60 protein-coding genes (1 of these 60 only partly in view) are annotated in these 55,704 nt (G+C 58.5%); 33 read left to right on the top strand and 27 right to left on the bottom strand.

The features are described 5' to 3' along the window. Positions 1-382, top strand: partial view of an NAD(P)/FAD-dependent oxidoreductase gene (locus tag L1071_RS12090; RefSeq protein WP_246975196.1) — the 3' end only. Its footprint begins 719 nt before the window's first position; only the last 382 of its 1,101 coding nucleotides appear in the window; the start codon falls outside the window, past its left edge; the stop codon is at positions 380-382. Between the two features lie 109 nt (positions 383-491). On the opposite strand, the gene fliE is transcribed toward L1071_RS12090, so the two are convergent. Further along, positions 492-815 (bottom strand): flagellar hook-basal body complex protein FliE, encoded by a 324-nt coding sequence (gene fliE, locus L1071_RS12085; RefSeq protein WP_246975194.1) that lies wholly within the window; start codon positions 813-815, stop codon positions 492-494. Positions 816-1,096: 281 nt separating this feature from the next. On the opposite strand from fliE, the gene fliF reads away from it, so the two are divergent. From fliF to fliR, 13 genes are all read left to right on the top strand, one after another. Beyond that, entirely contained in the window at positions 1,097-2,920 is a 1,824-nt protein-coding gene (fliF, locus tag L1071_RS12080; RefSeq protein ID WP_246975192.1) for a flagellar basal-body MS-ring/collar protein FliF, read from the top strand. Further along, complete coding sequence (gene fliG / locus L1071_RS12075; protein WP_246975190.1) at positions 2,913-3,908, top strand: flagellar motor switch protein FliG; 996 nt, start codon at positions 2,913-2,915, stop codon at positions 3,906-3,908. The genes fliF and fliG overlap by 8 nt, the downstream gene beginning before the upstream one ends. Next, positions 3,901-4,674: a flagellar assembly protein FliH gene (locus L1071_RS12070; RefSeq protein ID WP_246975188.1), complete on the top strand. Its 774-nt coding sequence runs from the start codon at positions 3,901-3,903 to the stop codon at positions 4,672-4,674. The genes fliG and L1071_RS12070 overlap by 8 nt, the downstream gene beginning before the upstream one ends. Further along, complete coding sequence (gene fliI, locus L1071_RS12065) at positions 4,667-6,073, top strand: flagellar protein export ATPase FliI (RefSeq protein WP_246975186.1); 1,407 nt, start codon at positions 4,667-4,669, stop codon at positions 6,071-6,073. Before L1071_RS12070 ends, fliI begins: the two co-directional genes overlap by 8 nt. A gap of 34 nt (positions 6,074-6,107) precedes the next feature. Beyond that, positions 6,108-6,605: a flagellar export protein FliJ gene (gene fliJ, locus L1071_RS12060; protein WP_246975184.1), complete on the top strand. Its 498-nt coding sequence runs from the start codon at positions 6,108-6,110 to the stop codon at positions 6,603-6,605. A 12-nt stretch (positions 6,606-6,617) separates the two neighbouring features. Next, a complete protein-coding gene (locus L1071_RS12055; protein WP_246975182.1) occupies positions 6,618-8,024 on the top strand; it encodes a flagellar hook-length control protein FliK in 1,407 nt (468 codons plus the stop codon). Positions 8,025-8,180: 156 nt separating this feature from the next. Then, positions 8,181-8,654 (top strand): flagellar basal body-associated protein FliL, encoded by a 474-nt coding sequence (fliL, locus tag L1071_RS12050; RefSeq protein ID WP_246975180.1) that lies wholly within the window; start codon positions 8,181-8,183, stop codon positions 8,652-8,654. Positions 8,655-8,660: 6 nt separating this feature from the next. Continuing rightward, on the top strand, positions 8,661-9,677 hold the full coding sequence (fliM, locus tag L1071_RS12045; protein WP_246975178.1) for a flagellar motor switch protein FliM: 1,017 nt from the start codon (positions 8,661-8,663) through the stop codon (positions 9,675-9,677). Next, complete coding sequence (gene fliN / locus L1071_RS12040) at positions 9,670-10,248, top strand: flagellar motor switch protein FliN (protein ID WP_246975176.1); 579 nt, start codon at positions 9,670-9,672, stop codon at positions 10,246-10,248. Before fliM ends, fliN begins: the two co-directional genes overlap by 8 nt. After that, on the top strand, positions 10,245-10,721 hold the full coding sequence (gene fliO, locus L1071_RS12035) for a flagellar biosynthetic protein FliO (protein WP_246975174.1): 477 nt from the start codon (positions 10,245-10,247) through the stop codon (positions 10,719-10,721). Before fliN ends, fliO begins: the two co-directional genes overlap by 4 nt. Before the next feature lie 38 nt (positions 10,722-10,759). Beyond that, a complete protein-coding gene (gene fliP / locus L1071_RS12030) occupies positions 10,760-11,494 on the top strand; it encodes a flagellar type III secretion system pore protein FliP (RefSeq protein ID WP_246975424.1) in 735 nt (244 codons plus the stop codon). A gap of 73 nt (positions 11,495-11,567) precedes the next feature. After that, positions 11,568-11,837 (top strand): flagellar biosynthesis protein FliQ, encoded by a 270-nt coding sequence (gene fliQ / locus L1071_RS12025; RefSeq protein WP_246975172.1) that lies wholly within the window; start codon positions 11,568-11,570, stop codon positions 11,835-11,837. Between the two features lie 6 nt (positions 11,838-11,843). After that, a complete protein-coding gene (fliR, locus tag L1071_RS12020; RefSeq protein WP_246975170.1) occupies positions 11,844-12,629 on the top strand; it encodes a flagellar biosynthetic protein FliR in 786 nt (261 codons plus the stop codon). A gap of 105 nt (positions 12,630-12,734) precedes the next feature. Here fliR and flgL read toward each other — a convergent pair whose 3' ends face one another. The 11 genes from flgL to flgB all read right to left on the bottom strand — a co-directional run bounded on the left by flgL (position 12,735) and on the right by flgB (position 23,328). Beyond that, on the bottom strand, positions 12,735-13,970 hold the full coding sequence (gene flgL / locus L1071_RS12015; RefSeq protein WP_246975168.1) for a flagellar hook-associated protein FlgL: 1,236 nt from the start codon (positions 13,968-13,970) through the stop codon (positions 12,735-12,737). A 121-nt stretch (positions 13,971-14,091) separates the two neighbouring features. After that, positions 14,092-15,741, bottom strand: a complete 1,650-nt coding sequence (flgK, locus tag L1071_RS12010; protein ID WP_246975166.1) for a flagellar hook-associated protein FlgK — start codon at positions 15,739-15,741, stop codon at positions 14,092-14,094. A 119-nt stretch (positions 15,742-15,860) separates the two neighbouring features. Next, on the bottom strand, positions 15,861-16,940 hold the full coding sequence (flgJ, locus tag L1071_RS12005) for a flagellar assembly peptidoglycan hydrolase FlgJ (protein WP_246975165.1): 1,080 nt from the start codon (positions 16,938-16,940) through the stop codon (positions 15,861-15,863). Beyond that, entirely contained in the window at positions 16,940-18,049 is a 1,110-nt protein-coding gene (locus L1071_RS12000; RefSeq protein WP_281504565.1) for a flagellar basal body P-ring protein FlgI, read from the bottom strand. Before L1071_RS12000 ends, flgJ begins: the two co-directional genes overlap by 1 nt. A 34-nt stretch (positions 18,050-18,083) precedes the next feature. Beyond that, positions 18,084-18,770, bottom strand: coding sequence for a flagellar basal body L-ring protein FlgH (locus L1071_RS11995; RefSeq protein WP_246975420.1), 687 nt, complete (start codon positions 18,768-18,770; stop codon positions 18,084-18,086). A 50-nt stretch (positions 18,771-18,820) separates the two neighbouring features. Further along, complete coding sequence (flgG, locus tag L1071_RS11990) at positions 18,821-19,603, bottom strand: flagellar basal-body rod protein FlgG (protein WP_246975163.1); 783 nt, start codon at positions 19,601-19,603, stop codon at positions 18,821-18,823. 55 nt (positions 19,604-19,658) lie between these two features. Further along, positions 19,659-20,423 carry a flagellar basal body rod protein FlgF gene (locus L1071_RS11985; RefSeq protein ID WP_246975161.1) on the bottom strand — a complete coding sequence of 255 codons (765 nt, stop codon included), beginning with the start codon at positions 20,421-20,423 and terminating at the stop codon, positions 19,659-19,661. Between the two features lie 63 nt (positions 20,424-20,486). Continuing rightward, complete coding sequence (locus tag L1071_RS11980; RefSeq protein ID WP_246975159.1) at positions 20,487-21,710, bottom strand: flagellar hook protein FlgE; 1,224 nt, start codon at positions 21,708-21,710, stop codon at positions 20,487-20,489. A 53-nt stretch (positions 21,711-21,763) separates the two neighbouring features. After that, positions 21,764-22,477 carry a flagellar hook assembly protein FlgD gene (locus L1071_RS11975; protein ID WP_246975157.1) on the bottom strand — a complete coding sequence of 238 codons (714 nt, stop codon included), beginning with the start codon at positions 22,475-22,477 and terminating at the stop codon, positions 21,764-21,766. Between the two features lie 11 nt (positions 22,478-22,488). Further along, positions 22,489-22,896 (bottom strand): flagellar basal body rod protein FlgC, encoded by a 408-nt coding sequence (gene flgC, locus L1071_RS11970; RefSeq protein ID WP_246975155.1) that lies wholly within the window; start codon positions 22,894-22,896, stop codon positions 22,489-22,491. 9 nt (positions 22,897-22,905) lie between these two features. Then, positions 22,906-23,328, bottom strand: a complete 423-nt coding sequence (gene flgB, locus L1071_RS11965) for a flagellar basal body rod protein FlgB (protein ID WP_246975153.1) — start codon at positions 23,326-23,328, stop codon at positions 22,906-22,908. Positions 23,329-23,551: 223 nt separating this feature from the next. On the opposite strand from flgB, the gene flgA reads away from it, so the two are divergent. The 5 genes from flgA to L1071_RS11940 all read left to right on the top strand — a co-directional run bounded on the left by flgA (position 23,552) and on the right by L1071_RS11940 (position 27,393). Beyond that, the gene (gene flgA, locus L1071_RS11960; protein WP_246975151.1) at positions 23,552-24,265 is read left to right on the top strand and encodes a flagellar basal body P-ring formation chaperone FlgA; all 714 of its coding nucleotides are present in this window, start codon (positions 23,552-23,554) and stop codon (positions 24,263-24,265) included. Between the two features lie 138 nt (positions 24,266-24,403). After that, positions 24,404-24,694 (top strand): flagellar biosynthesis anti-sigma factor FlgM, encoded by a 291-nt coding sequence (flgM, locus tag L1071_RS11955; RefSeq protein ID WP_246975149.1) that lies wholly within the window; start codon positions 24,404-24,406, stop codon positions 24,692-24,694. 53 nt (positions 24,695-24,747) lie between these two features. After that, positions 24,748-25,200 (top strand): flagella synthesis protein FlgN, encoded by a 453-nt coding sequence (locus L1071_RS11950; protein WP_246975147.1) that lies wholly within the window; start codon positions 24,748-24,750, stop codon positions 25,198-25,200. A gap of 598 nt (positions 25,201-25,798) precedes the next feature. Further along, a complete protein-coding gene (locus L1071_RS11945) occupies positions 25,799-26,113 on the top strand; it encodes a helix-turn-helix transcriptional regulator (RefSeq protein ID WP_246975145.1) in 315 nt (104 codons plus the stop codon). After that, positions 26,110-27,393 carry a type II toxin-antitoxin system HipA family toxin gene (locus L1071_RS11940; protein ID WP_246975143.1) on the top strand — a complete coding sequence of 428 codons (1,284 nt, stop codon included), beginning with the start codon at positions 26,110-26,112 and terminating at the stop codon, positions 27,391-27,393. The genes L1071_RS11945 and L1071_RS11940 overlap by 4 nt, the downstream gene beginning before the upstream one ends. A gap of 2 nt (positions 27,394-27,395) precedes the next feature. Here L1071_RS11940 and L1071_RS11935 read toward each other — a convergent pair whose 3' ends face one another. From L1071_RS11935 to L1071_RS11895, 9 genes are all read right to left on the bottom strand, one after another. Next, entirely contained in the window at positions 27,396-28,391 is a 996-nt protein-coding gene (locus L1071_RS11935; RefSeq protein WP_246975418.1) for an adenosine deaminase, read from the bottom strand. 185 nt (positions 28,392-28,576) lie between these two features. Continuing rightward, on the bottom strand, positions 28,577-28,864 hold the full coding sequence (locus L1071_RS11930; RefSeq protein WP_246975141.1) for a HigA family addiction module antitoxin: 288 nt from the start codon (positions 28,862-28,864) through the stop codon (positions 28,577-28,579). Between the two features lie 321 nt (positions 28,865-29,185). Beyond that, positions 29,186-30,466: a CsgG/HfaB family protein gene (locus tag L1071_RS11925; RefSeq protein WP_246975139.1), complete on the bottom strand. Its 1,281-nt coding sequence runs from the start codon at positions 30,464-30,466 to the stop codon at positions 29,186-29,188. Between the two features lie 20 nt (positions 30,467-30,486). Further along, a complete protein-coding gene (locus L1071_RS11920) occupies positions 30,487-31,995 on the bottom strand; it encodes a DUF6844 domain-containing protein (RefSeq protein WP_246975137.1) in 1,509 nt (502 codons plus the stop codon). 13 nt (positions 31,996-32,008) lie between these two features. Next, on the bottom strand, positions 32,009-32,611 hold the full coding sequence (gene lpoB, locus L1071_RS11915; RefSeq protein WP_246975135.1) for a penicillin-binding protein activator LpoB: 603 nt from the start codon (positions 32,609-32,611) through the stop codon (positions 32,009-32,011). Between the two features lie 73 nt (positions 32,612-32,684). Next, positions 32,685-34,196 carry a COG3014 family protein gene (locus tag L1071_RS11910; RefSeq protein ID WP_246975133.1) on the bottom strand — a complete coding sequence of 504 codons (1,512 nt, stop codon included), beginning with the start codon at positions 34,194-34,196 and terminating at the stop codon, positions 32,685-32,687. A 223-nt stretch (positions 34,197-34,419) separates the two neighbouring features. Beyond that, the gene (locus L1071_RS11905; protein ID WP_246975131.1) at positions 34,420-35,712 is read right to left on the bottom strand and encodes a type II toxin-antitoxin system HipA family toxin; all 1,293 of its coding nucleotides are present in this window, start codon (positions 35,710-35,712) and stop codon (positions 34,420-34,422) included. Continuing rightward, complete coding sequence (locus tag L1071_RS11900; RefSeq protein ID WP_246975129.1) at positions 35,705-35,983, bottom strand: helix-turn-helix domain-containing protein; 279 nt, start codon at positions 35,981-35,983, stop codon at positions 35,705-35,707. Before L1071_RS11900 ends, L1071_RS11905 begins: the two co-directional genes overlap by 8 nt. A gap of 96 nt (positions 35,984-36,079) precedes the next feature. Then, positions 36,080-36,316, bottom strand: a complete 237-nt coding sequence (locus L1071_RS11895; protein WP_246975127.1) for a DUF2835 family protein — start codon at positions 36,314-36,316, stop codon at positions 36,080-36,082. 198 nt (positions 36,317-36,514) lie between these two features. Here L1071_RS11895 and L1071_RS11890 point away from each other — a divergent pair, with 198 nt between their 5' ends. The 4 genes from L1071_RS11890 to L1071_RS11875 all read left to right on the top strand — a co-directional run bounded on the left by L1071_RS11890 (position 36,515) and on the right by L1071_RS11875 (position 44,327). Next, positions 36,515-37,567, top strand: a complete 1,053-nt coding sequence (locus tag L1071_RS11890) for a FliC/FljB family flagellin (protein ID WP_246975125.1) — start codon at positions 36,515-36,517, stop codon at positions 37,565-37,567. A gap of 150 nt (positions 37,568-37,717) precedes the next feature. Further along, on the top strand, positions 37,718-40,153 hold the full coding sequence (locus tag L1071_RS11885; RefSeq protein ID WP_246975123.1) for a tetratricopeptide repeat protein: 2,436 nt from the start codon (positions 37,718-37,720) through the stop codon (positions 40,151-40,153). Between the two features lie 127 nt (positions 40,154-40,280). Continuing rightward, positions 40,281-43,280, top strand: a complete 3,000-nt coding sequence (locus L1071_RS11880; RefSeq protein WP_246975121.1) for a pyridoxal phosphate-dependent decarboxylase family protein — start codon at positions 40,281-40,283, stop codon at positions 43,278-43,280. A 303-nt stretch (positions 43,281-43,583) separates the two neighbouring features. Beyond that, positions 43,584-44,327, top strand: coding sequence for a hypothetical protein (locus tag L1071_RS11875; protein ID WP_246975119.1), 744 nt, complete (start codon positions 43,584-43,586; stop codon positions 44,325-44,327). Positions 44,328-44,407: 80 nt separating this feature from the next. Here the strand turns inward: L1071_RS11875 and L1071_RS11870 are convergent, their stop codons facing one another. Then, positions 44,408-45,214: a hypothetical protein gene (locus tag L1071_RS11870; protein ID WP_246975117.1), complete on the bottom strand. Its 807-nt coding sequence runs from the start codon at positions 45,212-45,214 to the stop codon at positions 44,408-44,410. Positions 45,215-45,462: 248 nt separating this feature from the next. On the opposite strand from L1071_RS11870, the gene L1071_RS16310 reads away from it, so the two are divergent. Genes L1071_RS16310 through L1071_RS11855 form a run of 3 tightly spaced genes read left to right on the top strand, consistent with a single transcriptional unit; the run spans position 45,463 to position 46,057 of the window. Continuing rightward, positions 45,463-45,705 carry a hypothetical protein gene (locus L1071_RS16310; protein ID WP_378109640.1) on the top strand — a complete coding sequence of 81 codons (243 nt, stop codon included), beginning with the start codon at positions 45,463-45,465 and terminating at the stop codon, positions 45,703-45,705. Then, entirely contained in the window at positions 45,705-45,797 is a 93-nt protein-coding gene (locus L1071_RS16305; RefSeq protein ID WP_348521311.1) for a flagellin, read from the top strand. The genes L1071_RS16310 and L1071_RS16305 overlap by 1 nt, the downstream gene beginning before the upstream one ends. Next, the gene (locus tag L1071_RS11855; protein ID WP_246975115.1) at positions 45,797-46,057 is read left to right on the top strand and encodes a type II toxin-antitoxin system YhaV family toxin; all 261 of its coding nucleotides are present in this window, start codon (positions 45,797-45,799) and stop codon (positions 46,055-46,057) included. The genes L1071_RS16305 and L1071_RS11855 overlap by 1 nt, the downstream gene beginning before the upstream one ends. Before the next feature lie 66 nt (positions 46,058-46,123). Here the strand turns inward: L1071_RS11855 and L1071_RS11850 are convergent, their stop codons facing one another. The 3 genes from L1071_RS11850 to L1071_RS11835 all read right to left on the bottom strand — a co-directional run bounded on the left by L1071_RS11850 (position 46,124) and on the right by L1071_RS11835 (position 47,389). Next, positions 46,124-46,315 carry a DUF2283 domain-containing protein gene (locus L1071_RS11850; protein ID WP_246975113.1) on the bottom strand — a complete coding sequence of 64 codons (192 nt, stop codon included), beginning with the start codon at positions 46,313-46,315 and terminating at the stop codon, positions 46,124-46,126. Positions 46,316-46,803: 488 nt separating this feature from the next. Further along, the gene (locus L1071_RS11840) at positions 46,804-47,073 is read right to left on the bottom strand and encodes a type II toxin-antitoxin system PemK/MazF family toxin (RefSeq protein WP_246975109.1); all 270 of its coding nucleotides are present in this window, start codon (positions 47,071-47,073) and stop codon (positions 46,804-46,806) included. A 61-nt stretch (positions 47,074-47,134) separates the two neighbouring features. After that, entirely contained in the window at positions 47,135-47,389 is a 255-nt protein-coding gene (locus tag L1071_RS11835; RefSeq protein ID WP_246975108.1) for an AbrB/MazE/SpoVT family DNA-binding domain-containing protein, read from the bottom strand. A 201-nt stretch (positions 47,390-47,590) separates the two neighbouring features. Here L1071_RS11835 and L1071_RS11830 point away from each other — a divergent pair, with 201 nt between their 5' ends. Both L1071_RS11830 and L1071_RS11825 read left to right on the top strand, forming a co-directional pair. Further along, entirely contained in the window at positions 47,591-47,926 is a 336-nt protein-coding gene (locus L1071_RS11830; RefSeq protein WP_246975107.1) for a type II toxin-antitoxin system PrlF family antitoxin, read from the top strand. Next, entirely contained in the window at positions 47,923-48,417 is a 495-nt protein-coding gene (locus L1071_RS11825; protein WP_246975106.1) for a type II toxin-antitoxin system YhaV family toxin, read from the top strand. The genes L1071_RS11830 and L1071_RS11825 overlap by 4 nt, the downstream gene beginning before the upstream one ends. A gap of 216 nt (positions 48,418-48,633) precedes the next feature. Here L1071_RS11825 and L1071_RS11820 read toward each other — a convergent pair whose 3' ends face one another. Continuing rightward, positions 48,634-48,822, bottom strand: coding sequence for a hypothetical protein (locus L1071_RS11820; RefSeq protein ID WP_246975105.1), 189 nt, complete (start codon positions 48,820-48,822; stop codon positions 48,634-48,636). Continuing rightward, positions 48,822-49,163: a helix-turn-helix transcriptional regulator gene (locus L1071_RS11815; protein ID WP_246975104.1), complete on the bottom strand. Its 342-nt coding sequence runs from the start codon at positions 49,161-49,163 to the stop codon at positions 48,822-48,824. The genes L1071_RS11820 and L1071_RS11815 overlap by 1 nt, the downstream gene beginning before the upstream one ends. A 466-nt stretch (positions 49,164-49,629) precedes the next feature. On the opposite strand from L1071_RS11815, the gene L1071_RS11810 reads away from it, so the two are divergent. The 5 genes from L1071_RS11810 to L1071_RS11790 all read left to right on the top strand — a co-directional run bounded on the left by L1071_RS11810 (position 49,630) and on the right by L1071_RS11790 (position 55,676). Next, positions 49,630-51,822: an EAL domain-containing protein gene (locus L1071_RS11810; RefSeq protein WP_246975103.1), complete on the top strand. Its 2,193-nt coding sequence runs from the start codon at positions 49,630-49,632 to the stop codon at positions 51,820-51,822. A 202-nt stretch (positions 51,823-52,024) separates the two neighbouring features. After that, positions 52,025-53,758 carry an HD domain-containing phosphohydrolase gene (locus tag L1071_RS11805; protein WP_246975102.1) on the top strand — a complete coding sequence of 578 codons (1,734 nt, stop codon included), beginning with the start codon at positions 52,025-52,027 and terminating at the stop codon, positions 53,756-53,758. A 278-nt stretch (positions 53,759-54,036) separates the two neighbouring features. Next, a complete protein-coding gene (locus L1071_RS11800; protein ID WP_246975101.1) occupies positions 54,037-54,387 on the top strand; it encodes a hypothetical protein in 351 nt (116 codons plus the stop codon). Positions 54,388-54,509: 122 nt separating this feature from the next. After that, positions 54,510-55,088, top strand: coding sequence for a hypothetical protein (locus tag L1071_RS11795; RefSeq protein ID WP_246975100.1), 579 nt, complete (start codon positions 54,510-54,512; stop codon positions 55,086-55,088). Between the two features lie 108 nt (positions 55,089-55,196). Continuing rightward, a complete protein-coding gene (locus L1071_RS11790; protein ID WP_246975099.1) occupies positions 55,197-55,676 on the top strand; it encodes a hypothetical protein in 480 nt (159 codons plus the stop codon). Positions 55,677-55,704: the final 28 nt, after the last annotated feature.

Below are 55,704 nucleotides of genomic sequence, written 5' to 3'. Positions count from 1 at the left end.
CGCCACGGGATTACGCCCCGCGTACTGCGTCGCCGACCTGCCACTGGCACTCGACGACAACGGCATCCGCATTAAATCGACACTACAAAGCGAGGAACACGCGACGATCTTCGCCGTCGGCGACTGCGCCTCGCTGATCGATCACGACCTTCCCAAACGCGGCATTGAAGGCGTGCGCCAAGGCCCTGTACTGCTGCAGAACCTAATTGCTTTGCAGAATGGCACGCCGCTACGCGACTACCACCCACCGGCAACGGCACTGGCCATCGTGGACATGCATGACAAGGGATTGGCGCTTTACGGGGAACGCTGGCGAGGCGGTCGCCTGGCCTTGCGGCTCAAGCGCTATATCGATACGCGCTTCTTGCAGCGTTATCGATAAGTAGATGACGGCGTTACCAAAAAGAGAAGTGTCGGCTCACGAGATGAGCCAAGACACGGCGCACCGCCGGGGGTGACGGTGACTGGGCGACACGCTAGCGGCTAGCGCATCACACCTGCATATTCATAACATCTTTATAGGCAGTCACTACGCGGTTACGCACCTGCTTACCCATCTCGAAGGCGATGCTGGACTTCTGCATATCGACCATCACATCGTTGAGCTCAACGCCGGGGGCTCCCGCCTCAAAGGCTTCCGCCTGCGTATTGGCGCTCTGCTTTAAGCTATTGATGCGTGAAATCGCACTATGCAATTCGCCGGTAAAGCCACCGCTACCGACCGACGTATTGACCTGGGCTCCAGGCGTCTGTCCCGCCTGATTGGCCATGGACTGCATTTGCTGAAGCGCCTGGGAAATGGCCGGTGCACTCATGACTTTATCTCCGCCGATCGAACAGCTCTGGAATACGTTGATGCACCCTATCAGCAACCTGACCTGCGTCATATCCGCAATTGGGACCTAAAACATCGGCTTTTCCACCCTTTAGGGTTTTCTTAGCTCCACATAATGGCCGTCATCATACATATCCCTCGTGACGGTATCGATTGCACCACCACGAGGCGTCAAACGATGCGCCGAATTTTGGAGTTAGACACCCCCATGCTTGCCGCTGGACAGTTTCAGTGCCTACCCCGGCGTTGCCGGAGGATGACATGAGCACAGCAGCATCCTCCTCGACCGAGGCCAACCAAGATACGTCAGGACAACGCCAAGGCAACGCCGCCACTGGCAACGCTCAATCGTTTGTCGACCGACTGCGCAGTAACCCGCGCGTACCGCTGATCATTGCCGCCGCCGCGTGCGTCGCGGTCATCGCCGCGCTTTTAATGTGGGCAAGTTCCCCCGATTACCGCGTGCTTTATTCGACGCTCACCCAGGAAGATGGCGGCAAGATCGTTGCCGAGCTCGACACCATGGGCGTGCCCTACGAGTTCAGCGAAAACGGCCAAGCACTGCTGGTGCCCGCCGACCGGGTCAACAAGCTGCGCATGCAGCTCGCCGAACAGGGCCTACCGGAAGCCTCCGGCGTGGGCTACGAATTGATGGACGAGCAGTCGTTCGGCATCAGCCAGTTCGCCGAGCACGTCAATTACCAACGCGCCCTCGAAGGCGAGCTTTCGCGCACCATCGAGGATCTTGGCCCGGTCTCCCATGCGCGCGTTCATCTCGCCATGGCCAAGCCTTCGGTATTCGTGCGCGAAAGCGAGCCCGCCAGTGCCTCCGTCATGATTGATCTCCAACGTGGGCGCGTACTTGGGGAGGGCCAGGTCCAGGCGATCATGCATCTGGTGTCGAGCAGCGTTTCCGAGCTGGCGAACGATGATATTTCCATCGTCGATCAAGCAGGTCGCCTGCTCTCCCCTGCCAGCGATGGCAACGACGCACTTAGCGGCACACAACTGGATTACGTATCCCGCGTCGAGCGCAACTATGCCGAACGCATCGAGTCGATCCTGGCGCCCATCGTCGGTGCGCGTAACGTCAAGGCTGAGGTCTCCGCTCAGCTCGACTTTTCCAAGCGCGAAGGCACCAGCGAAACCTACTCTCCCAACCAGCCGCCCAATGAAGCCGCCGTGCGCAGCGAGCAAGCGAGCATCACCTACAGCGGCGATGCTGACCTGGCCATGGGGATCCCCGGCGCGTTGAGCAATCAACCTCCCGGTACCGCGGCGTCCCCCATCAATGCGCCGCAGGAAGACGATGATGGCGAAGGCGACGACGCACAAGGCGACGACGCACAAGACGACGACGCTCAAGCCGAGGGTGACGAAGACGTCGCAGCTCAGGAAAACGCCGCCCTTGGACGCACCAGCCGCGACAACACCATCAATTACGAGGTCGATCATCAGGTCGAGCACGTTCAGCACCAGACCGGTGCCATCGAGCGCCTCAATGCCGCCATCGTGGTCAATTACCGCGACGGCGTCGACGAAGACGGCAACCCGACGCAAGTGCCCTTGGATGATGACGAGATCGCCAGCATCCGCAGCCTCGTGCAGCAGGCCATGGGCTTCTCGGCAGCACGTGGCGATCAGCTCGAGGTCGTCAATTCGCCCTTCAACGACACCACCGAGGAACCGGTCGAGCCGCAGTGGTGGGAATCCCCGATGATGTGGTCGCTGGCCGCCACGCTGGGCAAATATCTGCTGATCGCGCTGGTCGCCCTGTTCTTGTGGTTCAAGGTGCTGCGCCCACTAGTTCAACGCCAGAGCGAGCGTCCCACCTTCGCGCCGGCCACGCCGAGCCCTGCCGGTGCAACCGCAGGTGCCAGTGCAGGCGGTGGTGCCAACGCCTACGCGACGACTCAAGCCGAAACAGCCGGCACCGAGGAAGAACCGCCGGCGCCGCCACAAAAGCGGCGTGAACGGCGCTCAGCCAGCTATGAGCAAAACCTCCGTGACGTACGTGAGATCGCTCAGGAAGACCCGCGTCTCGTCGCCATGATCGTCAGAGGGTGGATGGGTTCCCATGAGTAAGATGAGTGGCGCTCGCCGAAGCGCAATCCTGCTGCTCTCGTTGGACGAGGACAGCGCTGCCGAGGTATTCAAGTACTTGAGCAACAAGGAGGTCCAGGAAATCAGCCTGGAAATGGCCTCCTTGAGCCAGATCTCGCACGAGGAGATGGAAGAAGCGCTGAGCGAGTTCCACGATGAAGTGGAGCAGTTCTCCGCCGTCAACCTGCACAGTAGCGAGCACATACGCACCGTGCTCACCAAGGCGCTGGGCAGCGAGCGCGCCAACAGCCTGATCGAGGACATCCTCGAGACGACCGGCTCCGCCTCGGGCATCGACGCGCTGAACTTGATGGAAAGCACCACCGTCTCCGAGCTGATCCGCGACGAGCATCCGCAGATCATCGCCACCATCGTCATCCATCTGGATCGCAATCTGGCCGCCGATGTACTCGAGCAGCTCGACGAGAAGCTGCGCAACGACGTCGTGCTGCGTATTGCGACCTTCAGCGGCGTTCAGCCGGCGGCATTGCAGGAACTCACCGAAGTGCTCGGCAGCATGCTCGACGGCCAGAACGTCAAGCGCAGCAAGATGGGCGGCGTGAGAACGGCGGCCGAGATCCTCAACCTGATGAACTCGTCGCAGGAAGAAGTCGTCATCGACGCCGTCCGGGCGCACAACGACGACCTCGCGCAGCGCATCATCGACGAGATGTTCCTGTTCGAGAACATCCTCGACATCGACGACCGTGGCATCCAGCTCATCCTCAAGGAAGTCGACACCAACTCGCTGGTGGTGGCTCTCAAGGGTGCTCAGGAAGCGCTGGTCGACAAGATCACCCAGAACATGTCGCAACGCGCGGCCACGCTGATGCGCGAAGACCTCGAGGCACGCGGCCCGGTACGCGTTTCCCAGGTCGAGACCGAGCAGAAAGCGATCCTGCAGGTGGTACGGCGCCTGGCCGACAACGGCGAAATAGTACTCAGCGGAGGGGACGACAGTTATGTCTGACAAGCCGCTATCCGACGACGTCATTCATACGCCGGACGACCAACGCTGGCGCCCCTGGCGCATGGAAGAGCTGCCACGTGACGCTGGCAAGGGCGGCGATCAAATCGACCGTGCGCAACGCTTCGAACAACGCCGGCGACAGCAGCGTCAGCGCCTCATCGAAGAGCGTGAGGCGCTGCACGACAAGACCCGCGAGAGCGCCTATCGCGAAGGCTATGATGCCGGCTTCGAAGAAGGTCGTCAGGCCGGTTACGAACAAGGCCTCCAAGAAGGCCGCGAAGCCGGCGAACAGGAAGCCAAACGCCAGCTCGACGCCGCCCTCGCGCCACTCGGGCAACTGGCCGGCGAGTTCCGCGCCGCACTGAATACGATCGACACCCAGGTCACCGACCAACTCGTCGAGTTGGCCATGCTGACCGGCAAGCACCTCGCCGATGAAGCACTCGACGCCACACCCGAGCATGTCGTGACGCTCGTCCGTCAACTACTCCACGAAGAGCCCGTGCTCGACGGCCCCTGCCAAGTGTGGCTGCACCCCGACGACTTGGCCCTGGTCAACGAGCATGTGGGCAACGAGCTCGAAACGGCCCAATGGACGCTACATGAAGACGCCTCGCTGCAACGCGGCGGTTGTCGTGCCGAGAGTGCCACCGGCGGACTCGACGCCACGCTCGAGACCCGCTGGCAGGCCGCGTTGAACCAGCGTCGTCAGCGCCACGTCGCGCCCTCCCCGGCAACGGGCCAGCAGGAGGCCGGTGATGACTGAAACGCACCTTGCCGACGCACATAACGTGACCTCTCATGGCGCCCATTGGCAGCGTGCCTTGGGCAAGGTCACGCAGCGTATCGAGGGGCTGGATTCACGCCGCCCCCACGGCAAGGTCGTGCGTGCCACCGGCCTGGTGCTCGAAGCAACCGGCCTGCGCCTGCCCCTGGGCAGCGCCTGCCTGGTGGAGCTCGCCCGGCATGGGCATACCGACTATGCCGAAGCCGAAGTGGTCGGCTTTGCCGGGGATCGACTATTCCTCATGCCGCTTGGTGACACTCAGGGTCTGGTGCCGGGGGCGCGCGTGCTGATGCTCGGCAGCAACCAGCGCGATGCCGCCAGCGCACGCCGTTTTCCTCTCGGCGATGCACTCCTCGGGCGCGTGCTGGACGGCAACGGCCGCGCGCTGGACGGCAAAGGCTCGCTGGAACACGCCCCCCATGCGCCCCTGAGCACGCCGCCCATCAACCCACTCGACCGCGCCCCCATCGAGTCCGTCATCGATGTCGGCATTCGCGCCATCAACGGCTTGTTGAGCGTCGGCCGTGGGCAACGCATGGGGCTTTTCGCCGGCTCAGGGGTCGGCAAGAGTGTCTTGCTGGGCATGATGTCACGCTACACCCAGGCCGATGTCATCGTCGTCGGCTTGATCGGCGAGCGTGGCCGCGAGGTCAAGGACTTCATCGAGAATATCCTCGGTGCCGAGGGGCGCGAGCGCGCCGTGGTCGTCGCCGCACCCGCCGATGTCTCGCCGTTGCAGCGTCTGCAAGGTGCCGCTTACGCCACGCGCATCGCCGAAGGCTTTCGCGACGAGGGGCGTAATGTCCTGTTGATCATGGACTCCCTGACACGCTACGCCATGGCCATGCGCGAGATCGCCCTGGCCGTCGGCGAGCCACCCGCGACCAAGGGCTATCCGCCGTCCGTCTTCGCACGCCTGCCAGGGCTCGTCGAACGCGCCGGTAACGGCAAACCCGGCGGCGGCTCGATCACCGCCTTCTATACCGTGCTGACCGAGGGCGACGACCAGCAGGACCCCATCGCCGATGCCGCACGCGCCATCCTCGATGGCCACGTCGTGCTTTCGCGGGACTTGGCAGAAAGCGGGCACTACCCCGCCATCGATATCGAAGCGTCGATCAGCCGCGCGATGACCGAGATCACCGAGGGCGCCCACCAGCGCCGGGCACAACGCTTCAAGCAGCTTTTTTCGCGTTATCAACGCAATCGTGACCTGATCAGCGTCGGCGCTTACGCCGCGGGGCACGACCCACAGCTCGACCGTGCCGTCGCTCTTTATCCGCGTCTCGAGGGTTTCCTCCAGCAGGGAATCAACGAACAGGCCGATGTCACCAAGACCCTGGACACTTTGGCATCGCTATTTCCGGAGACGCGCTGATGCCATTCACTCTGCACTGCGGTAAGGAGTTCTCATGAACGCACGCTCACCGCTCACCACACTCAAGGAACTGGCGCAGGAAACCTGCGACCAGGCGGCGCAGTCGGTGGGACATTCCCGCCGCAGCCTGCAGGAAACGCAGCAGCGCCTGGACCAGCTCTTGAACTATCGGCACGAGTACCGTCAGCGCCTCGACTCAAGCATGGAAAAGGGCATCGAGCCTGCCAACTGGCACAATTACCAACAATTTCTGGCCTCCCTCGATCAGGCCATCGCCAGTCAGCGCAAGGTGCTCAACGACCAGCAACGCCAGCTCGATCGCCAGCAACAAGCGTGGCAAGGCGAGCGGCGCAAGCTCAATACTTACGATACGCTGGTGTCACGCCGCGAACAGACCGAGCAGAAACGCGCCACGCGGCGTGAGCAGCAGCTCTTCGATGAGATGTCGGCGCGTATGTCGCGCCAGCAAGAAAACGACCGTGGTCTCGATATCACCTCGACGGACACTACACATTCCAATAACCGCTTTTGACGAGGCATGCTTATGGATATTGCCCTGCTCACCAACCTTCAAGGCAGTCATCAAGCCTCCGCGACCAGCCTCGGCAACGCGGGCGAGACGCGTGGCGGCAGAAATATCGACGACAGCGCTTCGCCGTTCGCAAGCCTTTTGGGCAAGGCACGCAGCGGCTCGGACGCCAAGGGCGATCCCAGCACCGCCTTGCTGTCCCAGGACACTCCGAGCCAGGACGGTAGCGGTCTCGTCGCGGCGCTCAACGAGCTGATGCAAGACAGCGATGACGCCAAACTGCTCAGCGACTGGCTCGAAAGCGGCGACGCTAGCCAGCTCGACGCCCTCACTCAACGCCTGGCGGACATACAACAAGCGATGGGCGGTGATGCGTCACAAGGCGATTCGGACCTCTCCGCCGACGCGCTGGCGACGTTACTCGCCGCGCAGTTGCCGACGAACGCCGCAGCCAATGCGACTGGCACTGCCCAAGGCAGCGCCGGCGCGCTTGCCAGTCAGAGTGGCGACCTTTCGCTCAATGACATTCAGCAGCGCATGCTGCTGATCCAGCAGTCCTCAGGCGGTATGCAGTCCTCCAGCGGTATGCGGGACGGCGCCGGCGATGCCCTATCGCGGCAGGATTTCATGGCCCAGCTGACCAACGCCGCCTCGAATACAGGTAAAGGCCAAGACACACAGTCCCTCGCCCAACTGATGCAGAATGCACAGAGCGCCACGGGGCAGTCGTCACAAGGTAATGGCCAAATCTCCCCGACAGCGGCCTTCGGCGCCACGCTGGTACAACAACAGGCCCAAGCCGTCGCCAATGCACAGCGTGGCGACACGCTGACCGGTCAGCAGGGCCTGGAGCGCCAAGGCAGCGATGCATCGCTGTTCACCAACCTGGGCCACAATGCCGCTTCGGGTAACGCCACCGCCGGCGCCGGCGCCAGTGCTGCGGCCAGCGCCGCTGGCGCATCCGCCACCGCGACACTCACGCCTCAGGTCGGCATGGCCGAATGGGGACAGTCGCTGGGACAGCAAGTCGTACGCATGGCACAGCGCGGCGACCAGCAAGTCGAATTGCGGCTGCACCCCGCTGAACTGGGGCCGATGAGCGTGTCGCTCAAGATGAACGATCAGCAGCAAGCCAACCTGCAGTTCTTCTCGCCGCATGGCGCCGTGCGCCACGCGCTGGAAGCGGCCATTCCACAGCTGCGCGAGGCCCTGGCCGATAGCGGCATCGCCCTCGGCGAGACCTCCGTCGGTGAGCAAGATCAGTTCCAGCAGCAATCCGGCGAGCAACAGGGTCAACCCGGCTCTCGCAGTGACGCTCAGGGTGGAATGTTCACTGCCGGTGATGCGGACGCTGACATGCCGAGCCTGACCGAGACGCCACTGCAATATGTCGCATCTTCGGGCATTAGTCTTTATGCCTGAGCCTCGCTGCCGATAACACATGAGAGGCGCCCAATAATGGGCGTTTCGGCAAAGCCCGAAGTGGCGTGCCTGAAGCTTTCTATTCGAGCAATCGAATGGCGCTTTCTATCGCCATACTCGGCCCACTCATCTACGTCGAAGCGAATGACATAAACGATGGCCAAACCCAACAAACGCGGCAAGTCTCTATGGCTGATAGGACTGCTGATCATCCTGTTCTCGGTCGGCAGCTCCATTGGCGTCTACCTGCTCATGGACTCGCAGCAGGAGGCATCGGCCAACGAGGAGCAAAGCGAACCCGAGGAGGCGCCAACGCCGATTTTCGTCACGATTGAGCCGTTCACGGTCAACTTGCAGGACGACGAATACAGCGAACGCCTGCTCTATGTCGGGCTTTCCTTGAAGGTCGGTGACGACAAGACGAAAGAAGTCCTGAAGCAATACATGCCGGAGGTACGCAGTCGCTTGCTGATGCTGCTTTCCAGCCAGGAAGCCGGTGCTCTCGTCAAGCCCGAGGGCAAGCAGCGCCTTGCCGATCAGATTCTGACGCTGTTCGACGAACCGTTGGCCGAGCCGCAGCCGCCTCTGGACGTCACCGGCGTGCTATTTTCCGAATTCATTGTGCAATAAGACGACATGTCCCAAGACGATCTGCTCTCGCAGGAAGAGATCGACGCGCTCCTAAAGGGCGTGAGCGGTGACGAAGATAGCGCGAAGGAAGACGATACTTCGCGCAAGGGGAAGGTGCGTCCGTTCGATCCCGCCAAGCAGCATCGCATCATACGCGAGCGGCTCCATGCGCTGGACATCATCAACGAACGCTTCGCCCGCCAGTTCCGCGTGGCGCTTTTCAACCTGATGCGGCGTAGCGCCGACATCACGGTTGAGAGCGTTCGCTATCAAAGCTATAGCGAGTTCTCGCGCAACCTGCCGGTGCCCACCAACCTCAACCTGATCACCATGAAACCGTTGCGTGGCTCGGCGCTGGTGGTATTTCCGCCCAGCCTGGTCTTCATGGTAGTCGACAACTTGTTCGGCGGCGACGGGCGCTTCCTCACCAAGTCCGAGGGGCGGGAGTTCACGCGTACCGAACAGCGCATCATCCACCGTATGCTAAAGCTGGCGCTGGATGGCTACAGCGAATCGTGGAAATCGGTCTATCCCCTGGATATCGAATATACGCGCTCGGAACTGCAGGTGAAGTTCGCCAACATCACCAACTCGCCCAACGAGATCGTCGTCAACACCACCTTCCACGTTGAGGTCGGCAATCTTTCCAGCGAGTTCAATATCTGCATTCCCTACTCGATGATCGAGCCGATCCGCGACACGCTTGCCAGCCCGCTGCACGACACGCATCCCGACGAGGAGCAGCAGTGGGAGGCGCGCATGGCTCAAGAGATCCGCCACTCGGACGTGGAGTTGACCGCTGGTTTCGTCGACATTCCCTTGCGTCTGCGGGATGTCACCCAGCTGTCGGTGGGCGACATCATCCCCATCGAATTACCCGAGACGGTGAGTGTCAACGTCGATGGCATTCCCGTGATGACATGCGATTACGGCAGCCAGAAATTCCAACGCGCGTTGCGCGTCCGGCACCTCATCGAACACGGCTCGAGCCAAGTTGCAGCGAAGGATCCGAAAGATGACTGATTCCAAGAACCCCGATCAGAAAGGCACCGAGGACGAGTGGGCCGAGGCCATGGCAGAGCAAGATGCGTCCAAGGACCGCGACGCGTCCGAAGATACCGACGCGATCGAGGACACCAGTGCGTCCAAGGACGCCGATGAAAGCACTGCCGACGCGGAAGAAGACCTGTGGGCAGCAGCAATGGCCGAGCAGCAGTCGACCGAGGAAGAAGCAAGCGTCGCAGACGCGTCGGACGAAAGCGCATCACGGGCGCAAAACGCCGACCACGAAGTGTTCAAGCAGCTCGACGAGGGCGCCGCCGGCACGACGCCGCGCGATCTCGAGCTGATCATGGATATCCCGGTCAAACTCAGCGTTGAACTGGGGCGCACACGCATCACCATCAAGCAGCTACTCGAGCTCGCCCAAGGCTCGGTGATCGAACTGGATGGCCTGGCCGGCGAACCCATGGATATTCTCATCAACGGCTACCTGATAGCGCAGGGAGAAGTCGTGGTTGTGGATGACAAGTACGGCATCCGCATCACCGAGATCATCACTCCCTCGGAACGCGTCAAAAAGCTGAATAAATGAGTGTCGCCGACAGCGCACGCGAGGCGGCCGTCTCGCTCGACAGTGGCGGTGACGCCGCCATAGGGATGGCTTGGGTAGGCAAGACCACCCTCTCCCTGGCGTTGATCGTCGCCATTATATTGCTGTGTGCCTGGCTACTGCGCCGACTGACACCGGGACGCCTGCGCGCGTCCCAGCACGTCAAGGTGGTGTCCAACACCGCCATCGGCCAACGCGAGCGCGTGACCGTCGTCGAGATCGACGGACGCTGGCTGGTTCTCGGCGTCGGCGGCAACCAGGTCACCCTGCTCAAGGATATGCCGGCCGCCGAGGCCAGCGACGCACCGACGACAGAGTCCCCGGCCCCGCTTAGCGGCAGCTTCGCCCAGCGCTTTCGCCAAGCGCTGGCGCAGAATATGGGGCGTAAATCGTCGGCCCCGTCTACCTCGCGATCTCAGGACGGCGCGACCGAGGACAAGGAAGCCAATCGATGAACGCCGCCGCCATCCTCAATCGGATAGACGTCGCCGTCATGCTGCGTCGTGGACTGGCACTGCTGTTGCTAGCCTGGCCCGCGCTGGGCTGGGGGCAGGAAATCCCCGGCATTGTCACCGAGCCCACCGGCGATGGCGGTCAGCAATGGTCGTTGAGCCTGCAGACGCTGCTGTTTCTCAGCTCGCTGGCCTTCTTGCCCGCACTGCTCCTGGGCATGACCTGCTTTACTCGCATCATCATCGTGTTGAGCTTGCTGCGCACGGCCATCGGCACCCAGTCGACGCCGCCCAACCAAGTATTGCTGGGCTTGGCATTATTCATGACGTTTTTCATCATGTCGCCGGTGATAGACCGCGTGCATGAGCAAGCGTGGGTGCCTTTCTCCGAGGATCAGATCAGCCTCGAGCAAGCCATGCAGCAAGGCAGCCAACCTTTTCGCGAGTTCATGTTCGCCCAGACGCGCGAAACCGACCTGGCACTCTTCGCGCGCATGGCAGACGCCGATGAAATGCAGGGCCCCGAAGACGTCCCGATGCGCCTGCTGGTCCCCGCGTTCATGACCAGTGAGCTCAAGACCGCGTTCCAGATCGGCTTCAGTATCTTCATTCCGTTTCTGATCATCGATCTGGTGGTCGCCAGTGTGTTGATGGCACTAGGGATGATGATGGTGCCACCGGCGACGATTTCCCTACCCTTCAAGCTCATGCTATTCGTGCTCGTCGACGGCTGGAATTTGCTCATCGGCTCGCTAGCCGAAAGCTTCTATATGTAAGGCCAATATAGAAAGACCCGGCATGAGCGCCCACCGACGACGCCCCTGCCACCGAGATTGAGGAGACGCTGCCATGACACCCGAAATGGTCATGGGGCTGGCGTATCAGGGCATGAAAGTCACGCTGATGCTCGCCGGCCCCCTACTGATGACGGCCTTGCTGATCGGCCTGCTGGTCAGCTTGTTTCAAGCGGCCACGCAGATCAACGAAATGACGTTGACCTTCATCCCCAAGATACTGGGCGTTTTCGGCGCCTTGGTCGTGGCAGGTCCGTGGCTGATCCAAGTCATTGTCGACTTTACGCGTGAGCTGTTTCAGAACCTGCCCACGATGGTCAGCTAGGCATCCATGGTTGAGGTAACGTTCGACCAATTGCATGGGTGGCTGACGCTATTCTTTTGGCCGTTCGTGCGCATCCTGGCTTTCCTCGCGGCGACACCGATATGGAACCAGCACGGCGTACCGCGCCAGGTATCGATCATACTGGGAGCACTGCTGGCGGTGGTCATCGCACCGACGCTGCCGCCCATGCCCGACACGCCGATGTTCTCGGTGGCGGCGCTCGGCATTCTCATCCAGGAAATGCTGATCGGGATCGCCATGGGAATGGTCCTGCGCGTGACCATCGCGGTGGTGCAGGCCGCCGGCGAATTCATCGGCCTGCAAATGGGGCTGGCGTTTGCCACCTTCTTTACGCCGGGCGTGGGCAACAGCATGGTGCTGTCGCGCATTTTTCAAATGATCACCCTGCTCATGTTTCTGGCGCTCAACGGGCATTTGATGACTCTGGAGATACTCGCCAATTCCTTCCAGACCCTGCCGATCGGCGGCCCCAGAGTGGACGGCAGCGCCGGCGAACTCATCGCCTACTGGGGAGGAGAAATCTTCAAATCCGGCGTGCTGCTGGCATTGCCTTTGATCGTCTCGCTACTGATCATCAACCTGACGCTAGGTGTGCTCAACCGTGCCTCGCCGCAGTTGTCGATCTTCTCGATAGGCTTCCCCATGACCCTGACCACCGGCCTCGTGCTGCTGATGACGCTGATGCCGGACCTGCTGCGCTTTCTGGAGATCATCTTCAGCGACAGCCTGAATACCATGCAGGAGGTGGTGCAGCGCCTGGCAGGCGGCTAAGGGCTGTCTATCCAACTGAACGTAAAACGCCACGTCCGCAAGGACGTGGCGTTTTGCTTTCGCACACACTCTATGGCGCGCGGCGGGAGTCTACTCGAGCGCTGTCTAGTTGAGATACTGGAACAGGGACATCTGCTGAATATCGGCGAACGATTTCTGTGATGCCTGGAGCCCCACCTGACTGAGCATATAGTCGGAGATCGCCGAGTTGTAATCCAGATCGACCAGATCGGAGCGCGTCTGCTCGTAGGCAATCTCGCGGTTGCCGCCGACGTCGTCTAGGGCGTCCAGCTCGTTCATGCGCGCGCCGACCGAGGCCCGTGTGGTCAGCACGTTATCCAGCGAGGCATCCAGCTTGCGGTTCGCGGTAGACAAGGTGTTATCCAGCGCTGCCTGGTCGGCGTCGGTTTCGACGGGCTGACGCAGGGCATTGATGGTATCGCCGATGGTCTTGAACAGGCTGGCCTGCTCCTCATTCATATCGCCACCCGGCGTGACATTCAGGGTGTCACCGTCTGCCGGCTCGCCTTCCAGCGTCAGCGCCATGCCACCGAATTCGATGGTTTCACCTTCGGAGTAGGCCACATTGGTCTGATCGGCGTACTCAGCGCCGGAGCTCGCGATGTCGTAGGTGCCGTCTCCGTTGAAGGTGATATCGAAGGTCTCACCATAACCGTCGGCATCGGCATCGCGAACATCCGGACCCGAGAAGGTCATGCTTCCCGTATTGTCCTCACCGGCTTCGGCGATATATTCACTGCCCGACGAGAATTTCATGAACACGTCGGAGCCCGTATCGCTGGTGTTCATCGAGCGCTCGGCATCGACCTTCTGCTGCTTGACGCCCTGGTCGCCTTCATAACTGATGGTATCGACGCCACCATCGCCGGTATCGGTGCGCGAGAAGGCCTTGGCGTTGTCCTGATAACCGCTGAACAAGTAGGTGCCGTTACCATCGGTGGTATTACCCAGCCCGACCAGCGTTTCATAAGCACCCTCGAGATCGGACGCCAGTGACTCGCGGTCGGCATCGCTCAAGGTACCGTTACCGGCTTGCACGACCAGTGACTTGGCCGACCCGATAGCATCACTGACGCTGTTGAGGACGCTTTCTTCCTGGCCAAGAGAGTTACGCGCGGTCGTACGGCTGCTTTCTTGCTGCGCATTGACGGCCAAAGACTGCGATACACCCACCGCCCGCGAGGCGTCGCGCGGGTCATCGGACGGATTCACCACACGCTTACCGGAAGCGATCTGCTGACCGACCTCGGTGAAATCGGCCTGCTGGCGGTTCATCGCCGAAACGCCCTGCTCGTACATCGTCACGGTGCTGATACGCATTTTGCTTACCTCGTCACCACGCTGCGTTTACCCAGCGTCGTATTGTCTTCAGGAATCTTGTCCTCGATAGCCCTGCCTGCGCCAACCGTCATGGCATTACGGCAGCGCTCGGCCCACACCATCAGCGCAACTGCAGCACCGAATCGAGGACCTGGGACCCCACGTCGATGACCCGTGCATTGGCCTGGTAATACTGCTGATAACGGACCAGATTGGCGTATTCTTCATCCAGGTTCACGCCCGACTCGGACTGCTGATACTCGCGCAGTTGCTCGGTGAGCCCTGATTGCGCGTCCAGATTGACCTGCGTGATATTGGTGGTATTGCCCACGTTATTGACTAGGGAGGCGTAGGCGTCGCTGACTGACGATGTTCCGCCGACGATCTTCTCACTCTGCAAGTCGAGCAGCGCCAGGGCGTTTTCATTGTTGCCGCTACCGACGTCTCCGTTGCTATCGTCACCATCCGCACTACTCGAGGCGGCAATCTCCGCGCCCTCGCTGATCGCCACCTCGAAGTCCTGCGCGGCGGTGCGCGTGGGCTGCAGCATAAAGCTATCGCCTTCTTGGGCGTCGCCTGAGAACGTCAAGGAAACGCCATCCACCGACGCCTTACCGTCATCATCGGGGGTCAAGGTGGTAGTCTTGCCATCGGAGAGGCGCTCGGCCTCATATTCTCCGTCGCCTGTGGCGGTAATACGATAATCGCTCGAGGTCAGCTCGTTGACGTTGCCGTATTCGGCGGTGATCGCTCCATCACCGTCATTGTTGCTATTGCTCATCACGCGCGGCGAGCCAACATTGAAGAAGGCCTCACCCTCGTCACCGTTGAGATCGACGCCCTGCTCATGCACGGCGTTGAATTCCGAGCCCAGCACCGCCGTCATGCGGCCGAGCTGATTCTGCACGCTATCAAGCGTCTCGCTGCGAAACGACAGCAAACCGCCCAGTTCGCCGTTCTCGAAGGCGCCATCATCGATCTCGTTCAGATTCCCGCCGGCATCGCGATAGCCAATCACGGTACGCGATGGGTCTTCGCTGGAAGACACCGCCTCGAGGTCATAGCTATTCGTGCCCGAGACCAGCGGCTGGCCATTTTCCAGATTGATGTTGTAGGTATCGCCATCCTGAACGTTCAGGTCCGCGCCCACCAATCCATTGAGATCGGACACCAGCTTGTCGCGCTTGTCGAGCAGTGTGTTGGGTTCTTCACCACCGGATTTGGCACGCGCCTGGGTGATCTGGTCGTTAAGCGAGGCGATCTGCGTGGCGGTGTTGTTGATGTCCGTCACCGTCCCTTCGAGCTGACCGTTGAGGCTGCTGCGCATGTCGCCCAGGTAGGAATCGAACGAACGAAACTGCGCCGCCATGGACGACGCCGAGCCCAGCACCCCTTCGCGAGCGGCGGGATCAGAGGCCGCGCCGGAGAGATCATCCAGACTGGAGAAGAAATCCTGCATCAGAGACGCAAGCCCCGCGTCGCTATCGGCCAGCAAGTTATCGATCTGCGAGACCTGGCTCTGATAGCTTTCCAGAGCGCTTGTCTGGCTGTTGGCGTCGTTGTACTGCTCGGTGACGTAGCTGTTGAACTGGCGCTGCACCTCGTCGACCGAGACCCCGGTGCCCGAGGAGCCATTGCTGTAACTTTCCCCGAGGATCGGCAACTGGCGATTGTAGCCCTCGGTGTAGACGTTGCTCAGGTTGTTACTGGTCGTCGACAACGCTGTCTGGGCCGCACTGAGGCCACTCAGGCCGATCGAGAAAATGCTCATGACACGTTTTCCTGGCTAGGGGCACCGGACGCTAACGAGGATGGCCGGCACGACGAATAGTGATTACTTGTTGTATCGGCAAGACCGCGCACGACTTGAGGAAAAATCCGTACGAACGCTCAGAAAATGCCCGTGGGCATGCGCGACACGCCATAGGGATCGGTATTGTCAGCCTCTCCGCTCGTACCAGAGCGCTCGGCGGCACTGGCCAACGCCGGGCCGTTCGCGAGGCCGTCATCGATCTGCGCCATGACGTCGATCACCTTATCGGCGTAGTTCGGGTCAGTGGCATAGCCGCCGGACTGCAAGGCGCGCGCCGCATTCTCCGGTGTCGATGCGGTGACCACGCCCGCGTAACGCGGGTTGTTACCGATCAATTGGGCGTAGTCCTTGAAGGCGGCTTCGAAGGAGTCGTAGACACGGAACTCATCGCTTTGCTGGCGGGCACGTCCGTCGACATACTCCGTGGTCATGATGCTCGTGGCGTCCCCGTCCCAGCTATCGCTGGCCTTGATACCGAAGAGGTTATGGCTATTACCGCCATCGCGGGTGGGGATCTCGCGCTCGCCCCAGCCGGTTTCCAAGGCCGCTTGCGCCAGGATCAATGACGCGGGTACGCCGCTATCCTGAGCAGCCGCCTCAGCAGGCTCACGCAAGCGCGACACGAACTCTTCGACATGCGGCGCGGCACGTGTCTCGCGTGTGTCGGCCTCCGCCACCGATGGCCGTGTCTCGCGATTGTCCGCCGCGTCCGGCGTCGCCGAGCGTGCAGACGAGGCGTCGGATACCTGCGTCGCAGCGTCATCCTTGGGAACGACCGGATCGCTCAACACACGTGGCGTACCACGCGGTATACCGGCAATCAGATCGCTGCGCGTGACATCGTCATCGCGGCCGACGAGGCCCCTGCCCTGCAACTGCTCGACCAGCATGTCCGAGAGCCCAATGTCCCCCGAGAGCTTTTGTGCCCATTGCTTGTCGAGCATCGAGGTGTAGGTATCGGTCGCGTTGCTATTGAGCAGATCGGACTGCGGAATCGCGTCGCGCATGCTCTTGAGCATCATCTGCAGGAACACGGCCTCGAACTGATCCGCCGCCTGGGAAAGCCCCTTCTCGGGCGAATGACTCGCCGTGTGCTTGAGCCGCGACAACGACTGCACATCGAGGGCAAACTGATTGCTGAGACCGTCGACACTCATCAGATGATCTCCAGTTCCGCATTGAGCGCGCCTGCGGACTTCAACGCCTGCAGAATCGACATTAAATCCTGGGGTGAAGCGCCCAGCGCATTGAGTGCACTGACGACATCCATGAGATCGGCGCTGGTATTGACCATTTGCAGCGCCCCGCCTTCCTGCTGGATGGAAATATCTGCATCCGGCACCACCACGGTCTCGCCCTCGCCCAGAGGATTGGGCTGGCTGACCTGAGGAGTGGAATCGATGGTCACCGAGAGATTGCCGTGCGCCACCGCCGCGCGATCCAATGTCACCTCACGGTTGAGGACCACCGAACCGGTACGCGAATTGACGATGACCTTGGCCGGGCCTTCGTTGGGCGTGACGTCCAGGTTCTGGATACGCGCCATGAAATTGACCCGTGAGTTACTGTCACTGGGCGATTTCAGGCGAATCAAGCGACCGTCCACCGCGGCCGCCACGGGCGTACCGAAGTCATCGTTGATGGCCTCGACCACACGCTGTGCCGTAGTGAAGTCGGACTCATTCAGGTAAAGATCCAGCGTGCCGTCACCGCGACCCAAGCGCAGGGCCACTTCCTGCTCGACCGTGGCCCCACCGGGAATCCGCCCGGCCGCCGTGTGGTTGACCTGAACACTATTGCCGGCCTGCTGGGCACCCACGCCGCCGACCAGCAAGTTGCCTTGCGCCATCCCGTAGACGTTGCCATCCACCCCACGCAGCGGTGTCATCAGCAGCGTGCCACCACGCAAGCTATCGGCGTTACCCATCGAGGAAACGGTGATATCCATTTCCTGGCCCTGACGCGCGAATGCTGGCAACTGCGCCGTCACCATCACCGCCGCCACGTTACGCAACTGCATGTTGGTCCCTTCGGGGATGCTCACGCCCAACTGCGAGAGCATATTGATCAACGTCTGGCCCGTGAACGGCGTCTGCGTCGTCTGGTCACCCGTGCCGTCCAGCCCCACGACCAAACCGTAGCCCACCAACTGGTTCTCGCGGACCCCGGCGAAGCTCGCCAGGTCGCGAATCCGTTCGGCCTGCGCGGGGGCGGCGCAGAGGCCACACAACAACAGCACGCCCATCCACCGCAGCAAACTTCTCATGACGTATCTCATCCTCATCAGAAAGGCGCACTCATCAGAAAGGCGCAATGTTCAGCCAGAGACGCTGGAGCCAACCCATGTGCTGCGCCTCGTTGATGTAACCATCACCCACGTATTCGATACGCGCATCGGCCACCTGCCCCGAAGGCACAGTGTTCTGCGTCGTCACCGAACGTGGATCGACGACCCCGGAGAAGCGGATGTACTCGGTGCCCTGATTGATGGCGATACGCTTTTCCCCACGAATGCTGAGATTGCCGTTGGGCAGAATATCCACCACCGTCGCCGTCAGTGTGCCGGTGAACGTATTGCTGGCACTCGCGCCACCCGTGCCCTCGAAGTCGTTTTCGCCCGAGACATCCATACCGTAATCCTCGAGGAAGCTCATCAGGTCAGGGATCGTCTCCAGATCCAGCCCCATGCTGCCCTCGCGGTTGGCATTGGCCGAGGAGTCCTTGCTGGCGCTGACATCCTCATTGATCGTGATGGTGATGATGTCACCGATCTGACGCGGGCGCCGATCCTGGAAGAGCGGTTGGTAACCGTAGCGCGCCTGATAGATCGCGCCATTGGGCTGCGACATGGGCGCCTCGGGATAGGTCACCGGGCCGGCATCCGGCACCACCGACTCATGCGGCAACTGCGCGCAGCCGCTCATGATCAACAGCACCAACAGGCATAGCACGCGTGCCGAGAAACCCACCCCATCGCGGCCAGCCATGAATCCGCCCATCCCTTTTTTCACTTCCATTCCCTTCACGACGCGACTCCTCACAGCTGCGTCAGGCGCGACAGCATCTGATCGGAGGTTTCCACCGCCTTGCTGTTAATTTCGTAGGCACGCTGGGTCTCGATCATGCTGACCATCTCCTCCACCACATTGACGTTGGAGGTTTCGACGTAGCCTTGATACAGCCGCCCCGCACCTTCCATGCCGGGAATCAGATTATTGCGCGGTCCGGAGGCATCGGTTTCCTGATAAAGATTCTCGCCCATACTCTCCAAGCCGGCAGGGTTGATGAACTTGGAGACCATGAGCTGCCCGACTTCCTGCGTGGCGGTGTCACCGGGCTGGGTCACGGAGACCACCCCATCCTGGCCCACCGTCACCGACAGCGCGTTCTCGGGAATCACGATGGGCGGATCGAGCGGATACCCTCCTGCAGTGACCATCTGGCCGTTCTGGTCGATCTGGAAGCTACCGTCACGGGTATACGAGGTGCCACCATCGGGCATCTGAACCGCGAAGAAGCCGTCGCCATTGATGGCCAGATCCTTGGAGTTATCGGTGTTCTGCAAGCCGCCCTGGGTATGCAAGCGCTCGGTGGCGACCGGGCGCACCCCGGTGCCCACCTGCAAGCCGGAAGGCAATGTATCCACCGCCGTAGCCTGCGCGCCGGGCTGGCGCACGTTCTGGTAGAGCAGATCCTCGAATACCGGCCGCGAGCGTTTGAAACCATTGGTCGAAACGTTCGCCAGGTTGTTGGAAATGACGTCAAGCTTTACCTGTTGGGATTCAAGCCCCGTCTTGGCCGTCGACAGCGATCTAATCATGACTCTTACCTATTAGAGGGCACCGCGGAGCGATGCCGGAAATTCGTTGGCGCGATCAGGCTTGAATCGACAACAAGCTATTGGCGCGTTGCGCGTTCTGGTCGGCGCTTTCGATCACCTTCATCTGCATGTCGTAGCGACGCGCGCCGTCGATCATGGCAACCATGGCATCCGTGGCGCTGACGTTACTGCCTTCCAGCACACCGGATTGAAGGCGCGCATCCTCGTTCTGGGGTTGCGGTGGGGCTATCTCGGCATCCTCACCCGGCGGCAGGCGGAACCAACCATCGTCGCCACGCGTCAAGGCCTCTTGGTCCGGTGTCACAAGCTTCAAACGGCCCACCGGCGCGACCTCATCGGGATTGGCGCCGGCCTCGATGACACTGATCGAACCATCCGATCCAATCGAGAAATCCGCATCCGGTGGCACCATTACCGGCGCATTGTTGTCGCCCATGACCGGCTCGCCCTTGACGGTCAACATGCCATCCGCATTGACCTGCAAATCGCCACGCTTCGTATAGGCCTCGCCACCTTGCGGATCCTGAATGGCCAGGAAAGCATTCTCCTGCATGGCGACATCCAGGCGCCGCCCTGTCGCGTTCATGGTACCCGGCGAGAAGTCCGTGCCCGGCGTGGTCGCCGCTACCGTGGAACGTGTCTCCAGGCGGCCATCGCCTTCCACCGGCACCGCGCGCATCGCATCGAGCTCAGCGCGAAACCCCGGTGTCGAGACGTTGGAAAGATTGTGGCTGACCACCGCCTGCTGATTCATCGATTGGCTGGCGCCGCTACCGGCGGTATAGATGATCCGATCCATGCTGATCGTCCTGCTCGACTCACAACGAATGAAGCCGGCCGCAACGGCCGGCCGGCTCAGGGATTAACGCAAGTTGGTGACCGTTTCCAGAATATCGGACTGGGTCTGGATGGCGTTGTTGTTGGCCTGGAAGTTGCGCTGGGCGATAATCATGTCCACCAGCTCCTGCGTCAGATCGACGTTGGAGGCTTCCACCGTGCCCGATTCCAGGCTCCCTATCTGACCGGTACCAGCCTGGCCCAGCAACGCCGCGCCGGATTCCTCGGTTGCCGTCCAAAGGTTGTCGCCCTCCGGCGTCAGCCCCGCAGGATTGCGGAAGTTGGCCATGCCGATGGTGCCGACTTCGCCGCTATTGCCGTTGGAATAGTTGGCCATGATTTCACCGTTCTCGGTGATCTCCACGCCCACGAAGGTGCCCGAGGCATTGCCGTTCTGAGCGAACTCCCTCAATTCAAAATCTTCGCCATTCTGAGTGGTGCCATCAAGGTCGATATCAAAACTCAGCTCATTCGCACCATTACCCAACTCGCCCGCATCTGCAGTAAATGCAAGAGCTGTAACCCCTACCGTACCGTCGCCATTGGGGTCGGCATCGGGATCTAATTGACCATTACCATTAAATGTCAAAGTTTGTGGATCAGATACCAACGGGTCTCCGCCGCCAGGGTTTGGTATAGAAGCCCTAGCTTCCCATGTATTGGTATCTGTTTTTGTATAATAAAGGCTCATATCGTGGCCCACACCCAGGGAGTCGTAGACAGTGCCGGCGTTGGTTACATAGGAATATGTGTCCGCGTTCTCAGGATCAAAATCGTCGGGGTCACGATCAATCGTTTCAGCCTCGGCATCCAGGTTGAATGCCGCCTGTGCGCCATTAGCCCCTTCCGTCGCTTGGGCACCCTGACTAAACTCGGTGATCTGCAGCGGCTCGCCCTGCTGGTCAGTCAGGCGCGCGCCCTGTGCGTTCTCGAAATAGCCGTCGGCGCTCATGGTCAACTGGCCGTTGCGCGAATACGCCATTTGCTCGTTCTGCGAAAACTGGAAGAACCCGTCGCCGGCGATGGCCAGGTCAAGATTGCGCCCAGTGGTTTCGAGGCTGCCGGTACCGAAGTTCTGCACGGTGTCCGAGACGCGCGTACCCAGCCCTTGGCTATTGGCAAAGATATCCGCGAACTGCGTCGTGGAGCTCTTGAAGCCCACGGTCTGCGAGTTGGAAATGTTGTTGCCGATGGTGTCCAACTGCGACGAGGCTGCGTTAACCCCGCTCAATGATTGTGCAAAGCCCATTTTCTCTTCCCCGCGTTATAGAAGTCGTAAAAACATCAAAGAGTAAGTCGTGATCAAAGAATCTGGCGCACGTCTTCGAGGGCGACGCTATCGGACGTTCCCAAATCGAGGGTCGGCCCGCTCTCACCCGAGGTCACACCCTGAACGAGGGCGTAATTGAGCGGCGTAACGGAGACGTCTTCACCGCCGACCTTGGCGGTCATCTCGACGTTATAGGCGCCCTCGGCCACAGGATTGCCATCCATCCCCGTACCCGGCCAATCAAAGGCCTGCACGCCTTCCGGCACGTTTTCCTCGACACTCTGATGGACCACCTGGCCGGAGCCATTGGTGATGGTGATCTCGAGCTCGTCGGCGCCCGTTGCCAGCTCGGCGCCCAGCGGCGTAGCCACGGTGCTGCCGTCCTCGCCTGCACCCACGCGCACGGTACTGCCCGGCACCATCACGCCTTGGCCGATCAACGACGAAGCCTGCAGCGTCTTGCCGGCATCGATCTGATTGTTGATCTCGCCCAGCGAGTCGTTGAGCTCCTGAATGCCGCTGACGGTGTTGATCTGTGCCAGTTGCGCCGTCATATCCGAGTTATCCATCGGCTTCGTCGGATCTTGGTTCTGCATCTGGGTGATCAACAACGTCATGAAGCGATTGTTGAGATCCTCCGAGGACTCCGCACCCGTGGTACGGGTCTCGTTCGCGGCATTGGCGCTGGCATTAGGGGTGCCGTTGATCGTGGCAAGCGTATTGCTGCCGATGACGGGGCTAGCCATATCTCTCTCCGTTAACCTTGTCCGATGGTGAGCGTCTGGCTCATCAATGACTTACTGGTGTTCATGACCTCCACGTTGGCCTGGTAGGAACGCGACGCCGCGATCATGTCGACCATTTCATCGACCGGATTGACGTTGGGCATGGCCACGTAGCCCTCTTCATTCGCCAGGGGATGCTCGGGACGGTACTCCATGCGCGGGGGCGAATCGTCCTCGACCACCTCGGTCGCGCGCACGCCGCCCAGCTCGCTGCCGCCCTGGGACTGCGCCTGAAACATGACGTGCTTGGCGCGATACGGCTCGCCATCGGGGCCCGCCACGCTATCGGCGTTGGCCATATTGCTGGCGGTGGTATTCATGCGCTGTGACTGCGCACTCATCGCCGAGGAGGAAATATCGAAAATGCTGAACATGGACATATCGTTTCCTTAGCCTTCAGGCTGCATGGCACCTTTGATGCCCTGGATCTTGCTAGTCATAATCGTGGTGTTGGCCTGATAGCGCAGTGCGTTGTCGGCGAACGCAGCGCGCTCGCGATCCATATCAACGGTATTGCCATCCAGGCTCGGCTGCTCGGGAACGCGGTACAGCAGGTCGTGAACACCCCCGCCACCCGCCGCCTGCGCGGGAATGTGACGGGCAGATGTCGTGGCGAGCGCCAGGCCACCTTCCTGCCCTCGCTGCCCTGAATCCATGGCGCGATCCAGTTCCGCCGAGAAGTCGAAATCGCGCGCCTTGTAATTCGGCGTATCGGCATTGGCGATATTGTTGGCCAACACCTTCTGGCGCTCATTGCGAAGGCTAAGTGCCTCCTGGTGGTGGTCCAGGTAGCCTGAAAGCTTGTCGATCATGCCCTGTGTCCCTGTCATCGCGTTCGTGTCGCGGTTCGTTTCCCCTTCGCTAGACATGGGGAAATGTGCACGATGCAGAATAGCCGCACCGCCGTCACTGCAAACGACTAAACAGGCCGACATTTGAGCGCCATTTCCACCTTTGCTTGTGGCGCTCTCGCACTAGAATCGTGGCATAGGTTTTTACCTAGCACTCTTTCAAGCTCACTCAAGGGCTTCGGCAATGCAGCGCATCCTCAACGCAATTCAAGCATTCAGCCTCGCGCGCCCAATCAGGCTCGTGCTGGGCCTGCTTGCATTAGCGGTAACGCCCGCCGCGCTGGCTACACCGGATGACCCCATCGCCCAGGCCACCCGGCACTTCTTGATGGGTCAGGCCGCCTCTTTGGGAGACGATGTCGGCGTCGAGCTTAAGAGCGATACTTCGCGGCTTCCCGAATGCCGCTCGCCGCAGCCGTTTCTACCTCGCGAAGGCGTGCCGCAGGGGCGAGTCATGGTCGGCATACGGTGCAGCAACGATGAACGGGTGCGCTATGTGCAGGCCACCGTCACCGCCAGCGTGCGCTTTTTGGTCGCGTCCACGGCGATTAAGCGCGGCGAGCGCCTTAGCGCCGACATGCTCGACTGGGAACGCGCCGATGTCTCGCGCCGGCCCCGTAACGCGCTAGACGACCCCAGCCAGGCCATCGGCAAAGTCGTCACCCAGCGGCTCGCCCAAGGCATGGCATTGCGCGACGACAGGCTTCGTCAGCCTTATCTCGTCCATCGCGGCGAATCCGTGACGCTCATCGCCGGCGGCGAGGGCTTTTCGGTGACGCGCGAAGGCGAGGCATTGAACAATGGCGGCAAGGGCGACTCGATTCGCGCCCGCATGCCGGATGGAAACGTGCTTCGAGGCCAGGTGGATGCACGGGGACGACTCGCAGTCCGTTACTGATAGACACGTCAACAGACGCTACAATGCCAGCAGCGTGGCAGGGGCTCACCTCATTCAAAAAGGTGCAGTCAATGCCCTACAGTTTTTGTCACCGTGGCCGATACAGGGTACAAGCCCGCGCTGCAAGAGAGCTCAATTGTGAAAATTTCCAACCTACATCCGCCGACTCAGGCCTCACAGAGTGAACAGAGTGACGCCGCCCAGCGTACGCCGCGTGGAGGTGACACCGCACAAGCCGGTTCGCCAGCAAGCATCACCACGCTGAGTCAGAGCAATGAAGCCGACACCAGCCAGGACATCGACACCGCTCGCGTCGACGAAATCCGCCAGGCCATCAGCGACGGCCAGATGGAGCTCGACACCGGCAAGATCGCCGACGGCTTGATCGACAGTGTCCGCGACCTGCTCGGCGACACGCCCAAGAGCTAACGTCTAGGCCCGTAGACGTGCCACTAACGCCATCAATACAGGAACAAGGAACCATGTCCCTCGCCGACACCCTGGATCGCCAACTCGACGCCATGCAGCGCTTCGTCACCTTGCTGCGCGAGGAACGGCAATCCTTGTCTCAGGGCGAGGTCGATGGTCCCGAGCTGGAACGCCTCGCCGAGGCGAAATCCCAGGTCGCCGCCGAACTGGAAACGCTCGACGCCGAACGCCGCCGCCTGCTGCATGAACAAGGTCATGGCGAAAGCCGCCAAGGCGCCGAGCGTGCCGCCACCGAGGCGCAGCGACAAGAAAGCTGGCACCAACTGCGTACTACCGGCGAAGAAGCGCGTCAGCTCAACCGCCTCAACGGCCTGCTGGCCATGAACCGCATGGAACAGAACCAGCGCATGCTCAACTTCCTGAAGGAAGCCGCCGGCAGCACGATGTACGAAGCCGACGGGCGCTCACGCCACAAAGGGCTCAACCGCATCAGCTCGCGGGTATAGCACGGCACATCACGTGGCCCCTCTCCCTTTCAGGCACTGTCACGGCCCTACTCAACATCCGGCGTGCAGGCATGAGAAATCTACCGACATGAACCATACTGACGGCATGCTCAACGCGGAAACACCGAATAATTCGTAGCGTGTTTCCTTCATGGGAGCCTTGCCATGGACCTCATCGCCGTCGCCCTCAGCCTGCTATTGATTCGCCTTGCCCTGCACGACGACACACCATCCCAGACGCAAGCGCGAAGGCCCCATCATTATGGCCCTGAACGTTTCAGCCATTGCCAACGACGCCCGCCCAAACCACCGACACGCTGTCTGCATCGGTATAGCCTGCACAGACACAAAGATTAACGTAGGTTAATACCCCCATTTCAGCGCTAAGGTAGCCAGCCAGGCAGGATAGAATATGCCTCGAGACGACGCTGCATCCCAAGTCTAGTCTCTGCGTACAAAGCTTTGCCCCGTTCTTTTGGACGGGGCTTTTTTCGTTCGAGTGGATGCCAGCAGCATCAAATAAGTTGCTTTTTGGGTTGTATAGCAACGTATAAGTTTCTATATTGACCTTAATGAAACTTATGAGTTGCCAAGCAATATGTCACTACACGATCAGATCAAACAACGCCGCCAGGCCCTAGGGCTGACGCAACACGATATGCAGCCACGCATCGGCATGAGCCGTCAGCAATACCAACGGCTGGAAGCCGGCGGCAATCCACGCCTTGACTCGCTCACCCTCGTCGCTGCAGGGCTCAATGCCGAATTGATGCTCATCCCCCAGGACAAGTTATATGCCGTCCAGGCGGTACTCGATGGCCAGCGTGGCGTTACCGAGCGCCCGCTCGATGCCGACCCATGGCAAGGCCTGCTGGATGGTCCCGACAGTTCATCGCACGGGCATGACTCATGAAGAACGAGTCTGTCTCCGTGCTCGAAATCAGCTTGCACGGCATACGCGTCGGTCACCTGGTCGGCTATCAAGGGGGACGTAACGTCATGACCTTCGATACGGCATTTCGTGAGGATCCCCAACGCCCCACATTGACGCTGACAACGCATCCCGACTTTCCCCATGCTGACCGTCTCATGGCTTCCCCATGGATTCGGCGCCAACGGTTGCATCCATTCTTTTCCAACATGCTGCCCGAAGGGACACTACGCGACTGGCTGGCACGATCCTTGAAGATTCATGCCGACAACGAGTTTCCTCTTATCGCTCAGCTCGGTTATGACTTGCCGGGCGCCGTCGTCGCCACGCCACTACCCGCCGATGAGGTACCCGCCCATGTACTCGAGCACCGCACCAGCGTGACCCCCGTCCCCCGCTCGATTTCCCGTGGGCAAGGTTTCTCACTGGCAGGCGTGCAAATGAAGTTCTCGATGTACGAACGCGAGGGAGCATTTCGACTCGGCCAGCACGACACGCTCGGCGACTGGATTATCAAGACTCCTTCCACACGCCATCGCAGCGTCCCCGCCAATGAATATACCGCGATGCGTCTGGCCGAAGCCGCAGGTGTCGAAGTACCTGAAATACGGCTGGTGCCCCTCTCCGCCCTCAAGACGCTGCCTGACCTACCCCTTCCCGATGAACAGTGGGCTTACGCAATTCGGCGCTACGACAGACAGTCGACGCACCGGATACATGCTGAGGACATGGCCCAGGTGCTGGCGCAATATCCGCACGAAAAATACACCGGCGCGAATTACGAAACGTTGGGCAAGCTATTCACGCGCTTCACTCAGGATGGCCTGCGCAGCGCCCAGGAACTCGCCCGCCGTCTGCTCATCAACCTGCTGCTTGCCAACGGCGATGCGCACCTAAAGAACTGGAGCTTTCTCTATCCGGATGACGATTTGCCAGTGCTCGCGCCCGCCTACGACATCGTTTTCACACAGGCGTATATCGATAACGAGCAAGAAATCGCGCTCAATCTCAATGGCCGAAAACAGTGGTACGCCCTGCAGTGGGACGATTTCCGCGCCTGGAGCCAGCATATTGGCGTTCCCTGGCACGGCATTCGTGTCGCGCTCGACGACACCCTACAACGTGTTCGGGAAACATGGCCCGCGCTTCTTCAAGACGCGCCGATGCACCCCGAACACAAGCGCAAGTTGATCGCCCACTGGCAACGGCTACCCAATAGCTGGGGGCTTACAGCACTGCAAAACTGCCCTTCACCGCCCTGAATTCAAGCAACCCCACGCAGCTTTTCCAATAACGCCTCGCGCCTTTCTTCAGCCATGAAGGCGGCTTGCAGGGCGTTGCGGGTCACGTCGATGAAGTCGTCGCGGGTCCAGTCAAAGGCGGTGTGGCAGGCGGCATAGTTATCCAGCATGCCGCCGCCGAAGTAGGCGGGATCATCCGAATTGAGGGTAACGTTGAGCCCCGCCTCGCGCAGGGCGGGCAGCGGATGCTCGGCCAGCGTGTCGGTTACCTTGAGCTTGACGTTGGACAGCGGGCACACCGTCAGCGGCACGCGGGCTTCGCGCAGCCGCGCGACCAGCTCGGGGTCTTCCAGGCAGCGCACGCCATGATCGATGCGGCATACCTCAAGCACCTCCCAGGCTTCGCGGATATAAGCGGCGGGCCCTTCTTCTCCAGCATGCGCCACACCGGGAATCCCCATCTCACGCGCTCGCGCGAACACCTCGGCGAAACGCCCCGGCGGATTGTCACGCTCGGCGCTATCCAGCCCCACCGCATCGATCATCGCGTGCCACGGCGTCGCCTGTTCGAACACCTCCAGCGCCTCGGCAGAATCGCGATCGCGCAAAAAGCTCATGATCAACGCCGAGGAAATAGCGTAGCGCGACTCAGCATCACGACACGCGGCCAGCAGCCCCTCGAACGGCGCCTCGAGCGGCACGCCACGCACCAGATGCGCCTGCGGATCGAACGACAGCTCGACATGCACCACGCCGTCTTCGTGCGCGCGGGCAAAATACGCCATCGCCAGATCGTAGAAATCGTCCTGCGTGTGCAGCACGCCCATGCCCTGGTAATACAAACCGAGGAAGGACGGCAGATCCTCGAAATCGTATGCCGCGCGCACCGCCTCAACCGAATCGTGCGGTAACGTCACGCTATTACGCTCGGCCAGAGCGAACATCAGCTCCGGCTCCAGCGTCCCCTCGATATGCAGGTGCAGCTCCGCCTTGGGAAGCGCTCGCAGCCAATCCGTCATCGCCGTCTCGCTCGTCGTCATCGCGTCTTTCACCTCATGCTGTCCGTTCGGTCAAGGATGCATCAAGGTGTAGCCGGATGCCAATGGCGTCATTCGTGGCTACCGACACCCCACCACCTGACAACAACACTTCGCGAGGCGCTCGCGCGCCCACTTGAGTGCCCGCTTCGGGCCTGTGCAGAGACTTACGCAGTTTGAGCGAATCTCTCAATGTGGTTCTTTTCTTTGGCTTTCGCCTCGGCGAGATCGTGAGCGGCCTGCATGCGCAGCCAATGCGCTGCCTCACCGAGGCCGCCAGACTCAAGGCGAACGGCGAAATCGGGAGAAATGGCAGCATGCTCATTCAACACGCGAGACACCGAGTTGCGAGACATGCCCAACTTTTCCGCTAGCTCGGTCACGCTCATATTCAGGGCAGGAACGATGCGACGCCGCAACATCCTCCCCGGATGCGGAGGGTTTTTCATCGACATGGCATAAACCTCATATTCAGTTACTGCCGTTAGTATCAGGCATCGTCACCTGTTTTTTCGGGACTGTGCATCATGACGCCCCGAGGACACAGGCCGCTCTACCGCTTGGTCTTCTTGTCGTGATACTGCTCACAATCCACTTGGTCAGCTTCCCACTTTGTGAAACATCTCCAGTGAAAGGCGTAACGTTTCACGTGTCAAAAGGCAAACTGAATAACTCATGCGCCCCGTTACAACAATCATTATGGCCTGGCATAAAAAACCGAGGCGATTTCGCCTCGGTTTCCATACGCGTCGCAGCATATCGCCCGCTCGCTTACTTCAGCATGGGTCCATCGGCAGGCATACGTTCTCACGCGTGCCGCGCTGGGCCGCGCGCTGCCCTTCTCGGGCTTCCTGCGCCGAGGCGGTGCGGCGTAGCACTTGGCCGTCGCCCTCGACCTGGCCCTTGATGACACGGGCGTGCGCGATCTTGTCTGTGACACGCGTGATCTCGACGTCTGCAGTCCAGTTCTCGCGCGGGCCCAGGCTTTCGCCGTGGTAGGGGTCGGTGTAACGCTTGCCGATATCGAACACGCCGAAGCGTTGCCCGGCCTTGACGATCGCGCCGCCCTGGTTGAGCACGATCTCATCGCCGCTGCTTTCCACGACCCGTAGCGGATAAATCACATTCAAGGCGCGGAACGTCAGCTCGCTCCCCAGCGCATCGAACACCTGCTGGGTGAAATCCCCCGAGCTCGACGCGACACCCAGATCATCCAGCGAGACATTGAGCGTCTCGCTCCACATGACCTGCCCCGTCGCCGGCACGACGACGCGTGCTTCCAGCGTTGCGGCGCCAGTGGCTTCTTGGGAGCGCTCCCCGGAGATGGGATTGGTCACAGACGCGAGCGCCATGTCCATGCCCGTCAGGCGGCTCGTGACCAGATAATCCGCCCCCAGATTGCGCCCCAGCATGGCCTTCTGCGCCAGCGGCACTTTTCCCGACGCCACGAAGTGCTGCTCGGCGTCGATGGCATCGCGCATGTCGCGATCGAGCACGGAGAATCGACGCGAGCCGACGAAGGCCCGCACCAGGGACTGCGTCAGTCGCCGCGACGCGTCTCCCGGCGCCAGACGCTCGCCGGCCACTTGCAGGCGGCGCGCGTCCACTTCTACCGGATAGACCGCCAGGCGCTGGCGATTGGATTGCGCCGCCGAACCGGGCGCGCGATACACCGGCACCTTCACGCGCAGATGCACCAATTGGCCGCCGCCCATTGCCGACGACACGCCCAGCACCTCATAGCCGCTGATTAGCCCCTGGCTCTCCACCCGGGTGCCGCTGTCATAGCGCGATGACTGCTCAACGGTTGTGGAATGCCCCTGCTCATCACGCACCGAGGTACGCTGCATGGAGCGCCGAATCTCGCGGCTGGCGTCGACTTTGGCACCGTGCACCTGACGCACAGCCTCGCCCAGGGCATTGAAAATCGCCTCGTCACGCGTGGCACCCGTCGCCTTGGCCTCGACCTGGCGCATCTCGACGCCGCCCCAGGCCGGCGCGGCGAGCATGGCCCACGCCAGCGCACCGCCGATCATCAGCAACAACAGTCGCCACATGGCTCCCCGACCTTGCGCCATTACCATTCCCCGAACGAACCAGTGGAACGCGAGCTTTCCGGTGTCGCCTGACTATCGGACGCCCCGGAAGAGGTAGACGCAGCACCGCCTTCATCAGGATTGGCGAGCGCCTCCATGCGAGCTTCGGCGTTGGCGGCCGTCCCCGGTGACCAATACTTGACGTAACCCAGATACGGATGCCCGGTGACCGGATCGGTCGCGTTCCATTGGCCGATGGTCTGCACGCCCTTCAGATTGGCCTGCGACTCGGAGCGCATGACATTACGCACCATGCGGCCGATGCCCTCTTGAGTCAGAATGCGCGAGGTGCCGTCGCCACGCGTTTCACGCACCTGCTCGCGCAGCTTGCGCTTGCTGGTTTCCTTCTGGCCCTGCACCGTCATCGTCGCGAACTGCGCCAGCCAACCGTCCGCCATCAGCTTGGCGCTCTGGCGCGCCGCTTCCATCTCGGCGTTGATTTCGTATTCCTCCATGCTGCCGCGCACCAGCGCCGGTGCGCTCATGCCGAACGACATCAACCCAAAACGCCCTTCCTCGACGACCGGCTGCACGCCGAACATCCCCAGCATCGGGGTTCCCTCATCCAGCATGGGGCGCAAGTCTTCCATCACCGAGGACACCGGCAACGCCCGCGCCGGCGCCCCGCTGCCATTACGCAACTGACGGCCGAGCTCGCTGAAGCGCGGCGACTGCACCACAACGATGCTCACCGAGCCGTTATTCACCGGGCCGTCGCCACCGGTTTCTTCCACCAGCCCGAACACGCCGACGCCGGACAACTGGCCCATCGCCTGCCAGGTCGTGGAGGTCACGAATTCGTCATACAGTAGCTGCTTGCGCTCGGCGATATTGAGCTGGGGCAACTGGCTGGGGTCGCCACCCAATTCTTCGATGACCTTGTTGAGCGCCTGAACCGAGCTCTCGGCCAGGCGGCTGGCCACGGCCTCGCCCAACGCACCCAGGCCGGTGGTGTCCTTAACCTCCTCGGGCAGTCCATCCTTCATGAAGCGGTCCGCCATGGTCTTGCCGACGTTCACCGCATCCTGCGAGACCAGTTCGCCCATCGCCTTGAGGAAGGCTTCTTCCGTGGCGATCAAGCGCGCCTGGCTAAACTCAATGGTCGACGGGTCCGCCGGAATGCTTTCCGTCGCCACCACCATATTGCCGCCCGCAGGGTTGCTGGCGTGCGGCCCCTGCTGCCAGCCCCGCTTCTCAAGAAAGCGCTGGATGAGTTCCTCGCTGTTCGACACCTCATCGACCGCCAGGAACGGCGGTGGCGCATCTGATGGCTGCGTGGTCGCAGGCTCGGTCGACGCAGCGGTCTCTTGCGTCGGCGCCTCGGGTGCATCTGTCGAAGACGCGGCGGTATCGGCACTCGATTCGCCAGACTGCGCAAGTGCGTTCATCGGGCTCAAGGCCAGGCAGGCCAAGCCCACGGCGGCGACAAGCGGTTTATATGACGATTTAGACAACGACGTATGCAACGATTTAGACAACAACATGCTCATAACGGGCTCCCGGTTACCATGCCACCGAGGCATCGGAGCCCCGCTTGATGACTTGCGTTTCGTTTTCCCACAGCGCCAGACCGCTGCTCAGGTCGGTCAAGGTCAGCTGCACGTAATACTCCACCTGCTGCTCATCCGCCACGCGGCGATTGCGCTGGAGAATCTTGCCGGAAAGACTCAGATCCGGCGCCTGCAAGGTGCCCTTCTTTTCCACGCCGCGCTGATCGAATTCCTCGGAGTCCCGCAATGTGCGCGTGAGCTGGTTCATCTCGTCCTCGGGCCCGTCGATGCCCACCGCCGTGGTCGTCACCACACGCCCGGAACGCAGCAGCTGCACGCGGATCTTCTTGACCAGTTGATCGGTATCCAGGCGCTGCATGGTGTCATTGACGATACGGCTCACCACCAGCACATAACGCCCACCGGCGGGGTTATCGACCGCGCCGCTGGCCAGCATCGACGCCACCGCCTTGTCGGAGGCCTTGGCAAAATCCCGGTAATCGAGCTGCATCGAGACCGCGCCCTGGTCGTTATCGGGGTCGACATAACGCGTCGGCGCCGCGCACCCCGCCACACCCAATACCAGCACGCTCACAAGACATAACAACGTTTTCATCACGCATTCCTTCAAAGGTTATATAACGCTAGAAAGCGCCCCACCGGGAGGCGCTTTCATCGGATCTCGGCCATTAAATATCGGTGGTGTCGGCCACCAGCCGAGTCGTTTTCGTCCCATCCATACGGTACTGCGTGCCTTCATGCTCGCCTTGCAGATCGATCACGGACACGTCGGCCGGGCCCTGAGCGCTGGGACGTTTGATATACACCAGGGTGTAGGGCCAATCCGGCAGATCCAGATCGCCCAGCGACCCAGACGGTGTCTCGAGTGTCATGGCCCCCGAGGCGGGACGCGCGAAACGCGCCACTTCCCAGTGATCCGGTGTCGCCTGCCAGCTACGCAGGTCGGCTTGCGTGGTCATCGCCGTGACGACCGCTGAGCCCAACTGGCCGGCCACGCCCAGGCGCTCCGTCGCCTCGTTCTGCATCAGCGCCTTCACCACTGCCGAGGCCACCGAGCGCCCCAGAATCGCGGGAAAGCGTGACTGCATCTCGGTATGCACGACCTTGCCCATCGAGGCGAACGTCTCGGGCTCGTAACGCTCGCCCTGGGTATCGACCAGCGACAGCGCATCGCCAACCGCGTAACGATCGGCATACGCGGGCAAGGCAATGCCCGTGTAGGCAGGTGCTTGGGTATTGCCATGGAAGAGAATCAAGGGCACATCGAGGCGCTTTTCCTCGGCGACCGGGCCCAGGCCATTTTCATAGACCACCCAGACCCGGTTCTTCAGGCCCTCGCGGCTTGCCTCGCCACTGGCGATGGCGTTCGCCAAGGCAGCGTCGGCGGCGAGGGGGGCACTATCGGGGGCCATCGCCGCCACGCGCGAGAGCGAGGTCGCGGCACGCTCGATATCGCCGCTTTCACCACTGGCGAGAAAATACAGGCCATGCAGGTAGGTGGCCGAGGGCACGATGAATTCGGGATAAACGCCCCACTGCGAGGGAGCGCCATATTGCTGGGCAACGCTCTCGTGCAGCGCCTCGCTATCGAGACTGTCTTGAATGGCTTGCTGCTCGCGGTTGGCGTCTTCCGACGCTTGCTCATCGAGCGCCGCCTTCTGCTCGTCGATCTCCTCGGCGAACGCCGCTACCGCACGCCGGGTACGGTCATCGGCACGATTGAACTCGATACGCGCGTATTCACCGTTCCCCAGCTGCAAAAACGCCAAGCCTTTATAGGTATTGACCAGCACCGCCTCGGAAAGCATCGGCTGGTAATCCCGCTGGGCGTCGTTGACCAGCACCGCCAGGGCGTTCTCCGCCCCCTTCTCGGCCAGGTTGTCGGTATCGTTGAGCTTCATGCCCGCCTCGGCCTGATCGTAAAGATCGATGGCCGTTTGCGGCTCCCCCGCCAGACGATACGCCTCCGCCTGGTGGAGAAGCTCCAGCACTGTCTCTTCCTCGCCGGGTTGCCCGGGCATCAAGGAAGACGGCGCCATCGCCTTGGCCGCCGCCGCATAATCGCCCGCTACATACGATGTATTGAACGCCTCCATCTGGTTGCGATGCTTGTACGAGGCGCACCCCGTCACGCTCGCCGCCAGAAGCGCCAATACGACCCCTCGCGTCATATGGTTCATGGAGCTCCCTTGCCGACCGCCTGTTTGAACAGGCTTTTCATTCGTCATTTATGTGGTGTGCTACACCGTTAAATGTCGGCAAGGGCTAATAAAACTTTAACTTGGGTTAAGAAAGTGAGGCAGCACGTGAATTCATCACGCGCCGAGCATGGCGTTATCGACTAGCTTGGAAGCCACGCCCAAGCAGCTTCCCATTGCTCACACTTCTCCGAGGTGACTGGCCTCAACCAGCCAAGAGCGTCTTGGCATACGCGTGGGTGTCATCCAGCGTCTTTTGTATAAGCTGACGTGTACCTCGAGAAACACCAAGCTCATCCGACACTCGCGCCCACTGCTGGACGCCTTCGGTTACTTCTTCGATCACTTGACGCGCCTGCGACCACCGAGCAAAGCCTGCCTGCTCAGCCAATCGCTGGAGCGTCTCGCGGGGCGGCGTCTTGCCATGGCCGCAATAAGCCGTGGCATGTTCCCCGAAAGGGCTCGGACTGAACGTGACATCATAAAACGGCGCCAAGGACCATTGGCCGGCATCGTCCATGAGAAACGCCCAGTTTTTGCTGTGGTCATCCTGATTGACGGCCAGAAGGTTGAATATCGCCCGGCGAAACAACGCCTGCCCAACACGCGGGGCACCGCACAGAATCTGACCGGCTTTTATCAGGTCTTCGTAGTCCAGCGAAGGCAAACGGAAGTCTGCATCCAACAGCCCACAGGCACTATGCAAGTGATAACGCCCTTGTCCGTTCTGTGTGGCGCAATCGAAGCGCTTCGTGGCCAACCAAGCCACCGCTGGCGCCCCATTGGGTGGTGGTAGCAAGCGCCATTCAGGCACATCGATTCCCGCGCTCGCGGCCATCGAGAGATAAGCGGCTTCGCAGAGCCCCTCCTCATGGCCGAGCGATAGTGAGGACGACGTGAATTTCACCAGCCACGGCGAAAGCCCTTCCTGAGGGTGGGTACTGGCATGCTGTGACGATGCCGATGAGAAATAAAGCTGCGCTTTCGGCCGCGCACCACCGGAACTTCCTGCTTCAGCAAGCGCCTCTAACACTGTCTCGGTTTGCCCTTCGAACAACTGCCTGGCTTCTTCGCCCAATCGGCCTATATCGACCCAGTGATCGCCCGGCTGATGGACGTAAGGTGACAGCGGGCGAAAACGCAACGCTCCCATGCCGCGATCCCCGACATAAGCCAGGCGATCCATCGCCGTCACCTGCCGAGGCGCGATGCCATGTTGGCGAAAAACCCGGTCCATCAGCATCAAGCCCCATCCATCCGGCAAGGAGTCCGCAAAAAGGCCATGGATACCGTGATGGGGAGCAGCAGGTGCCGTATGTAGCTGGGTATCGAAAGGCAACTGAAAAGGCGACAGGCTGTGATAGGCGTCCACGTAGGCGTCATCGTACTGAAAGAACACGCCTCTCGTGCTCTGTGCCAGCACACCGACGCGGCATTCGCCGCCTTGTTGCAAACGACGCACAACTTCCAATTTCCGCACGGGCTGAAAGTCACTCATCGGCGAGCACCTCTTCGATACTGCGGGGCGTTTGTGTCGGCGCCTCGCTGAGCGCCGCAACACGCTCCAGCCGGTCGACACATTGCCAAAGCAGCAGAAACTGGCGCAGCGAGATCTGCCCTGTCGTCTCGAACTTCTTGATCGTGGGTGCCGGCACGCCGCTGCGTTCCGCCAGGCGCTGGCGCGACCACTTGAGTGCCCGGCGACGCGTACGCACCGCCCCCGCCAGCTCATGCTGTACGTCCGCCGCCGTCAAAAGAGACAGATGCATTTAGACCGCCTTTATAGATACCATAATAGCTATTATAGCACTTATTATAAATTTTTAGATATTATAGTATCCATATTGATATACGTATAACGCCCCTCATTCCCCCGCCCAACGCCGTACCGCCACCATCGACATGAACTTGCCCTCCTCGCTGAACGTCAGCCGGAACACACCGTGTGCGCCATCCGGCGTGACGATGCGCCGCAACGCCGTAGCGGGAAAGCTCACCCGGCGCCCATCCATGCTGGTGGCGATCACGGTCTGCATGGCACCTTCATAGTGGTAACGGCAGGTCTCGAGCGATAGATCGAGCATGATATCCAGCGACGGCATGGCGAGCGCAAGCTCCGGGTGAATAAAGAGACGCCAAGTATACCCAGCCACAGCGCCTGAAAAAATTTGCAATTTACCCCTAAAGCAAATCCCCCCTGCGCCGATAAATGAGGTAACGGCCAACGGCGCCGTTGTGGCAAGCCCCGGTTTCACCGACGGCAGGCCAATGGAGCCCAAACAGAGAGGAAGGAACATCACATGTCAGTGATCAATACCAACATCACGGCCATGATCGGCCAGCAGAACCTGAACCAGTCCCAGAATGCGCTGTCCACTTCCATGGAGCGTCTTTCCTCGGGGCTGAAGATCAACAGCGCCGCCGACGATGCCGCCGGCCAGGCCATCGCCAACCGCATGACCAGCCAGATCAGCGGTCTCGGCCAGGCCCAGAGCAACGCCAACGACGGCATCTCCATTGCGCAAACTGCGGAAGGCGCCCTCAACCAGGTCAACGACAACGTTCAGCGTATCCGTGAACTGACCGTCCAAGCCTCGAACGGCACCAACTCCGGTGATGACCTGCAGTCCATCCAGGACGAAATTGACCAGCGCACCTCTGAAATCAACCGCATTTCAGACGAGACCAACTTCAACGGCGTCAAGGTACTGTCAGCGGATTCTGACATCTCCATTCAGGTCGGTGCCAACGATGGAGAGTCGATTTCTGTCAACCTGCAGCAAACCAACTCTTCTACGCTGGGCCTCGATTCTCTGGATGTCACCCAGTTGCCTTCAACAGTCTCTGCAACAGACCTGGATGCTGATGCGACATCACCAATGACCGTTGCAGCTGACGACGGCACTGAGCTGGATGGCGCCAAAGTCATCCAAAACGCTGATGACGAGCTCTTTATTCAGACCGCAGACGGCGAGTATTTCGCAGCAACTTCCGCTGTTGACGCTGATGACGACGTAACCGTTACTGCAAGTGATGCAGACGGAACAGCAATGACGGATGCTGAGATTGCTGACTCAGGTGCTGCCCCGCTTGCTAACCTGGATAACGCGCTGAAGACTGTCGATGGCTTCCGCTCCGACCTGGGTGCCATTCAGAACCGCTTCGATTCCGCGATCACCAACCTACAAACCAACGAGACCAACCTCACCGCTGCACGCTCGCGCATCGAAGATGCCGATTACGCGGATGAAGTCTCCGACATGACCAAGAACCAGATTCTGCAACAGGCCGGTACTTCCGTGCTGGCGCAGGCCAACCAGCTGCCGCAGAACGCCCTATCTCTGCTGGGCTAAGCGCAAGCAAGCTCTGGCCCCGATAGAGCCACGGCTTTATCATCCAGTAGTAACGAACCGGCTTCCGTGTGGAGCCGGTTTTTATTCATGGGTAGGGATGAGATCCCCTCAAGCATTTGGCGCTGACGAGTGATACCGCAGGAGTTTCACATGACAAAGCAAGACACCATGGAACATTTACTGGATGATATTCGAGACAAGATTTCTCGAAATGACAAAAGCTCATGGGAAGATGCGCTAGCGCTGCTTGAAGAGGCGGAAAAGAGCACGCCCGATGACCCGGAACTTCTGTACTTGCGCGGCTGCATCGAATCAAAATTGGAACATCCTCAAAAAGCGTTGAACGCTCTCTTACAAGCTTCTTATCAACGCGCTGACGACTTCACTCTTTTCCATTATATAGCCAAACAGCACGTACGGCTCGGCCATGACAAGGCGGCCTTGAGCGCACTGAAGCGCTGCCTGCAGCTCAACCCCAAGAGCACGAAAACAAAGCATCTCATTGCAGCGCTAAACTTCCAGATAGGTCGCACTGATGAAGCCAAGCAATGGAGAAGAAAGGCCGTTCTTGAAGCTCCTTTTTACTCTTCCAGGAATTCTGAAGAACGCACTAAAATAAGTATATTGGTACTACAAACTGCCTATGCAGGAAACTGGGGGATTAACAGGAAAGACTTTCTAATCTCGCTCGCCCAAGGCCATAACAATCTCCACAGTTTGTTAGACGCCGAGCATATAAAATGCACGACTCTCTACATTGACGAGGTCATCAAGCATCCGGAAATAATTCGCAAGCTGCCGAGTTATGATGTGGTCTACAATGGCATCACCGATGCCGAGCGTTGCGAAGTGGCCTTAAACCTAGTCGACAGCGTCACTCATAAGCTTGACAAGCCGCTCATCAATCCGCCGCAGGCTGTATTGGGAGCATCGCGTGAAGGGAACTACCAACGCCTCCAGGATCATCCCACTCTTATTGTGCCGAAAAGCATTAAACTGGCCAATGTCTCGGGGCTTTGTCGTGACATCATAAAAAAGGCTATACAAGAGCACGATCTCAAACTGCCACTGATCGTTCGTGTCGCGGGCTATCAGAATGGCAAGTTGATGCACAAGGTAGAAGACCTCGAGCAGCATGACTTTTCCAATATCGATGAATTGCTCGCTGAAGAGCCGCAAACGCTTTATTGCATCCGCTATCATGAAAGCGGGCTCGACCATGAGCGCGCGCCAGGCAACAGGCTGTATCCCAAGTACCGCGCTTTTCTGATCGACGGCAAACTTTATCCGGTGCATGTTCGTTTCGGCCATGGCGACTGGAACGTGCATATGCCGGAGCACAAACCCACTGTAAAGCGCTTTCCGTGGCTTATAGACGAATGGGAACGTGATTTCTTCGAATCGCCTGAAGCGATGCTACCGGAAGGCGCTTGGAGAGAGCTTGAGGAATCGCTCAAGGGTATCGGCGTCGATTACCTAGGTGTGGACTTTGCTATCCTCACCGAATCCGAGAATGCTGGCAAGCTGGTGATATTCGAAGCCAACCCGGCGATGCGCAATTTCCTCGATCAAATGGATCCGGATACACCTGCCTACAAAGCTTCCTATCGCGCAATCCAGGCTGCGCACGATATGTTTGTGTCTCGTGCTAACGTCTCGCCTTGGGAATACGTATTGCATGAAGGGCAACGAAGCGAGCCCAGCGCGGATGAAGAGGCCCCTCTGCCCTTCGACTGGCAATTCACGGGGCGGGCCGTGGTATTGGACAACGCAACGTACATTCCACGACACCCACGCTTTCGGCAATGGGTCGATACTCAGGCGCTTGCCATCGTATCGTTTGATCCAGCCGGTCGCATAAAGCCAAAAGACGTCGCGGATATCGAGGAGTTTCAGCATGTTCCTCATGCGTTGCTAGGCAACGGCAACCAGGCCACGTTTTACCAGACGCTGAATGAAGGGCTGAGCGCTACTCTCCCTCCACTACCGCCTCAGCAGCTACCGGATAGCCTGAACGATGATGCTCGGGTACTGGCACGTGTCCCCGTCAATACGCTGGCGCTGGATAGCATTGAAGGCTTGAAAAGCTTGGATTGGCTGATATTGGACGAGCTTTCAGAGGCAGTAACCATCCTGGAAAATGGCGCGCGGGCACTAGCAGATACGTTGCTCTTGCAAATCGGAGTAGCTTTTACACCAACGCATGAGCGCCAGCCAAGCCTGGCGGAAGTGAGCCACTGGGCGAGCCGGCACGGTTTCACTTTTTACCGTCTCAACCAGCCTCATCACCGGACGATGCTACCTGAGAGGCAAGATATCGAAGCGCCTCAAGCTACGCAGCTAGTCAGCGCGGACGCCTTGTTCGTCCCTGATCCAACGCGTCGCAATGCGCTTAGCGCGAATCAATGCAAGCGCTTGGCCTTTATTCTCGACATGGCATTTGGCATCCACGATTTATCCTATCGGTTGCTGGCTCAACACGACGAGGAGCTTGCTGAAGACTACTTGCGAGCACGTGGTTACATTTCCACGCCGCAAGAGGGGCATGAAAAAGAGAGCAATGCCGGATTAGAGGTCGCTCTCTGATACTTGTTTTCTCTGGCCACCTAGCGATACAGGAACTTGCCATGCTTTACCGCCACCATTCACAGCGCGTAACCGGGCTGCAGTCGCCACAACAGGGGAAGCCAGGACGTTGGCATGGGAGTAACGAATGAGCACGTCGCTGACACTTGATCCCCAAAATTGGCACGCCCTGGAAGACGCTTTTCATCAGGCGTTGAACGCAGGGCTGGAACATCTCCAATCTTTGGAGGAACAACCTGTCTGGCGACCCGCCCCGGAAGCGGTGAAATCGGCGTTCCGCATGCCACTGCCTCAATCACCCAAGCCATTGGAGCAGTTGCTGGAGCAGTTTCGTGACCAACTTTTGCCCTATGGCAATGGTAATACTCACCCCCGTTTTTTTGGCTGGGTGCATGGTGGCGGAAACCTGTATGGGGCGCTAGGCGAACTTTGCGCGGCATTGCTCAACAACAATCTCGGCGGGCGCGATCACATCGCCCACCATGTGGAGCATCAGGTCCTGCAGTGGAGTCGGGAAATGTTTGGCTTCCCGACGAGCAGTTCTGGGTTGCTGACGTCCGGCACCTCCATGGCCACGCTCATTGCCCTGGCAGTGGCGCGGCAAAGTGCTGTTGGTGCATCGATGAAAACTCAGGGGTTACAAGGCAATACATCTCCCCTCGTAGGATACTGCTCGGCACAGAGCCATAATTCCGTGCTGAAAGCGTTTCAACTGCTAGGGCTGGGTGGTAACGCCCTGCGTGCGGTTCCTGTAAGTGACGACTTCACACTGGATACGCAAGCGCTGGCGGAGCTGATAACAGCAGATCGCCTGGCCGGCGCTACCCCCTTCTGTGTCATTGCGACGGTAGGAACCGTCAACACGGGGGCTATCGACGATATTGCAGCTATCCGGAAAATCTGCCAACGAGAAGAACTTTGGCTACATGTCGATGCCGCTTTCGGTGGCGCGTTGGCTCTACTGGACGAATATCAAGACACTCTAGACGCTGTTCGAGACGCCGATTCGATCGCCTTCGATTTTCATAAATGGTTTCAGGTCCCCTATGCGGTGGGCGGACTGCTAGTCAAGGATGCCAACACGCATCGTGCCACGTTTTCTGAACGCAAAGAGTACCTGACAACGGAGCCCGTGGGGCTTTCCGCAGGGGCTCCCTGGTTCTGTGACTTCGGCCCCGAACTCTCGCGTGGCTTCATGGCCCTGAAAGTCTGGTTCACGTTTCAAGGAATAGGAACGGAACGCCTTGCGGGGATAGTAAGAAAACACTGCCAGTTGGCCACAGAAACGGCTAACGCCATTGATGCCTCTGCCAATCTTGAGCGACTGGCCCCAGTGCCCATGAATGTCGTTTGCTGCCGCTACGTGCCACCACACTTACAGGACGAGACATCCCAGCACGCTAGTTACCTGGATGCACTTAATAACGCCATTGTCACGCAGCTCCAGTTACAAGGTCGCGCAGCGCCTTCCACCACCGTTTTGCATGGCTGTGTGGCTATCCGCGTAGCGATTGTAAATCATCGAACGGAAAGTGCTCACATGAATGATTTAGTGTCTGACATTCAACAACTAGGCACGCACATCGACCAGCGCTTTGCCCTACTTCTTCAACCGGCCCAGTGGCACTTGATGCAGGGTGGCGATGCGCGCTTGGTCGTCGATCCCGACACTGGGCTTAATCGTTACGGTTGCTCCCCCTCTCCACGGGATCATGCCTTCACCTTTGCCTCTTCCACGGCCACCTCCATCTCAGCACCGGCTTACCAAGCAGCAGAACAGTATCGGCAACGCCTTCTGCACGATTGCGTAAAAGCCGATAGCCTTGCTGCGCCTCTAGCCCAGCATTGTCGTAGCCTGGAATCAGAGCTAGCCACAACTCTTGGCTTGGCCGACCTCAACCCCGACCTGCATCTATCCCCCTCGGGCACTGACTCACAACTTCATGTCGTCGCTGCCGTGACGACGGCAATACCCTCCAAGTGGGTCAGTATCGTCTGCGGCTCGGATGAAACAGGGAGTGGAACACCTTTTTCAGTCACCGGCTGCCACTTCGACAATACGACCTGTCTCGGCCATACAGTGACCAAAGGCGAACGTCTGTCAGGCATGGCGCCAATCGCCTATAAAGGTGTGCCCTTCCGAAATACCTACGGTCGCTTACAGACTATTGAGGAAATGGACAGCGCCGTCGAAGATCATGTCCGTGATGCGTTAGACCAAGGTTACAACGTGATGCTCCATGCCATGGATCAATCCAAGTTCGGCTGTTGGGCACCCTCTCCTACGCGCCTGGATCAACTTCGCCAACGCTATGGTAGCCGTTTGCAAGTCATCATTGATGCTTGCCAATTGCGGATCGACCAAGAGGATCTGAGAGAACACCTTGATAAAGGCGACATTCTATTATTAACGGGTTCCAAATTTTTTACCGGGCCTCCCTTCAGTGGGGTCGCCATATTCCCACAAGTTTTTTCACATCATTTGCAGCAATGCGGTAGATCATTGCCATCGGGGCTCACAGAGTACTTACCCAAGCCGGATCTCGGCAGCTGGGACATGTTACTTCCTAGCGCAACGACACCATTCACCATCGGTATGTATCTACGCTGGCGGGGAGCTTTAGAAGAGGCCAAACGTTACTACCAAGTGCCTAAAGAAAAGCGACTTGAGGGCCTAGATTGTTTTAGCAATGAAGTGCTGCATTTGATTGGTACACATCCGCACCTTGAGTCGCTTTTTGAAAAAAATAGCACTTGGTGGGCGCGACCCGACATGCTGGGCGATGAGCTTAGCGTTCGGCGCAGTATCTTCCCATTCCTAATTCGACACCGTAATGGGCAATACCTTACCCAAGAGCAGGTAAGGCATCTGTACGAACAGCTTAACAGCGATTTAAGCGCTGAACTAAAATTCGAGAAACAAGAGTTAGCAGCACAATGCTGTCACATAGGCCAGCCTGTCAAAGTTGATAGCAAAAATACGTCAGCGTTGCGTATCAGCATGGGCGCACGAATTCTTTCCGATGGCTGGCATGACGGCACGCATGACAGCCACCACCTAGAAGAAGAGTTACGTCAAGTTCGGATCGTCCTCGCTAAACTAACGCTGTGTATTAGCTATTTGTAAGTCCCCTTCTGAGCGACACAGGCCATCGGCAGCCACCAGGAGGATAGAACGCGACGACAATCCATGACCACGAAGCGCTAAGCGGTCGTGGGATCGGAAAGATGCCGTGGCTGCTGCACTCGAGGATGAGGATCGGGAAGGGATTGAGGTCATCACCTGGTGACATCACTACCCAGCCACTGCCGTACCCATAGCCCGCCGCCGGCGACTATATCATCGTAGAAAATAGATATTTGGACATGCTCGCTGAAATATGAAAGCCTTAAACAGATAAAACCCAATTAAACGTGGAAGGAATGTACGATGGAAGCAAGCACAATAATCTCTGGACTAATTGGCGCCCTAATTTCTGCAGCTTTAAGTTACATAGTAAGGATCAAACTCGAAAACCGATCAAAAGGCATCGAACAAAAGAAGCAAGCTTACGTATACTTGGTTAGCGTCAGCGAAATAATAGCCACTAACGTGGTTGTAAAATCCTTCATAACCACACTGATCGATGATGAGACAAAAAGAAAATTATCAACAGCAGAGAAGGACTTTGAAGCCTCACATGCGATTTGCGCATTATTAGCGAACCACCTAAAAGACGTGAGCGACGAAAACATTTCCGAGCTAGGCTTGAAGAACGCACCTAAGTACTTCACGCCTCTTATTGAATCGACAAAAGAATCGAAACTAACTCCTGAACAGCTTTCCAAACTTCCTAAAAACACCGTATATACTTGCCATCAGTTCCAAAAATCACTTGGCCATATCCTCCAAATAACTGCCATGTGGACTAGCTACATCGAAGATGGAGATCGTTTCTGGGTCACTCCAGAAGGTTTACATGACCACTGGACAACTATCACCCGTTTCCTTAACCAGGCTGAAGCTACCCGTATCAGCTTAGTTAAATATGGCGCTGCAACTCCCGGGGAGGCTGAAAAACTCCTTGAGAAACAAGTCAAAGAAATTCACGAAACTATTTGGGCAAGATTTCAAAACTCTTCTCCGTTAGCGGCAGCCGCAGAATCACTTCAGTCGGAGATGACTAAAAATTAAGCCTGAGACTTAGCTGTTTCTGCTTTCAACGAAAACCGCCCGCCCCCCGGCGAGCCTTCCCTAACTCACTCCAAAAAAGACTAGTTCTCACCATATATTAATTCGCCAATTTCCTGCCACTTACTCTCTACGATGCCCAATCCATAATAACTTATCGGCAACCCTATTAATCGACACACTTCCTCTACCTCATCTTTCCTAAGAGATAGATTATAAGCAAGGGAGCTTTTTACAACAACTATATATTCGCCTATCTCAGCATGAAAGAACTCTTTTAATTCTGGCGCATCTCGCAAACATTCAGCAACAAATCTCGCCAGCTTATATGGCTTATCTGTGCACACAGCACCAATCAAACAAAGAAAGGCTCTACTTTCCGCTCTTAAGCTATCAGGAAACTGTAGCTCATTAAAAAAACACATCTTAGTCTTGTTCGGGCTGACTATTTTAGGTTTAAAAGCTTCTATATCATTATCAGAAAGCCCGACTGCAATACACTCACCCAAATCTTTTTTGCATGAGGACAACAATGTAGGGAATATCTTCTCAGCTCGGGTATAAGCCTCCGTTTTGCGCTGATGTATTTCCGCTTCATCTAGCTGCCTTTTCTGTTGCTCAATCATGTCATCCTGCTGTTTGATCATTTCATCCTGCTTTTCAATCAGCTTGTTTTGCTGATGCAGTGTGATCAAGAAAGCGAGCAGCGTCCCAGCCAGCACCGCTACCCCAACAGTGCCTGAGACATAATTGGCGAAGTTTGCCCATTCGTTGGAATCGTCGGATAGAGGCCTTTCAAAAAAGTGGATACCGAATAGTCCGAGCGCGATGACGCACACCACCACCACGAATACCAGCAGGTGCCAGTAACTCTTTATTGCCTCACGCATAAGCACCTCTCCTGCGAGTTTTTAGTCACCATACCAAGCTCATGATCATTCCCTCGCATACCCGACACAATACCAACCACTTACCGTCCCACCTTCCACACCATGAAGCCCTGACCAGGACGCACCATGGCTATGTGTAAACCTAGCCTCCGCCCCCTGCGCCACTAACATCCGGCCGCGCCCCCGCACGATACCTGCGTGAATTCACGTCTTTTTTGAATACTCGCTGAACCTGCGCAGGAGCCACCATGGCACTCGATCAATACCATCACGGGGTGCGCGTTACCGAGGTCAATGACGGTACCCGCACCATTTCCACGGCGGTTATCGGCGTGGTCTATGCCGCGTCGGACGCCGACGAAAAAACCAGCGCCGGGCCGGAGTCGCTGTTACCGTTCGAGAACTACACCCGCACCGCGCAGATTCTCTCCGACACCATCGCCGCAGCGCACCTGTGGGCCATCGAAAAGCCGACGAAAGCTCAAAACTGATGAAGCAACAAGTCATCCAGCAAGCGTCCCAATCCATGCTTGCGCAGGCCAACCAGGTGCCGCAGACGGTCTTGTCGCTACTGCCCTCTTGATGCTGCGGGCATCGCGCAAAACCCCTCAACAATACCGGTGGTTCTTTCGCTACGACCTCGCCAGCCAGATCCTCATTTACGCCTGGGTCAACGACGAATCCACCCAACGCGCCTATGACAGCAAGCACGACGCCTATGCTGTCTTCCGCAAGATGCTCGAAAACGGCAATCCGCCGGATAGCTGGGGTGACTTGTGGCAAGCGGCCAGCGGTGATGACGAACGCATCCAAGCACTGCTGGACGCGAACGCGACGCGGTGAAGGGTGGCAAGAACCATCGGGAACGAGCTCCCTCCCGCCCTGGATTCATAGAATAACCGCATCACCTCAGGCCGCATGGCTGCGCAACAAAGGCCATGCGCCCTGCTTGGATGCGTCCAAAATCACAATTTCCACGATAGAGCCGTCTTCCGCATAGCTAACATGGGTATTCCAATCCTGCGAGACTTCCTTCGCAACGGCCTTCTCAGAAAGATGCACAACTAGGATATCGTCAGTTTCATCGTACGTGGTGCGCATGGTCATTCCTTCCACTGAAAATGATGCATGACGGTTTTGACGACCAGCCTATCTTCAAGTACCACGGCGGCACATACCAAATTAATCGTTGCGCCCTTCCATAGCTTTGGCGATCCATAGCCGCGTATCGCCCTGATAACGCATCTGGCCAGTTTCCAGAAGCTCACCGAGCAGCACATCTGTCATACCGCGCTGAGCCATACGCTCACGTGCATGCCGGGTAACATATACATCCAAACCGAACCGCCGACAGAACATCAAAGTTCACCTCATTGTATGGCGACCATAATTCTACTGACTCTGGTCGAGCATTACGAAGCCAGCAATTTACCACCTGTCCAAGCCCACCGAGAACAAGTTCCCTCCGACAAAAGCGATACTCGGCTAGTATTTCTCGATGAATGAGACTCTGACATGGGAGGTCTTTTTCTTCGGCAAGCTGCTTGAAATACGCAACGGTATATTCATCTTGAAGCCAACGGTATGGTTTAGCTAACCAGAGTCGCTAGCTTGGCCAGGACGTCATCCATGACCTCTCGCGGGATGCTCTCCAGCCGCCGCCCCTGACGGGCCTCGATATCCAAGGTACGCACCTGGCTACACAAGACAACGCCGGTGGTGGTAGTACCTGCATCGGCCAGCGACACCGTGAAGCCTCGGGAGCGAGCGAAGCCGCCACCGTTAGCGACCGGCGCAACCAAAGGCGTGCCCATGGCGATATTGAACGCATCCGGCGACACGATCAGCACCGGACGCATACCTTTCTGTCATAGCCCCGAGTGGAATTGGGCGAAACGAGATCGATGTCACCGCGCCGCATTACAGCAATTCACGACCGACGGGGTCGGCCTCCAGCCACTCGCGTTCGCTAGCAGACATATCTGCCGTGGTATCGCACTGGGCCAGCAGATCCTCAAGGGAGTACAGCGGCTTGACCGGTTTTACGATCAAGCGCCCGTGGTCGACTTCGATCTCGACTTGAGAACCAGCGTGAAGGTCCAACTGATCGAGAAGCGTACGTGGCACTGACATCATGACAGAACCGCCGACACGGCGAAGATTGGTAATGTTCATACAGACCTTCTGCACACAGCAGTGCACTCATATTATACAAGAGATAATGTAACAGCACACACGGTGCAAGCGCTTGCCCAACGCGCGCCTTCCAGAGTTGCACAAGCAATAGCGCAGTTAGGCAAGGGAATATTGACCGCACAATGCAATTGCATTACCTTCTCTCTATTCCCTTGCATTGCCATCGAGCGGAGGCCAATCATGAACACGGCCATTGAGGATGACTCCACCCTGACGGATCGCTACCAGACGACCGTGCCGGCATCGATCCGACGCGCACTGAAACTGAAGTGTCGCGATCGGCTTCACTATACGGTTCGTCCCAATGGAGAAGTCGTGCTCTCGCGTGCCGGTGATGAGCCTAGCCAAGACCCCGTGGTAGCTGGCTTCTTGGCATTTCTGGAGCGCGATCTACAGGCGCATCCGGAGAACATTCGTCCTGCCACCACCAGCACCTTTGCCGAGGCTGAACGCCTGACGTCAGGCATTGAGGTAGACCTCGATGAGACGCTGCCAGTGGACGATGACGACGCATGAGCCCGCTGAAGATCAATGGATGGACGATCTACGCCCATCCACTCTTCCTGGCGCAGGTCGAGGCGCTGACCGATAAGGTAAAGCGACTACAAGCGAAAGACCCGGAGGGATACCGCACCAAACCCGCCACCAAGCGTCTGGCCGCGATTGTGAAGCTGGCGTTGAACGATATCCCCCAGGACCCATCCGGCCCTCAGTATCGCCAAGGGAACACGCTTGGAACAGCGCATACCCATTGGCATTGCGCAAAGTTCTACCAGCAATACCGGTTGTTCTTTCGTTACGACCTCGCCAGCAGGATACTCATCTATGCCTGGGTCAACGACGAATCCACCCAACGTGCCTATGGCAGCAAGTACGACGCGTATGCTGTCTTTCACAAGATGCTTAAGAGCGGCAACCCACCGGATAGCTGGGGTGACTTGTGGCAAGCGGCCAGCGGTAATGACGAGCGCATCAAAGCGCTGCTGGAGGCGGACGCGACGCGGTGAAGGGTGGCTAGAACCATCGGGAACGAGTTCTCTCGCGCACAACCGCCACGGTGAGCGGGCCAGCCGCTCGGCAGGTCTGCCATTAGATCGGTCAGTGTCTGTCGTCGACTCGCAATGCCTTCACCTCGGCCACTGTCAGCCCGGTAGCTTCAACAATCTGTTCATCGCTCAGCACACCCAGCTTGATCAGGTTACGAGCGGTTGCTTGCCTGGCTTCTAGCTGGCCTTCCTGACGCCCTTCCGGAGCCCTTCTTGACGTCCCTTTTCAAGCTTCTCAAGCCCCAGACGCTCAGCCGTGTTGATGTAAGGCATTTTCTTCTCCTCCTCAATGGCGTAAACCGCCTGCAAAAACTCCGGTTCCAACCCTTTGGGCAGTTGGATCATCCAGTCGATGATATTGAACATTAGAAGTCGTCACCAGGTAGGTTCTCGTCATTGCGATGAACGATCTTGCCAGGCAGCAATGTCATACGTTGCTGCTGCTGTTGAGCGAGGTCCGCGAGGTTGCCCGAGTCGTTGCCAAACAGGGGGACTCCCAGCAGCGTGGCGGCTTCGAAGTAACTGCCGATGGCGACCGATGAGTCGCCTTTCAGCAGGCTTTGCAGCGTGGCCCGGCTGATACCGATGCGTTCAGCCAGTTCACGCTGCGTCCAGCGCCTGTGGCGCCGGGCCTCTTCGATCAAATTGGCGAATAGCTGCAGCGCGTGGTATGTGCGGGGCGAGAGTGTTTGGCGTTTCGTCTGCATGCTTTGACCAATTTTTTAGGCATAACGCAGTTAAGGTATAAAATATTGGTCATTTTAGCAAGAAGGCTCCCTGGCGCCAGAGGGGCCGTTATCAGCCCGGTGGCTTCTACAATCGCCGCTCTAACGCTTGATAAGAGTTTACTGCCACTCAATTTTAAGATCTTTATGCGACTGTGCGCAGTCGCGCAGATAGAGGTTAATGAGGCTCTGATACGGAAGGTCTTTTCCTCGGCAAGGTTCTTGAAATACGCAATGGTGTCTTCATCAAGTCGGATCGTAACCTGCTTCTTGAGTTGAACGAGTTCCTTCCCACGAAAACCGTATGCACCACGGCGGCACATACCCAATTATCGTTGCGCCCTTATAAGTTCCTACACACCTTGCCCGTAACAAACAGTTACTCCACTATGCAGGTACTGGAAGGCGGCAAGGTCAGCCGCTGTCCTCGGCTATGTGGAGGCGCGGCTTGCTCAACGAATTGGCACTGATGGAGACGCAGCAGAAAGTCCATGAGCGGATCACCCAGCAAGTGCCGCTCGAAGAGACGCTGGATGCCATTGCCTGTTGGATCGAGGTGTTGCTGCCGGAGGCCATCGTGGCCTTCATGCGTTTCGATCCCGAACGTCAGACGCTGAGCCTCTATCCTACCTCACGCTTTTCCTCCGCCTACCAGGAGCAGCTACAGGAGGTGCCGGTCGGGCCCGAGGCTACTTCTTGCGGCTATGCGGCCTTCTACCGCCAGCCGGTGGTAACGGAGGACATTCGTAGCGATCCTCGCTGGTCGGCGTTGCACGATGCCGCCGAGCGCGAAGGATTACGTGCCTGCTGTTCGAACCCTGTGATGACGGCCAAGGGGGAATTGCTGGGCACTTTCGGTACCTATTTTCGGCAACCCTTCCGCCCCACCGACATGAGTCAACGTCGCCTACGCCAGGCCGCTGCGCTGATCGCCTTGGCGATCATCCGGGACCGCGACGCTTCCAGCCATCGTACGCTAGCCGAATGGCACCGCTCATTGTTTGTGAATCATCCCGACGGCGTCTATGAATTCGACTTGGAAGGTTGCTTCCAACGCGGCAACGCCGCACTCACCCGGATCACCGGCTATCCAGAAGAGGCGCTGGTAGGACGCCACTTCAACGAGTTTATCGAACCTGATTATCGTTCCTTGACCCAGGCCAGCTTCGATATCGCCCGACAGGGCGGCTCACGCCACTACGAGACCATGGGTACGCATCGTGATGGACACCCCTACCGCTTGGAGATACTGAATTTCCCCGTCTCGGTAGATGGCAAGATCGTCGGCGTCTATGGAATCTGCCGCGACATCACTCAGCAACGTGAACAAGAAGTCCAACTGGCGTACCAGGCGACCCATGATCTGCTGACCCGGCTGCCTAACCGATCCGTTCTCGACGGACGCCTGGAGAAGGCTTTCGAGCAAGAGGGGCGCCTACTGGTGGTGATGCATCTCGACTTGGACGGCTTCAAGACGATCAACGACGGGCTAGGACATCACATCGGCAACCAACTGCTGGTGGCGTTGGCCGACCGACTGCGGCAGGTGATTGGCGAGGACGACACCCTGGTGCGCCTCACTGGTGATGAGTTCGCGCTGTTATTCACTCATTTCGATGACTGCCAGGCTGGGGTCGATATAGCGGAGCGCGTGCTGGAGGCGCTGTCGACACTCTTCCAGATTGAAGGCAAATCCGTTCATATTAGTGCCAGCATCGGCATCGCCTGTAACTGCGAATGCGTTGAACATGCCCACGAGCTGATGCAACGGGCCGACTTGGCCATGGCCGATGCCAAACAGCAGGGCCGCAACACCTGGTACTGGTATCAGGGCGACGAACTGCGGGTTGCCCAAGCCTCGGTGCTACTGCGACACGACCTACACACGGCACTGCGGGATGACCAGTTCGAGCTCTATTATCAGCCTATCGTAGAGACGGCGAACGGCCGCATCCGTGGGTTGGAAGCGCTGATTCGCTGGCATCATCCCGAGCAAGGCATGGTCTCGCCGGGCGTGTTTATCCCGCTTGCCGAGCAGACGGGACAGATCATCCCGCTGGGACGCTGGATACTGCGGCGTGTTTGCCAGGAGGCCGCCACCATGCAGGCGGCAGGTGAGCGTGTGGTGCCGGTGGCCGTCAATATCTCGTCGCTACAGTTCAGGCGTGCAGGCTTCCTGGAAGATGTTCAGCAGGCACTGAGCGAATCCGGCCTGCCCCCGGCATTGCTGGAACTGGAAGTAACCGAAAGCGTGTTGCTGGATGGTGCCGAGCAGGCTATCGCACTGATCAACCGGCTTAAGGCGATGGGCATCAAAGTGGCACTCGATGATTTCGGTACCGGTTTCTCCAGTCTGAGCTACCTGCGCGACCTGCCGATTCACAAGGTCAAACTGGACCGTGCTTTCATCAAGGACATCACCACTGACCGGCGCGACGCCGCCATCGTGCAAGGGATCATCGACATGGCGCACCATCTGGACCTGGTGGTCGTCGCGGAGGGCATTGAGGAACGTGAGCAGCAGCAGGATTTGATCCACCGAAACTGCGACCTGCTACAAGGCTTCCTCTTCGCCAAGCCCATGCCCCAGGAAGCCGTCATGGAACTGCCTGATCTGTTGCCTGCGAACCCTGAGCATTGAACTCAATTTATATTATTTAGGTTATTTTAATTCAAACCTGCACGCAATATTTCGCAAATTTTTGACGCCTCACATCTCGCAAGCAAAGTTTGATTTACGTAGACTGGCTGCATCCAACAACCGTATGAATGCTGCCCCGTTGCAAATGGGTCTCAACAACAAAAAATTAAAATTAAAAATAGTAGCCAACTCAAGGTGAACCATGTTGACTCAAGACCATACCGAAAATCATCCCGCGCAAGTGCTGCGTTCCTTACTCTCCAAGGAACATGCCATCACGATTTTCTCGAAAAAGACGACGAAGCCGCTCTCCGCAGAGGTCATCAACCTCGACCTTAACACCGGACACTTCGACCTAAGTGTCAACTCCTATAAAAGCGATATCGACGACTATATTTATCAGGAGCATCTCTCTTTCGATATTGAAATAGAGAGTAACACTCAAGATGACGACACCGAAATCTACAACTTCGATAAAGTAAAAGCAAAGGTTCTCAAGAAAGACACAGGACTTTACGAGATAAAGTGCCAGCTAGGAGATGAGCTTTTCATTCAGGAAGCTCGTGGAGCGGTGCGCATTCCCTTTATCTTGGGCATGAACGCATACGCCAACGTTGAAGTATACAAGGATGAATTGACCCTCAAGGGACGGCTGCGCAATATCTCCAGCGGCGGCTGCATGATTGATATCGCGCTTGAGGACAGTCTGCCGTTGTACGTCGATCAAATACTGCCCAGTATCACACTTGAATTTCCTAATGGTGAATATTTCTATTCGCAGGGTTCCATACGCCATATGCGCCCCTTCGGCAGTGAGGGCCATGCCGCCGTCGGCATACAATTCATTGAGATACCGCGGGACATGGAGACCGAGTTATTCAGATTGGTCTCGGAATCGGAGCGCGAAGCCGCACATCGTGCGGGAATGAACATACGCGGCGTAGGCCCCTCCCCCTTGTTCATCCCGAGGAAGAAGGAAAGCAGTATCTTGAAAAATGAGCAGCAGGCCAAAGCCGACGAATCGACCAATATGCCGCCGATGGTGAAGGGTGTTCGGGAAATCTCGCGCCAACTTCAAGCCGTGCTGATCTTCATCAAGAACTGGAATACATTTCCCGAAGAAACACTTTATGACTGTACCGATTCTCTTATCCATCTCGTCAGACAAGATCGCAAAGAACTGCTGTATGCGCTTTCGTTCATCCGTGACCAGCCCGGATGGATACGCCACGCCATTCAGATAGCCGGCTATTTTGCCGATATGCTGATTGCCCGCAACCCTCATTCACCACAACTTCGTGAAGTCATCGCCGGTACTTTGCTACACACAATGGGTAAACCGCTACTCATGAGCGAAAAGCTCCCCTCGCTGAAGACCAACATGACACCGCAGCAAAAAGAAATACTGAGAGGCCATGTCGATAAGTTGCTCGAAAAGATCGCGGAGTTAGGTTGGCAACCCAGCAAGGGATGCCTGGATATCATTCAGAATGCCAACGAACGTCTCGATGGTAGCGGCTATCCCGCCGGCAAAACCGAAGATCAACTTTCCGAGACAGTAAAGCAGTTATCGGTTATAAAAATAATCAACAAGCTGACCAATGAACGTAACAGCGTAGCGCCGCGCACACCACTCGACGCTTACCGCTGGGCACACGAGAATGGAGATAAATACGAGCGTACCGTCATCATCGACTATATTCAGCAATATGGCTTGTACCCCATCGGTAGTCTGGCCAAGTTTTCCGGCGGCTTTCTTGGGTGGGTAATGGATATCGATAACAAGGGAATGCCCACCAAGGTCCACGTGGTCAAGAACCTGGCATTTATCGATGCCAGTATCGACACCATTATCTCATCGCCAGACTTCATGCAGATCGGAAAGCTGGAGGGCACCGCCAACCCCAACAACTACTCGATCGGTCATAAGCCTTAGGCAACGCAATCAAGCACTTGGAGACGGACCGGCCGTCTCCCTTGTCGCAACCGACCCCGCGCGTGGCAACTGAATGGCCCCCTCTCATTGGCGATAAAAAAACGCTAAAGTTCCTCTTCGCATCGCCGATATGTCAGTAGTGGATATCACAAAGGCTTTAACGCATTGTGACTACCCACTCGCTGTGTATGACGCTTGCCCATCGGCGAGCCCTGGGCCAGTTTGTCTGGCCCTTTTTATCATTGTTTCTTGTGGCCTTCTCTTACCAAGGCGTTGTCATGTCTTCACCCCGTACCCAAATCACCGTTAATGAGCTGAATGACGAGATCGTTCCGCGCCTCGATCTAGTCGAAAAGTTGATCAATACGACCTTGGCGTCGCTCATCGAAACCACCGAATCCGTCGAGGAACGCACCCGTCGCGAGGATCAAAAACGCCGTTTCGAGCTGATGCTGCTATCCATCCGCATGAATGTCGCCAGTGTATCGCGCCGCCATGCGACGGTGATCCGCGCCACCCAGAACGGCGACCGCACTGGCAGTTCTCTCTTGCAGTTGGATGAAAACGAGGCAATTGCTCTGGATAACGCAAGATTACTCTACGATCAGGTCAAGGCCCACACGCGCTAGTGACGTCGCAGTATGCACGGGGTCACATCGCAATGGTCATTCGTACTTTAGGCTGGGGATACTTGATTTTTTCTTGTCATACGTTAAACCTGCTGAACTTCTTTGAATGTGGCTAGTACACCATGCGGACATTATTGCGCAGTCAGATCTTTCTCGTGGTGCTATGGGGTGCGGTGATGGCAACCCTGCCTTACACGACATACAAGATATTGCTTTTCCAGCGCCAGGCACCGTCACTACTCAGCGCCCACTTGCCTGCGTTGCTCTTTGCCAATATTGCCATGATCGTGCTTCTGGTCGGCATATTGCTGCTCGTCACCTCCGCTCATTGGCAGTTGCGTCAGGGCCGTTCGCGGAGCCAGCGTGAAGCACCGCCGTCGCCTGCCCCTCAGCCCAAGGCGCGTCCCTCAGGCTCGCCGCGCCCAAAAAAAGAAGAGGCACCCGCCAACCCCGCCAACCCCGCCAGCACCGGTCTTCAGCTCGTCGACATCGGCGCGGAAAGTCCTTTGCACAGCCGCTTGCCGCTCGGCGCAGTGGTGGAGTCGGTCAATGGCGTCCCCGCGACATCGCTCGCGGCGGCGGAGTCGGTGCTCAAACCAGGGGTCAATGAAATCGACTGGCTGGACGACGCCGGCAAACGCAACATGGCGTATGTGATGGTGCGCGACGGCAAGCTACATGCCGAGTTTCGGCCCGTCTGATGTATGCCGCTAAAGTTTGGCTTACCACGGCCGATAACGGATAAGCAGGGACGTTACCGGTTTTTATGACGCTAGCGAAAGCGAAGAACAACAAACGCGAGGCCTCCGATGACCCATATCGGCACATTTATTACGGAATCCGATATTAGTATCCACGAGAAGCTGAACCACGCGCTTGAGACGCTTCTCGAACGCGACGCTTGCCTGCTCAAGACATCGGCGACAGAGCGTTCGCTCTCCTTCCGCTTGGCCATGTACCTGCAACAGGCGTTTCCCGATTGGGATATCGATTGCGAGTACAATCGCTGGTCGGGGCCTTGCAAACGCACCCGCCATATGACGAGCGTGACCAATACCGCCGATACCGATGCGCGTACCGCCTACCCTGACATCATCATCCATCATCGCGGAACCCACGAGAATCTCGCCGCCATCGAGGTGCAGAAAAGCACCAACAGCTTTGGTAAGCATCAGGACATCAAGAAGATCCAGGCTTACAAGCGCGATGGCAGCTTTCGGCATGCCTTCTTCGTCGACATCGGCGTCGGCGACGATGCCGGGCATACGCACATTGACATGATGACGTGATGACGTGATGACGTGATCCGCATGTCAC

Origin of the sequence: Chromohalobacter sarecensis (genome assembly GCF_023061135.1) — a bacterium.
Classification (GTDB): domain Bacteria; phylum Pseudomonadota; class Gammaproteobacteria; order Pseudomonadales; family Halomonadaceae; genus Chromohalobacter; species Chromohalobacter sarecensis.
The sequence above is the reverse complement of the archived record's forward strand: the minus strand, read 5'-3'. Positions and strand labels throughout refer to the sequence as shown.

Excerpts from the sequence above, each read along its gene's own strand:
- fliE (WP_246975194.1), bottom strand. The coding sequence starts at position 815 with ATGAGTGCACCGGCCATTTCCCAGGCGCTTCAGCAAATGCAGTCCATG.
- fliF (WP_246975192.1), top strand. The coding sequence starts at position 1,097 with ATGAGCACAGCAGCATCCTCCTCGACCGAGGCCAACCAAGATACGTCA.
- fliG (WP_246975190.1), top strand. The coding sequence starts at position 2,913 with ATGAGTAAGATGAGTGGCGCTCGCCGAAGCGCAATCCTGCTGCTCTCG.
- L1071_RS12070 (WP_246975188.1), top strand. The coding sequence starts at position 3,901 with ATGTCTGACAAGCCGCTATCCGACGACGTCATTCATACGCCGGACGAC.
- fliI (WP_246975186.1), top strand. The coding sequence starts at position 4,667 with ATGACTGAAACGCACCTTGCCGACGCACATAACGTGACCTCTCATGGC.
- fliJ (WP_246975184.1), top strand. The coding sequence starts at position 6,108 with ATGAACGCACGCTCACCGCTCACCACACTCAAGGAACTGGCGCAGGAA.
- L1071_RS12055 (WP_246975182.1), top strand. The coding sequence starts at position 6,618 with ATGGATATTGCCCTGCTCACCAACCTTCAAGGCAGTCATCAAGCCTCC.
- fliL (WP_246975180.1), top strand. The coding sequence starts at position 8,181 with ATGGCCAAACCCAACAAACGCGGCAAGTCTCTATGGCTGATAGGACTG.
- fliM (WP_246975178.1), top strand. The coding sequence starts at position 8,661 with ATGTCCCAAGACGATCTGCTCTCGCAGGAAGAGATCGACGCGCTCCTA.
- fliN (WP_246975176.1), top strand. The coding sequence starts at position 9,670 with ATGACTGATTCCAAGAACCCCGATCAGAAAGGCACCGAGGACGAGTGG.
- fliO (WP_246975174.1), top strand. The coding sequence starts at position 10,245 with ATGAGTGTCGCCGACAGCGCACGCGAGGCGGCCGTCTCGCTCGACAGT.
- fliP (WP_246975424.1), top strand. The coding sequence starts at position 10,760 with ATGCTGCGTCGTGGACTGGCACTGCTGTTGCTAGCCTGGCCCGCGCTG.
- fliQ (WP_246975172.1), top strand. The coding sequence starts at position 11,568 with ATGACACCCGAAATGGTCATGGGGCTGGCGTATCAGGGCATGAAAGTC.
- fliR (WP_246975170.1), top strand. The coding sequence starts at position 11,844 with ATGGTTGAGGTAACGTTCGACCAATTGCATGGGTGGCTGACGCTATTC.
- flgL (WP_246975168.1), bottom strand. The coding sequence starts at position 13,970 with ATGCGTATCAGCACCGTGACGATGTACGAGCAGGGCGTTTCGGCGATG.
- flgK (WP_246975166.1), bottom strand. The coding sequence starts at position 15,741 with ATGAGCATTTTCTCGATCGGCCTGAGTGGCCTCAGTGCGGCCCAGACA.
- flgJ (WP_246975165.1), bottom strand. The coding sequence starts at position 16,940 with ATGAGTGTCGACGGTCTCAGCAATCAGTTTGCCCTCGATGTGCAGTCG.
- L1071_RS12000 (WP_281504565.1), bottom strand. The coding sequence starts at position 18,049 with ATGAGAAGTTTGCTGCGGTGGATGGGCGTGCTGTTGTTGTGTGGCCTC.
- L1071_RS11995 (WP_246975420.1), bottom strand. The coding sequence starts at position 18,770 with ATGGCTGGCCGCGATGGGGTGGGTTTCTCGGCACGCGTGCTATGCCTG.
- flgG (WP_246975163.1), bottom strand. The coding sequence starts at position 19,603 with ATGATTAGATCGCTGTCGACGGCCAAGACGGGGCTTGAATCCCAACAG.
- L1071_RS11985 (WP_246975161.1), bottom strand. The coding sequence starts at position 20,423 with ATGGATCGGATCATCTATACCGCCGGTAGCGGCGCCAGCCAATCGATG.
- L1071_RS11980 (WP_246975159.1), bottom strand. The coding sequence starts at position 21,710 with ATGGGCTTTGCACAATCATTGAGCGGGGTTAACGCAGCCTCGTCGCAG.
- L1071_RS11975 (WP_246975157.1), bottom strand. The coding sequence starts at position 22,477 with ATGGCTAGCCCCGTCATCGGCAGCAATACGCTTGCCACGATCAACGGC.
- flgC (WP_246975155.1), bottom strand. The coding sequence starts at position 22,896 with ATGTCCATGTTCAGCATTTTCGATATTTCCTCCTCGGCGATGAGTGCG.
- flgB (WP_246975153.1), bottom strand. The coding sequence starts at position 23,328 with ATGATCGACAAGCTTTCAGGCTACCTGGACCACCACCAGGAGGCACTT.
- flgA (WP_246975151.1), top strand. The coding sequence starts at position 23,552 with ATGCAGCGCATCCTCAACGCAATTCAAGCATTCAGCCTCGCGCGCCCA.
- L1071_RS11950 (WP_246975147.1), top strand. The coding sequence starts at position 24,748 with ATGTCCCTCGCCGACACCCTGGATCGCCAACTCGACGCCATGCAGCGC.
- L1071_RS11945 (WP_246975145.1), top strand. The coding sequence starts at position 25,799 with ATGTCACTACACGATCAGATCAAACAACGCCGCCAGGCCCTAGGGCTG.
- L1071_RS11940 (WP_246975143.1), top strand. The coding sequence starts at position 26,110 with ATGAAGAACGAGTCTGTCTCCGTGCTCGAAATCAGCTTGCACGGCATA.
- L1071_RS11935 (WP_246975418.1), bottom strand. The coding sequence starts at position 28,391 with ATGACGGATTGGCTGCGAGCGCTTCCCAAGGCGGAGCTGCACCTGCAT.
- L1071_RS11930 (WP_246975141.1), bottom strand. The coding sequence starts at position 28,864 with ATGTCGATGAAAAACCCTCCGCATCCGGGGAGGATGTTGCGGCGTCGC.
- L1071_RS11925 (WP_246975139.1), bottom strand. The coding sequence starts at position 30,466 with ATGTGGCGACTGTTGTTGCTGATGATCGGCGGTGCGCTGGCGTGGGCC.
- L1071_RS11920 (WP_246975137.1), bottom strand. The coding sequence starts at position 31,995 with ATGAGCATGTTGTTGTCTAAATCGTTGCATACGTCGTTGTCTAAATCG.
- lpoB (WP_246975135.1), bottom strand. The coding sequence starts at position 32,611 with ATGAAAACGTTGTTATGTCTTGTGAGCGTGCTGGTATTGGGTGTGGCG.
- L1071_RS11910 (WP_246975133.1), bottom strand. The coding sequence starts at position 34,196 with ATGAACCATATGACGCGAGGGGTCGTATTGGCGCTTCTGGCGGCGAGC.
- L1071_RS11905 (WP_246975131.1), bottom strand. The coding sequence starts at position 35,712 with ATGAGTGACTTTCAGCCCGTGCGGAAATTGGAAGTTGTGCGTCGTTTG.
- L1071_RS11900 (WP_246975129.1), bottom strand. The coding sequence starts at position 35,983 with ATGCATCTGTCTCTTTTGACGGCGGCGGACGTACAGCATGAGCTGGCG.
- L1071_RS11895 (WP_246975127.1), bottom strand. The coding sequence starts at position 36,316 with ATGCCGTCGCTGGATATCATGCTCGATCTATCGCTCGAGACCTGCCGT.
- L1071_RS11890 (WP_246975125.1), top strand. The coding sequence starts at position 36,515 with ATGTCAGTGATCAATACCAACATCACGGCCATGATCGGCCAGCAGAAC.
- L1071_RS11885 (WP_246975123.1), top strand. The coding sequence starts at position 37,718 with ATGACAAAGCAAGACACCATGGAACATTTACTGGATGATATTCGAGAC.
- L1071_RS11880 (WP_246975121.1), top strand. The coding sequence starts at position 40,281 with ATGAGCACGTCGCTGACACTTGATCCCCAAAATTGGCACGCCCTGGAA.
- L1071_RS11875 (WP_246975119.1), top strand. The coding sequence starts at position 43,584 with ATGGAAGCAAGCACAATAATCTCTGGACTAATTGGCGCCCTAATTTCT.
- L1071_RS11870 (WP_246975117.1), bottom strand. The coding sequence starts at position 45,214 with ATGCGTGAGGCAATAAAGAGTTACTGGCACCTGCTGGTATTCGTGGTG.
- L1071_RS16310 (WP_378109640.1), top strand. The coding sequence starts at position 45,463 with ATGGCACTCGATCAATACCATCACGGGGTGCGCGTTACCGAGGTCAAT.
- L1071_RS16305 (WP_348521311.1), top strand. The coding sequence starts at position 45,705 with ATGAAGCAACAAGTCATCCAGCAAGCGTCCCAATCCATGCTTGCGCAG.
- L1071_RS11855 (WP_246975115.1), top strand. The coding sequence starts at position 45,797 with ATGCTGCGGGCATCGCGCAAAACCCCTCAACAATACCGGTGGTTCTTT.
- L1071_RS11850 (WP_246975113.1), bottom strand. The coding sequence starts at position 46,315 with ATGCGCACCACGTACGATGAAACTGACGATATCCTAGTTGTGCATCTT.
- L1071_RS11840 (WP_246975109.1), bottom strand. The coding sequence starts at position 47,073 with ATGCGTCCGGTGCTGATCGTGTCGCCGGATGCGTTCAATATCGCCATG.
- L1071_RS11835 (WP_246975108.1), bottom strand. The coding sequence starts at position 47,389 with ATGAACATTACCAATCTTCGCCGTGTCGGCGGTTCTGTCATGATGTCA.
- L1071_RS11830 (WP_246975107.1), top strand. The coding sequence starts at position 47,591 with ATGAACACGGCCATTGAGGATGACTCCACCCTGACGGATCGCTACCAG.
- L1071_RS11825 (WP_246975106.1), top strand. The coding sequence starts at position 47,923 with ATGAGCCCGCTGAAGATCAATGGATGGACGATCTACGCCCATCCACTC.
- L1071_RS11820 (WP_246975105.1), bottom strand. The coding sequence starts at position 48,822 with ATGTTCAATATCATCGACTGGATGATCCAACTGCCCAAAGGGTTGGAA.
- L1071_RS11815 (WP_246975104.1), bottom strand. The coding sequence starts at position 49,163 with ATGCAGACGAAACGCCAAACACTCTCGCCCCGCACATACCACGCGCTG.
- L1071_RS11805 (WP_246975102.1), top strand. The coding sequence starts at position 52,025 with ATGTTGACTCAAGACCATACCGAAAATCATCCCGCGCAAGTGCTGCGT.
- L1071_RS11800 (WP_246975101.1), top strand. The coding sequence starts at position 54,037 with ATGTCTTCACCCCGTACCCAAATCACCGTTAATGAGCTGAATGACGAG.
- L1071_RS11795 (WP_246975100.1), top strand. The coding sequence starts at position 54,510 with ATGCGGACATTATTGCGCAGTCAGATCTTTCTCGTGGTGCTATGGGGT.
- L1071_RS11790 (WP_246975099.1), top strand. The coding sequence starts at position 55,197 with ATGACCCATATCGGCACATTTATTACGGAATCCGATATTAGTATCCAC.